This is a genomic window from Rhizobium sp. FKL33 (assembly GCF_005222915.1).
Classification (GTDB): Bacteria; Pseudomonadota; Alphaproteobacteria; order Rhizobiales; family Rhizobiaceae; genus Rhizobium_E.
On sequence record NZ_STFX01000019.1, the window covers coordinates 109685 to 166609 of the forward strand.

A 56925-nucleotide genomic window follows, 5' to 3' on the forward strand; every position below is an offset into this window, starting at 1 on the left:
TCCAGGGTTCCAGAGCGCCGCCGGTCGAGACATCTATGCGGCTGCGGGCCGGACGATTGGGGTAATAGTCGGGGTCGCGCTGCGGCTCGACATAATCCTCCTCCACCACATCCGGTTCGACATAGACTCGGCGCGGGGCCGGCTCCACATAGACAGGCTCGGGTTCCACATAGACCCGCCGCGGGCGATAGATCACTTCGGGTTCGGGATCGGAAGCAAGCGCGCCGCCGATGATCGCGCCAGCAGCCAGGCCGATCACCCCGGCTGCAACGGCGTCGCCGTGGTGGTGATGGCGCGGCCCGTAGCGCCAGTTGTAGTAGCGATCGCCTGCTGCAGCGAACTGGAACGAGCCGGCGGTCGCGGCAAGAGCCGCAATGCCGAGAATAGCGGTTTTGACAACACGGTTCATCGTCATCTTCCCTCATGGGCAATGGTCGAAATTCGATGACCCGACACTAGGATCGGGTCCATGAACCGTGGCTGAACGAATTGCGGAGAAAAAGTGGCGTCCGGAAAACCAACAAAAAAGCGCCGCCCGCCCGGTTGCCGGCGGCGACGCTGACGCGCGAATACGGTCGAGGTTCGGCGATCAGCCGGTGACCTGAAGGTTGACGGCCTTCGGGCCCTTGCCGCGACGATCGGGCTCGGTGTCGAAGGAAACCTTCTGGTTCTCTGTCAGGCCGGTGAGGCCAGACGCCTGGACTGCCGTGATGTGGACGAAAATGTCCGAGCCGCCCTTGTCCGGCTTGATGAACCCAAAACCCTTGTCGGTATTGAAGAATTTAACGGTGCCAGTTTCGGCCATGAAGCAGTTCCCTTTTCCTCTCTGTCCTTATTTGCGCGTTCGGACAGCATGTCATAAAACCCGTGAGGGCTGGCAGGCATATTTCGACTAGAGGAAAGGTCCTACTATCGTGAATGGGCATCGGCGACCCGTCTCCCATACACCCGGAGCTTATTGCGCCTCCGGCGCGTTATTCTCAAGGTCTTCCCATTGTTCGCAAATTGCCCGAACGGGGTGAGAGTGAGGGCAATCCCCAATTTTGGCAAGCAAAACTTTCACGTTTGATGCAAAATTGGCACGAAACGTGATATCCGAGGTCCCGCAACGGAACGCCATGCTCTTCGTGCAAGCAAAACTCTAAAGTTTATTTCACGCCGATACTACGCGCGTTGCTTTTTTGTAAATTCCGGTACGAGCTCCACCAGCAACATGGCGATGAAAATCAGCGCGCATCCGATGTATCCCACCCATCCCATGCGTTCCCCCAGCAGAATGGCCCCGAACAGAGCGCCGAACAGGGATTCACTCGACAGGAAGATCGCCGCCTGCGGGGCCGTCGTCCAGCGCTGGCCGATCACCTGCAGAATGAAGGCGACGCCGGAAGAGAAGAGGCCGGCATAGAGCAGCTCCGGCGCGGCGTCGACGATATCGGAAAAGGCGATCGGTTCGAGAAAGGCTGCGAGCGTCAGCCCGCCGAGGGCGCAGACGAGGAACTGGATGGCGGAGAGCGCCATGGGCCGCTCGCTGCCCGGCGCGAAGATGCCAACCAGCAGAACCTGGGTCGCCCAGAAAAGCGCGCAGACGATGGTGAGGAGATCGCCGATGGTAAGCTGAGCGAGGTCGCCGCCGCTGAGATAGTAGATGCCGGTCGTGGCCAGAAGCGCCGCGGGCCAGACGATCCAATGCGGCAGCTTGCGCAGCACGATGACGCTCATGATCGGAACGATGATGACGTAAAGCCCGGTTAGGAAGCTGGAATTGGTCACCGAGGTCGTCAGCAGACCCAGCTGCTGGGTGCTGGCGCCGCCGAACAAGGCCATGCCGATCAGCGCGAATGTGATGAGTTCCTTGCGGGCGAGGGGAGCCGCCACCTGTCGGTGTTCCCGGATCGCCAGCGGCAACGCCACGAAGAAGGCGAGCAGGAAGCGCAAGCCCACGAACCAGAGCGCGCCGAGATGGGCCATGGCGCTGTCCTGCGCGACGAAGCCCGCGCCCCAGATGGCGGCGGTCAGGACGAGGATCAGATTGGCTTGCAGACGGGACATGGCGCTCTCGACGGGATGAGTGTGTCCGCTGATACGCGTTCACGCCCTGAAGAGCAATTTTACATTTGTGCAATTTGAGGCGCGAAACCATCAGTTCCCGTGATGGAACGCCCGGGATGCTTCGTCAGCGCGTGCGCTTGCCGAAGGTCGTCGCACGGCGGAGACCGCCCAGTTGCGCCGGGGCCGAGTAGATCGACTTCGGCATATGCAGCGCGGGATCGTAGCGCTCCAGCTCCTGGGCAGGGCGCGTATCGAAGCGCGCGGCGTTCAGCGTCTCCGGGAATTCCTCGTTGAAGCTGGTCGGCGCGATTTCCGGGCGCGCCAGCGCGTAGCCCTGCAGAAGCGGGACTTCGAGATTCTGGCAGAGATCCGCCTGTCTCAGATCTTCGAGCCCTTCGAAGATCGGCACGGCTCCCTGTTCCTTGATCTGGCGAACCATGACGCCCAACAGCGCATAGCCGGCGGAGTTTTCGAGGAATTCCTTGACCCAGGAGGCTTCGAATTTCACGAAATCCGGCTTCAGCAGCTTCATGCGCGCCGCATCGCGCTCGTCGGCGCCGTATTCGTCTATGGCGATCTGGAAGCCGCGCGTGCGCAATTCCTCCACGAAGAGGGCGAGCATGTCGGCGCTGTCGTTTTCCTTCTGGGTGATTTCGCAGACGACGCGGGCAGGGGTGAGGCCGGCCTCATTGGCCGCCAGCCGCATCAGTTCCACTTCGCGACGGATGTCGGCGGCGGTCACGAAAAGACCCGGATGGAAATTCACGAACAGTTTGGCGCGTTGGCGTCCGAGGGCGCCGGTGTTGAAAATGTGCAGTGTGCGGCACAAGCTGTCGATCATGCCCTTGTCTTCGCGGGCGACGACCGGAAAGAATTCCGCCGGGCGGACGGGATCGCCGCCTTTATTGGGGCGGATCAGCCCTTCGAAGGCCTGCACCTCGAAATGTCCGTCCGCATCCTGGCTGAAAATCGGCTGCAAGGCCGATTGCAGAACGAAGGGGCCGTAAGCGGCAGTCCAGGACCCATCGCTCTGGCGGCTGAGTTTGGAGAAGATGCTGCTTGCTGTCATGGTGTCCCGGCAGAATTGATGACATTCCGGAAAGTCATAGCAGCCGACCGTTACTTTAGCCTTAAGTGGCGTCCTCGACCCCGGAATAACGCGGTTTCGACCCCTTTGCGCGGCTTGATCCCGGTGTGAGCCGGGCCTATAAGTCCCTGCCTTTTATTGCCCTCAGACAAGGATTTCGAGAATGGCCTTCCTCGCCGATGCACTCTCCCGCGTGAAGCCCTCCGCCACCATCGCCGTCGCGCAGAAAGCGCGCGAGCTGAAAGCGAAAGGCCGCGACGTCATCAGCCTCGGCGCAGGCGAGCCCGATTTCGATACGCCCGACAACATCAAGAAGGCGGCGATCGACGCGATCAATCGCGGCGAGACGAAGTATACGGCGGTGGCCGGCATCGTCGAGCTGCGTGAAGCCATCGCGAAGAAATACAAGCGTGAGAACAATCTCGATTACACCGCAGCCCAGGTGATCGTCGGCACAGGCGGCAAGCAGATCCTGTTCAACGCGCTGATGGCGACGCTGAACCCGGGCGACGAGGTGGTGATCCCGGCGCCTTACTGGGTGTCCTATCCGGAAATGGTGGCGCTGTGCGGCGGCACGCCGGTGTTCGTCAACACCACGATCGAAGCCAAGTTCAAGCTGCAGCCCGAGGATCTCGAAAAGGCGATCACGCCGAAGACCAAGTGGTTCATCTTCAACTCGCCGTCCAACCCGTCGGGCGCGGCCTATACGCATGCCGAACTCAAGGCGCTGACCGATGTGCTGATGCGCCATCCGCATGTCTGGGTGCTGACCGACGACATGTATGAACACCTGACCTTCGACGACTTCAAGTTCGCGACGCCTGCCGAAGTCGAACCCGGCCTTTACGAGCGCACGTTGACCATGAACGGCGTCTCCAAGGCTTACGCCATGACCGGGTGGCGCATCGGCTACGCCGCCGGCCCGCTGCAGCTGATCAAGGCGATGGACATGATCCAGGGCCAGCAGACCTCCGGCACCAATTCGATCGCCCAGTGGGCGGCGCTCGAGGCGCTGAATGGTCCGCAGGATTTCATCGAGAAGAACAAGAAGGTCTTCCAGGGCCGCCGAGATCTCGTCGTGTCCATGCTCAATCAGGCGCCTGGCTTGTCCTGCCCGTCGCCGGAAGGCGCCTTCTATGTCTATCCGTCCTGCGCCGGATTGATCGGCAAGACCGCTCCGACCGGCAAGGTGATCGCCACTGACGAGGATTTCGTGACCGAGCTTCTGGAATCCGAAGGCGTTGCCGTGGTCCATGGCTCGGCTTTCGGCCTCGGCCCGAATTTCCGCATTTCCTATGCGACGTCGGAAGCCCAGCTCGAAGAGGCCTGCCGCCGCATCCAGCGCTTCTGCGCCGCCTGCCGCTAAAGCCCGGCGACATTCAGGAGGGGCGCGTCGATGTCGGCGCGCCCTTTTTTATGCATTTGCAAAACCCGCGCATTGCGTGTGGCGGGTGGGATTTGCGATTTTCGGGCTTTGGCCCATTTTTCCCAAAGTCTCCATTTTTCAGGGCTTTGACTGCTTTCGGCAAATCACGTTAGCCCGTTTCTGTTCCTTTTGTAGTCAGTTCCGGAACATCGATCACGAGCGCGGGCGGCTGCTATGCGACCGGCGAGAGGAGTGGACCGACAGGCGGCAGGCGGCGGCCCGGTTTTCCTTCGCTCGCCGCGACGCGCCGCCGACGCCTCAGGCGCAACGGGCGACCCGAAGGAGGGTTTCATGACCAGCATTTCCTCTGCGAGCAGCAGCTATAGTTATTATCAGACCTCGATGAAATCGAATTTCAGCAAGCTGGACAGCGACGGCGACGGCAAGGTGTCGTCGGATGAATTCACGACGGGCAAGCCGTCCGACGTCACGTCGAAACAGTCGAGCCAGTTGTTTTCGTCGCTCGATTCAGACGGCGACGGCTCCGTGTCCGAGACGGAAATGACGAGCAGCGTGACCTCCTCCGATCCCTTCGCCCAGATGTCGGGCGACGCTGTCGCAGTGATGATGCAGATGCAGTCCGGTTCGTCCTTCGGCTTCTCCGCGTCCGACGCCTATTCGTCCATGGACGCCGATTCCGACGGCAGCGTCACCCAGGCTGAATTTGTCTCCGCCCGGCCGGATGGCGTAAGCGAAGAGGATGCGCTTTCGCTCTACAACTCGATCGACACGGAAGGAACCGGCTCGATCACCGAGGAGCAGTTCAGCGCGAGTATGGAGAATGCCGGCGCCGGTGCGCCGCCCGTCGGCGGAGCCTCCGGCGAGGACGACTCGAGCGCCGTCTTCGATTCCCTCGATACCGATCAGGACGGCGTCGTGAGCGCCGAGGAACTCGCGGCTGCGAAGCCGGACGACGTCAGCGCCGAGGATTCCGCATCGCTGTTCGACGCCCTGGACGAGGACTCGAGCGGCGGCGTGACGCTGGACGAATTCGAAAGCGCGCGACAGAGCTTCATCGCCAATACCCGCATCTCGATCGGCGGCGACGAGGACGAGGACGACACGTCGTCTTCTTCCACATCGACGGTGTCGGATGTTCAGTCGCTTCTCGATACGCTCAGCACCACGACTACCTCCGAAAGCGACAGCACGGGCGCTTGAGCGGTGCTCCGAGCGTCTTGAGCGGCGGCTCCCATCCCGGGGGCCGCTTTTTCTTGTCGGCTGAACGCTAGGCAAAAAAAGAGGGCCACGAGAAATCTCGGGCCCTTTATAGTTGTGAAGGTAAATTAAACCTCCAGAGGGGAACAGCTGATACGGCGGCACTGGGAGGAAAACCGCCATGTGCATCAGCTGTGTGCGATATGATGTTTTATTGTGCATTGCGCAAGGCGTCGCTGCGCATGACAGCCATGCAAAAGTTGCATGATGGTTAGTGATCCGTTTCTAATTGGTTGAAACCGCTATATTTTATCCAAATGCGCAAATCTGCGCCGCCAGCATGAGAACACTTTTCATGCTGATAATTTCGTTGGGGCGCCATTTTTTAAGTCCAGCGCCGGCCAGCTCTATCGATTTTCGGCAGATCAGAAATTCCAGTTGCGCGCCTTGGCGACGATGAAATCGCGGAAGACCTTGAGCTTGGCGGCGTTCTTCATTTCGCTGGGATAGCAGAAATAGGTGTCGAAGGAGGGGATGTCCGCATCCGTCACCAATTGCACGAGGCCGGGGTCGCGGCCGACGATATAATCCGGCAGCATGGCGATGCCGATGCCGAGCAGCGCGGCGCGCTTGATCGAGGTTAGGCTGTTGATCTGCAGCACCGGCGAGCGCGGGCTACCTTCAGGGCGACCGGCGATTTCGAGCCAGTTGACGTCGAGCAGGTAATTCGGCGCGGGCTCACCGAAGGTGATGATGCGGTGCTGGTCGAGCTCTTCCAGCGTCTGCGGCTGGCCATAGCGGCTGATATAGGACGGCGCCGCATAGACATGCATATGCACGGTGAATAGCTTGCGCTGAATCAGGTCCGACTGTTGCGGCTCGCGCAGGCGGATGGCGCAATCGGCGTGGCGCATGTTCACATCCAGCTCCTCGTTGTCGAGGATGAGCTGGACCTGCATGTCGGGATAGAGGCTCAGGAATTCCTGCACCTTGTCGGTCAGCCAGCCCTGGCCGAGACCCACGGTGGTGGTGATGCGCAGCCGGCCCGTCGGCTTTTCCGTGGTCTCGGTCAGCTGGATCTTGACCATTTCGAGCTTCATCAACACGTCATGGGCGGTGCGATAGAGCAACTCGCCCTGTTCGGTGAGGATCAGGCCGCGGGCGTGACGGTGGAAGAGTTTGGTGTTGACCTCCGCTTCCAGCGCGCTGACCTGGCGGCTGATGGCGGACTGGGACAAATGCAGCTTGTCGGCGGCATGGGTGAAAGACCCGGCTTCCGCGGCGGCATGGAAAATTCTCAGCTTGTCCCAGTCGAGCGACATTCATTCCCCCAGATCGGCCTTGCGGCCATGTCTATTATTCGGCTGCCTGCGCCACATGCAGATGACCGGCGAGATAGCGCTCGGCCTCCAGCGCCGCCATGCAGCCCATCCCGGCGGCGGTGATCGCCTGGCGGAACGTGTCGTCGGTCACGTCGCCGGCGGCGAAAACGCCCTCGACGCTGGTCGCCGTCGAATCCGCCGCCGTCCACAGGTAACCGTTCGGCTTCATACGCAGTTGGCCGGTAAAGAGTTCGGTGGCCGGCGCATGACCGATGGCGACGAACAGGCCGTCGATCGGCCGCTCGGTGATCTCGCCGGTCCTGGCGTTGCGAATCTTGACGCCGGTGACGGAGGCCGGCATCGGCGGATGCAGCTGTTCGCCGGTGATTTCGGCGATCTCGCTGTTCCACATCACCGAGACATTTTCGCGCTGGAACAGCCGCTCCTGCAGGATCTTTTCCGAACGGAAGCTGTCGCGGCGATGCACGACGGTGACCGACTTGGCGATATTGGAGAGATAGAGCGCTTCCTCGACGGCCGAATTGCCGCCGCCGACCACGATCACGTCCTTGTTGCGATAGAAGAAGCCGTCGCAGGTGGCGCAGGCGGACACGCCGAAGCCCTGATACTTCTTCTCGGAATCGATGCCGAGCCACTTGGCCTTGGCGCCGGTGCAGATGACGATCGTCTCGGCGATCCAGGCCTGGCCGGAATCGGTCGTGACATGGAAGGGGCGGCTGGAGAGATCGACCGAAGTGACGAGGTCGTTGATGATCTCTGCGCCGACATGCTTGGCCTGACCGAGCATCTGCTCCATCAGCCAGGGGCCCTGGATCGGGTCGGCGAAGCCGGGATAGTTTTCGACATCGGTGGTGATCATCAGCTGGCCGCCTTGCTCCATGCCGGCGATCAGCACCGGTTCGAGCATTGCGCGCGCTGCATATATGGCGGCGGTGTAGCCGGCCGGGCCGGAGCCGATGATCAAGACCTTGGTGTGGCGAGCGGACATTCCAACAATTCCTTGAAGAGAGACGGACCGCTGACGCGGTCTTTTGCGCCTATCTATGAATGGAACGCATGGATATTCAAGGGTGCGCCGCGATTTCCACCGTTTTGGCTGCGCTCATCAGGCGCTGGCGCGCGCCACTCCGCTGCATATTGGGGAAAATGTGCAAGATCCGTTGCATTAGCCTTTTGTCTTAATCCTTCCGTCTTTCCAGTCGCGCCGCCATCCGATATGCAAGTCTGTGGGGAAAAACAGCGTCCGGCGACGACCGGGCGACGTAAAAATCGGGAGGACGCATGCAAGCTCTGCTCTCTTTGAGCAACGGCATCGACGCCGTTTCCAAAAAATTCGGACAGATCGCCGATTATCTCGTGCTCATCTGCAGCCTGATCTGCGCCGGCAACGCCATTGTCCGTTATCTCTTCTCGATGAGTTCCAACGGCTGGCTGGAAATCCAGTGGTACATGTTCGGCGCGATGGTGCTGCTCGGCGCCTCCTATACGCTGAAGATGAACGAGCATGTGCGCGTCGATCTCGTCTATGGGTCGGTGAGCGCCAGGGCGCGGCTCTGGATCGACATCATCGGCATCACGCTGTTCCTGCTGCCGGTCTCCATTCTCTTCGCGGTTTTGTGTTGGCCGTTCTTTTTCTCGTCGATTGCAAGCTGCTTCACCGAACGCACCGGCGCGGGGGCCTTAGACGCCGTCGCAGCCCTGTGGTCGACGGCCTGCGAGCAGTCGAGCAATGCCGGCGGCCTGATCCGCTGGCCGGTCAAGATCCTGCTGGTGCTGGGCTTTTTGCTTTTGGCGCTGCAGGGCCTGTCCGAGCTGATCAAGCGCATCGCGGCGCTGAAGGGCGCGGTGGAGGTCGACACCACCTATGAAAAACCGCTGCAGTGATCGGGAGGGACCAAGGCCATGTTTGATTTCGGCATCATTCCGCCCGCCATGTTTCTCGGCATGGTTCTGTTCATGCTCTACGGTTTTCCGGTCGCGTTTTCGCTGGCGGCCGTGGGCCTGTTTTTCGGGGCCATCGGCATCCTGACCGGCCATTTCGAGCCGGTCTTCATGGAAAGCCTGCCGTTCCGTTTCTACGGCATCATCAGCAATGAACTTCTGCTCGCCATTCCGTTCTTCACCTTCATGGGCGCCATCCTCGAGCGATGCGGGCTGGCGGAGGATCTGCTCGAAGGCACCGGCAAACTGTTCGGCGGCGTGCCGGGCGGGTTGGCTTTCGCCGTCATCATCGTCGGCGCGATCCTCGGCGCCATCACCGGCACGGTGGCGGCCTCCGTCATCACCATGGGCATGATCTCGCTGCCGATCATGCAGCGCTACGGCTACAATATGAAGCTGGCGACCGGCGTCATCGCCGCCTCGGGCACCATCACCCAGCTCATTCCGCCGTCCTTGGTGCTCGTCGTGCTGGCCGACCAGCTCGGCCGTTCGGTGGGCGACATGTACAAGGGCGCAATCGGGCCCTCGATGCTGCAGGTCGGCATCTTCATCCTCTATATCGCGCTGATCGCCATCTTCCGTCCCAAGATGATGCCGCCGATCCCCAAGGAGGCGCGCGGCCCCCTCGACGGCAAGCTGATCGCGACGATCCTGCTCGGCATGATCCCGTCGATCGTGCTGATCTTCCTGGTGCTCGGCACCATCTTCATGGGGCTGGCGACGCCCACGGAAGCCGGCGCGCTCGGCGTGGTCGGCGCGATCGTGCTGGCCGCGATCAACCGGCGGCTCACCTGGCCGCTGATCCGGCAGGGGATGTCGACCACGATGCGGATCACCTCGATGGTGGTGTTCATCCTGATCGGCTCCACCGTGTTCAGCCTGGTCTTCCAGGGCATGGACGGATCGCGCTGGATCGAACACATGCTGTCGGGGCTGCCGGGCGGGGCGCTCGGATTCCTGATCTTCGTCAATATCTTCGTGTTCATCCTGGCCTTCTTCCTCGATTTCTTCGAGATCGCCTTCATCATCGTGCCGATGCTGGCGCCGGTGGCGGCCTCGCTCGGCATCGATCTCGTCTGGTTCGGGGTGCTGCTCTGCGTCAACATGCAGACGAGCTTCATGCATCCGCCCTTCGGCTTTGCGCTTTTCTACCTGCGCGGCATCGCCCCGCCGTCGGTCAAGACTTCCGATATCTATATCGGCGCGCTGCCATGGGTCGGCATGCAGTTGATCCTCGTGCTGGTGGTGATCTTCTGGCCGACCTCCGTCACCTATTGGCTCGACGACGGCCCCAAGATCGATCCGTCCAAGGTGGAGATCAAGATCGATCTGCCCACGCTCGGCGCCGATCCCAACGCCGCCCCCGGCGGCCTGCCGGGCCTGCCTGAGCCTGGCGGTTTGCCGGGATTGCCGGGAGGTCTCTCGCCGCTCGACGGGCCGCCGAAGGTGAATTGAGGCATTGAACGCGTACTTCGACCCCGCTCTGGCAAGGAGCGGGGTTTTTGCATGGCCGAGACGCGCGACAGGGGATTTCCCGGTCGTTCGCCTTGTGCTAGGGGCCGTGGCTGCGCCGGACAATCACCACAATCGGCGCGCATGAGACGGCCCGGTCCATGGTTTTTCCTCCGGGCGCAAGGAACGCGACATGAAGATCTGCATCGGAACCATCACGCGCAATCGCCCTGATATGCTCCGGGCGCTTTTGGCGTCCTATGGCCGGATGCGGATTCCCGATGGCGTCGAGATCTTTTACGCGATCGCGGAAAACAATCCGGAGGTGACCATCCACGCCGTGGTCGAGGAGATGCGGCCGGCGCTTGGCGGACATCGGCTGCTGGTCGAGGCGGAGCCGCGTCGCGGCATTCCTTTCGCGCGCAACCATGTGCTCGACATGGCGCTCGCGGAAGGCGCAGATTATTTGACTTTCGTTGACGACGACGAACAGGTGGATGCCGACTGGCTTGTCAACCTGCTCCGCATGGCCCGCGAGGGCGACTACGATCTCGTCGGCGCGCCCGTGCTGATCCGCGACATGCCGGCGGGCGCAAGCGGACTGGCGGCGATCCTCTGGCGGGGCATGGTTCGACGCAACGCGCATGTCGCGAAAAAGGCCCGGCGTCGATTTGCCAAAAAGGGGCCGAACTCCATCAATGTGTCGACGGCCAACTGGCTGGGCCGGCTTGAGTTCTTTCGCCGCACCGGCTTGCGCTTCGACGACGGCATCGGTCAGGGCAGCGGCAGCGACCGTCGCCTCTATAAGGATCTGGTGGCGAAGGGCGGCAAAGCTGGCTGGACGATCGACGCGCCGGTCTACGACACCGTGCCCTTGTCGCGCCTGACGCTCTCTTATCAGTTCAAGCGCGGCCGCGAACACACGGCCTATCTGTTCGCCGATTCCGATCGCACCGGATCGATGCCGCGGATCATGCTGCTCGCCAAGGCGCTGGGGAGAATTCCCCGCATACTGGCCTCTGTCGTCGCCATCCCGTTCACGAGCGGCGAAAGCCTGTTGATGGCGTCCCGGCTCGCCGGCGACATGGTCGGCTTCATCGATGCCTATCGCGGTGTTTTCGGCAGCCATTATGCCAATGTCACGGGGCAATGACGCGATGACGACGGGGCGAGGCAGCGACAGGCCTCTGCGGCGCAAACTCGTCAAACTCGCCTGCCAGGTCCTGCTCGGCCGCAAACGCGCGCATTACTTCTCATGGCTGCCCGGTCTTTCGATTGCCGGCCGTTCGGCGACATCGGCCGGAACGGCCGTGTTTAGCGATTTCAGGTTCGTCTTGACCAGGTCTGAGGTTCTCCGCCATGGCGCCGAAGGCGGGTTGACGATTGTCGGATCGGGGCCATCGGCGCTCAATGCGCCAATCGCATCCTTGCCGCCGCGGACCGCCGTGCTGTTGAACGGCGCTATCAGCCTGATCGGCGCCGGAATCGCCGAGCCCTTTGCTGTCGCAATTGAGGACGAACGCTTCGTCTGGCGTCACTTCGCGATGATGGTCGAGCGGATCGGCAAAGATACACCCTGCCTTTTCTCATGCGGCGTTCTTCGTTCGCTTTTCGAGATTGATCGGTATTGGCTGACGGGGCGAACCGTCATTCTGATCGATGATATCCGCAAACCTTATGGGGCGCCGCGCCGGTCCGACGAGATGCTGTCCAGCCTGCCATTCGTGCGGTTGAACGAGGATAGGGACGCAGGCTTCTCGCGCGATCCGGACCGGGGCGTCTTTCAGGGCGGATCTGTGGCGATCAGCGCGCTACAGTTCGCCCTGTCCACCGGCGCGCCGACGGTCGGCTTCGTCGGCGTCGATATTTCCAACGCCGCGGCGCCGCGTTTTTACGAACGGCCCGGCGAAACCGCATATTCTGGGGTAGCCGAAGCGGAGGAGCGGATCCTAGCGCATGTCGAGCTGGCCCGCCGTATCGCCGAGGAACGGGGCCAGAGATTGATCAACCACTCGCCGGTCTCGGCCTTGGCGCGGATCGGACTTGCCTATCAGCCCGTCACAGTTTCTCTCTGAGCATCAGGGCAGGCGCCGCCAATGGCGCGCTTTCTCTTTCAGCCGGTCCAGAACGACAATTTTCCGAGACTTCGATTTGATGGCCGTCTTCTGCCGAGGGAGCCGACTGTGGTCACCGGAAGTCCTTCCCTTTGGGAAACCCGCGGGTTTCTTGTGCGAAGGGGCGCGGTCTTCGCAGCCGTTTTTTGAGCGAGGATGCGGTGTCTATTCTTTGACGGGCGGAAAACCGTAGGCTTCAATCAGGTTGGCGATGGCGCGATCATTGCCGCCTGCCAGATTAGCCTCACGGAGGCTGGTCGCCTGGCTTTCGGGCCAGTCGAGAAAGCGCCGTTTGCCGCCGACCTTGCACGCCAGATAGCCTTTTCTGCGCCACATCCAGTAAAGCCAGACATCGTCGGCGGAAGGCGACAGAGACATGAACTGAGCATCGTTGACGACTTCTGGATCGAAGACGCCGGGCGGATAGAGAACGCCGAGCGCGCCCGTGGGGAAGGTGAGCGGGGAGGGCGCTTCCGATTGCGTATTCTTTGGCCATTCGCCATAAGCGAGCGGCTGTCCCGATTGATCCAGAGCGACCTTATGCGCGCGCAAGGCTAGGATATGGGGATGTTCCGGATCATATGCCGCCGTCAGCGCCGCGATTGTGTCTCGTTGATAGTACACATCATCGTCCGCCGTCAGAATGAACGCGTCGGGATAGGCCTGAAGCGCGGGAATGATCTTCTTGTAGGAGCGCCAATCCGGGCAGGTTTGTATTTCGACGCCGTCATTCTCAAGACGCCGTACGTCAGATGGTAATTGGGTTATGTCGTCGACATCCAGCCAGAGCAAAATGCGATCCGGGCGCTGGCTCTGGGCGAGCAGGCCTTTGAGGGTCAGGGCCAACGTCGAGTAACGCTTGGGGTAGCTCGTCAAGGACACAATGAGTTGACCGGGCAGGTCATGGAGGGGCGCTGAACGCCAGGCGCTGTCGTCGAAGCGTCGGTTGATGTCTTTTTCGGCTGCGGCAAGCCGGCGGCTCTTTTTGAAGGCGCTGATCCATTGGCCGAACATTGCGGACATCCTTTCCAATCACGAAATCAGGCGTGCGATCGACCGTTCTATCCGCTACTGGTGAAAAGATCCGCGTAAACCCTGTTCAAGCCTTCGACCTCGTTGGCGATGGCGAAATTGTCGCGGACATGCCGGGCGGCGTATTCGCCGTGGCGGCGGGCGCGGTCGGGGTCTGCGAGATAGGGTTCGATGGCGTGTTTCAGGGCGTCGCCGTCGCCAGCCGGGGCAACGAGGCCCGTTCGGCCCGGCACGATCATTTCAGCATAGGCGCCGGCGTCGGAGGTCACGGCGGGCGCGCCCGAGGCCATGGCTTCGAGCGGCGTTAGACCGAAGCCTTCGTTGCGGGACGGAGCCACGAAGAGCTGGAAACGTCGATACCACGGCTTGATGTCGTCGACCTCGCCGATGAAGCGGATGCGGTCGGTCAGCCCTGCTTTCTCGATTCTGGCGCGGAGGTCGGCGGCGAAGGCTTCGTGTTCGGCGGTCACCCGACCGGCGATCACCGCCGTCCAGGCCGGATAATGCGGCAGAAGCGCGATCATTGCGTCGACGAAGAGATCGGTGCCTTTCTGGGCGCGGATGCGGCCGGCGCAGCCGATGATCAGCCGGCCCTCGAGTTCCGGCGCGGGATCGGCGTCATCCGGCCGGGCGGGACGGAAGACCTCCGTGTCGACGCCGTGCATGATGACGGTGTGCGGTCGATCGAGATAGGAGCCCGAACGGGCAGAGGTGGCGACCACCGCGTCCATCTTCGAGACCAGCCATTTGGTGTAGCGGGAATGACGGCGTTGGGCCGCCGACGTGAACAATAACGTCATCGGCATGCGCAGCACGTCGCGCAGGAAAACGCCGGCCAGCATCTCGTTGTTGCGGCGGGCGTGCCATATGCGTTTTCTGCCGCTGACCGGTCGTTTCCAGCAGGCAAGAAGATCGAGAAAGCCGATGCGCGGCATCGTGTCCGGCAGACCCGGGCCGAGGGTCGCGAGCTTGACGCCCGCCTCTACCTGTCGCGGCGCGAGCTGCACCACGGTGCTGGTGACGCCGGACAGGCGCCGCTTGAAATGCGGCGCGATGACCTCGATCTCGGCGATGCGCATCGCGGGGCCTCAGCCCCAGGCGATGCCGATGATTTCGTAGCCCTTGGCGCCGCCCGGCGCGTTGACTTCGATCATGTCGCCGACTTCCTTGCCGATCAGCGCGCGGGCAATGGGCGAGGAGATGGAGATGCGGCCGGACTTCACGTCGGCTTCCTGGTCGCCGACGATCTGGTAGGTCTTTTCTTCCTCGGTGTCTTCGTCGATCAGCTTGACGGTGGCGCCGAACTTGATCTTGTCGCCGCTCATCTTGGTGAGGTCGATCACCTCGGCGCGGGCGATCAGATCTTCCAATTCGCCGACGCGGCCTTCATTGTGGCTCTGCGCCTCCTTGGCGGCGTGATATTCCGCGTTTTCCGACAGGTCGCCATGCGCGCGCGCTTCGGAAATCGCTTCGATGATCCGCGGGCGCTCTTCCTGCTGGCGCCAGCGCAGCTCCTCGGAGAGCTGTGCAAAACCGCGGGGCGTCATCGGTACCTTTTCTACCATCTCATCGTCCTCAGCATTACCCTGCGCCGGTCGGTCCGGCACAAAAAGAAAACGGTCCCGGAAGCGCAAACTTCAGAACCGTCCAGAAAATCAACTGCCGCCTCTATAGCAGAACTGTCATCGAAAATGCGAGAAAATTATTTTTGCCCGCAGGCGGGAACCTCAGAAGCCACGTTGCGCAAGCGGGTATGGGCGGTGTCGCCGCCGGCGTCAAACCTGACTGGCAGATGAACGGCCCATTCAAAGCCGGTTCAATCGGAACATCGTAAATGGGTTCCATCAGATTTTCCCGGCCGTTGGAGAGCCCCATGAAAAAACTAGTCGTCACCGCATCCGCCGCGCTCATCGCCATCTTGTCGGTGACGGGCGTCGCATCCGCGAGCGATCGCCGGGGCAGCGAGGAAGTTTGGCGTCACCGCGCCGAGCGCGGCGATGGTCATCGCGGTCGGGATCCCGGCTTCCATGACGGAGGTCGTCGCCACGCCGACCGCCACGAGTGGCGCGGCGATCGTCGTTACTGGCGGCATGACGGCTGGCGCTATGGCGGTTATCCCGGTTACTACTGGGGTGGTCCGCGCGTGGTCATCGGCGGTCCCGTATATGTGGCGCCGTATTGCTTCAAGAAGAAGGTTTACCGCACCGACGCCTGGGGCAATGTCTATGTGAAGCGCATCCGCGTCTGCCGGTAACGGCTTGGCCGAGACAGCGACAATGCGGAAGCTGCATCGCCTTGCGCAGATGTGCTTCCGCGATTTCTCGTTGTGGAGTTAGTCATGTCCCTGTCATGAGCAAGCATTAACGGGAAGCGGTTTCCGTTAATGCTTTCAAGGAGAGGGACACTATGCGCAAGCTTATTACAACGCTCGCAGCTGCGACATTTCTCGGTGGCGCCGCTCAGGCGGCCGAGATCTATCCGCTTGACCGCGCGACGATTCTCGTCAATTCGCCTTTCGATTTCAAGGTCGAGTTCGACGCTGTCGTGAAGCCCGAAGACGTCAAGGTGACGGTCAACGGCCAGGACTACAAGGCCGCGCTCGGCGCCGACGCCGCGTTCACCGCTGATGAAAAAGGCAAGGAAGACAAGAGCCTCGGCTCGGCGCTCATCCTCCGCAACGCCAAGATCGCTTCTGCCGGCGCCTATTCGGTCGAAGTGACCGCTGGCAACGACAAGAAGTCGGTGACCTGGGACGTCTACGCCACCGGCTCCGCGCCGAAGGCCAAGAACATCATCTTCATCCTCGGCGACGGCCTCTCCGTCGCGCACCGCACCGGCGCCCGCATCATGTCCAAGGGCATGACCGAGGGTAAGGCGAACGGTCGCCTGAACATGGACGACCTCGATCACATGGCGTTCATCGGCACCTCCGCCACCAATTCCGTCGCCACCGACTCGGCCAACACGATGTCGGCCTACATGACCGGCCACAAGACCGCGATCAACGCGCTCGGCGTCTATGCCGACCGCACGCCCGACACACTCGATGATCCGCGCGTCGAAAACATCGCCGAAGCCGTTCGCCGCATGACCAAGAAGTCGATCGGCGTCGTCTCCACGGCCGAAATCGAAGATGCGACCCCGGCCGCCGTCGTCGCTCATACCCGCAAGCGTGGCGACAAGGCTGATATCGCCGCCATGTTCGAGACGACCAAACCCGACGTCATTCTCGGCGGCGGCTCGGCCTATTTCCTGTCGAAGGAAATCCCAGGCTCCAAGCGCAAGGACGACAAGGACCTGATCAAGACGTTCCAGGCGGACGGCTACGCTTTGGTGACCGACAAGACCCAGCTCTCCGACGCCGCTTCCAAGGACGGAAAGCTGCTCGGCCTGTTCCACACCGGCAACATGGACGTGACGCTCGACCGCGAGTTCCTCAAGAAGGGCACCGTCGAGAAGTTCCCGAACCAGCCGGGTCTCGTCGACATGGCCAAGGTCGCGCTCGAAAAGCTGTCGAAGAATCCGGAAGGTTTCTTCCTGATGGTCGAAGGCGCCTCGGTCGACAAGATGTCGCATCCGATGGACTGGGACCGCGCGCTTTATGAAACCATCGAACTCGACCATGTCGTCGGTCTCGCCCGCGAATTCGCCAAGGCCCATCCGGACACGCTGATCGTCGTCACCGGCGACCATACCCACGGCGTCTCCATCATCGGCACCGTCGATGACGAAAAGCCGGGCGATGACATGCGCGAGAAAGTGGGCGTCTATGCCGACGCTGGCTTCCCGAACTATGAGGACAAGAATGGCGACGGCTATCCCGACAAAGTGGACGTGACCCGCCGTCTGGCCGTGTTCTCTTCGAACTTCCCCGACTATTACGAAACCTTCCGTCCGAAGATGGATGGTCCGTTCGAGCCGGCGATCGAGAACGAGAAGAAGGAATATGTGGCCAACCCGGCCTATAAGGACATTCCTGGCGCGGTCCTGCGCGTCGGCAACCTGCCGCGCAACGCTGAAACCGCCGTCCACGCCGTCGACGACGTCGTGCTCCAGGCCTCCGGTCCGGGCGCGGAAGAGTTCAAGGGCTATATGGAAGAAAGCGACGTCTACAAGGTGCTCGCCGACGCCTTTGCCCTCGGCGCCGCCAAGTAACATCGCTTGACGCGATTTGGGCTCGGGCGACAGGATCGCCCGAGCCGTTTCATTGATCCATTTTCAGGAGGACGCAGTGACGCCAGTTCGTTCGTCTCCAGCGCTCAGCCGCCGCGCCTTCGTCTGCGGCCTCACGCTTTTTCCCATGTTGACCCTCGCCAGACCCTCGCCAGCCGCGACCGCCGAACTGACCTTCGACGAACTCTATGGCAAGATCAGCGTTCTTGGGCTCGAATTCTCCAAAAAGGTCGAGGCGCTCGCCGGCCAGGACGTGCAGATGGGCGGTTTCATGGCGCCGCCGCTGAAGGCCGAGGCGCAATTCTTCGTCCTGACCGAGATCCCCATGTCGATCTGCCCCTTCTGCTCGACGGATTCGGATTGGCCGGACAATATCGTCGTCATCTATCTCGCTGAAAAGCAGACCTTTGTGCAGGGCGGCTCCAAGATCATGGTGTCCGGCCGTCTCGACGTCGGCACCTGGGTGGACCCCGACACGGGCTTCCTTAGCCGTCTGCGCATCCGCGACGCCAGCTACTGGACGGTCTGACGATGCTCGCCCTCAGGATCGAAGATCTGGCGATGACCTATGCCGGTCTCGCTGCCCCGGTGCTCGCGATCGACCGGTTGAGCGTCGCGTCCGGAGAACGCGTGGCGATCACCGGCCCGTCGGGCTCCGGCAAGAGCACGTTCGTCAACCTCGTCACCGGGCTGGAGCGCCTGCCGACGGGGCGGATTGTCTGGGGCGGTCTTGATATCGCCCGGTTGTCCGAAAGCGGCCGCGACCGCTGGCGCGGCGCCAATATCGGCCTGGTGATGCAGGATTTCCATCTGTTCGCCGGCCTTTCCGCCGTCGAGAACGTCTTGCTGCCGGCGCGGCTCGCCCGCGCTGTCGACGCCGGTCTCGCCGACCGCGCCCGCGACCTGATTGCGCGCGTGGGGTTGGGTAGGCCGGAGCAGCGCGTCGAGACCATGTCGCGCGGCGAGATGCAGCGGGTCGCAGTGGCGCGCGCTGCGCTGCGCAAGCCCGGCATCCTGGTCGCCGACGAGCCGACCGCCAGTCTCGATCCCGAGGCGGGGGCGCAGGTCGCCGAGCTCCTGCTCGATTTTGCCCGCGACGAAGGCGCGACGCTCATCGTCGTCTCGCATGATCCTCGATTGACCGAAAGGCTCGACCGCCGCCTGACCTTGCAGGCGGGCCGTGTCTCGTCCGACAGCGCGGAGGGCGGCGCATGATCAGGTTCATCTACGCCGATCTTCGCCGCCTCTGGCTCGGCGCGTTCGCAATCGCATTGATCGTAGCGCTGGCCGTTGCGCTGGGCGTGACGGTGACGCTGCAGGAGCGCGCGCTCCGGCTCGGCAGCGCGCGCGCCGCCGACAAGTTCGATCTGGTGATCGGCGCCGCCGGCAGCGATAACCAACTCGTTCTGTCCAGTGTCTTCCTGCAGGCTTCGGCCCTGCCGCTGATGGACGGCGCCGTTTTGCAAAAGCTTGCCAGGGATCCGCGCGTCGCCTGGGTCGCGCCGATCGGCTTCGGCGACAGCTATCAGCATTATCCGATCGTCGGATCGACCCGGATGCTTGTCGAGAATATCGCGGGCGGCCTCTCCGAAGGCGTCAGCTTCGTCCATGAGGGCGATGCGATCGTCGGCTCGGCCGTCGATCTGCCGCTGGGCGCGACCATCAAGCCGACGCATGGTCTGGCAGAAGAGGGTGGCCATACCCATAGCGAACTCGCCTATATCGTCACGGGCCGGCTGAAGCCGACCGGAACCGCCTGGGATCGAGCGATCCTGGTGCCGATCCAGGCGGTCTGGCATATTCACGGCATGGGCGGAGATCACGACCACGAACACGCCGGAGAAGAGGCCGGACATGACCACGCCGCCGATGACGGAGGCCACGAGCACGCTGCAGAGGACGCGGGCCATGTGGAGGCTGCTCATGTCGACGGCGACGATGACGACCATGACCATGGGCGCGCCGCCCATGCCGAGGCTCCCGTCGACGAAAGCTGGAGCGAGGAGCCGCCCGGCCTGCCGGCGCTGCTCGTCAAGCCCAAGACGATCGCCGACGCCTACAAGCTCAGGCAGGAATATCGCCAGGGCGCGACCCAGGCTGTGTTCCCCGCCGAAGTGCTGACACGTCTCTACGCCACGCTCGGCGACGCCAAGACGGTGCTGGCGGCGGTGGCGGTGGGGTCGCAGGCGCTTGTGGCGGCGGCGCTGCTTCTGGTCACGCTCATGCATGTAACGCAGCGGCGGAAACAGATCGGTGCGTTGCGCGCTTTCGGCGCGCCGCGTGGCGCGCTGTTCGGCATCGTCTGGATCGAGCTGTTCGGACTGATCGCGCTCGGCGTGGCTTCAGGCTTCGGGCTGGGATATCTCGCGGCGCGGGCGATCTCCGGAAGGCTCGAGCGGCAGAGCGGGGTCGCTATGCCGGTCGAATTCCTGCGTGACGATCTGTGGCTGGCGGCGGCGTTGCTCGTCACAGCGGCCGCGTTGGCAGCCATACCGGCCGTTCTCGCCTATCGTCAGTCGCCGGCTGCCGCGTTGCGCGGCTGAACCAGCCTGCCAGCAGACAAAGAAGCGGCGCCGGATCGCTCCGGCGCCGCTCGTCGTTTCAGATGTGGCGCTGTCGCGCGCAGCGATCAGGCGAAATAGGCCTGCAGCGGCTTGACCTCGAGATTGCCGGCCTTCAGCGCCCGAATGGCTTCGGCGGCGGCGAGCGCGCCGGCCATGGTGGTGTAGTAGGGCACCTTCTGCATCAGGGCGGCGCGGCGCAGCGACTTGGAGTCGGAGATCGCCTTGTTGCCGTCTGTGGTGTTGATCACCAGCTGAACCTGACGGTTGCGGATGGCGTCCTCGATATGTGGACGGCCTTCCAGCACCTTGTTGATCTTCACCGACTCGATGCCGTTGGCGGCGAGGAAGCTGCGGGTGCCGCCGGTCGCCAGCACCTTGAAGCCGATCTCGTTGAGGATGCGCATGGCGGGAAGCACCCGTTCCTTGTCGCTGTCGCGCACCGAGACGAAGACGGTGCCGGAGCGCGGCAGCTCGACGCTCGCGCCGAGCTGGCTCTTTGCGAAGGCCAGCGCGAAATCCTTGTCGAGGCCGATGACTTCGCCGGTCGAGCGCATTTCCGGACCCAGCAGCGTGTCGACGCCCGGGAAGCGGGCGAAGGGGAACACGGCTTCCTTGACGGCGATGTGCTTCAGATTGCGGCTGTCCGGCTTCTCCGGCGTATAGGCCGAGAAGGCGACGTCCAGCGCTTCGCCGGCCATGACGCGGGCGGCGATCTTGGCGATCGGCGCGCCGATGGTCTTGGCGACGAAAGGAACGGTGCGCGAGGCGCGCGGATTGACTTCGAGAATATAGATCACGCCGTCCTTGATGGCGTATTGCACATTCATGAAGCCGCCGACATTGAGCGCCTTGGCGAGCGCCTTGGTCTGCACTTCCAGCGCGTCGAGGATTTCCTTGGAGAGCGTGCGCGGCGGCAGCGAGCAGGCCGAGTCGCCGGAATGGATGCCAGCCTCTTCGATATGCTCCATGATGCCGCAGATATAGACGTCCTTGCCATCCGACAGGCAGTCGACATCCACTTCGATGGCGTTGGACAGATAGCTATCGAACAGCAGCGGGTTCTTGCCGAGCAGCGTGTTGATCTGGCCGGTCTTGTCGTTGGGGTAACGCGCCTTGATGTCTTCAGGCACGAGTTCCGGCACGGTGTCGAGCAGATAGGTCTGCAGCTGGCTTTCGGAATGCAGGATCTGCATAGCGCGGCCGCCGAGCACGTAGGACGGGCGCACGACCAGCGGGAAGCCGATTTCGGTGGCGACCAGGCGCGATTGTTCGACCGAATAGGCGATGCCATTCTTCGGCTGGGTCAGATCGAGCTTCATCAACAGCTTCTGGAAGCGGTCGCGGTCTTCGGCCAGATCGATCATGTCGGGCGCGGTGCCGAGGATCGGGATGCCGGCGCGCTCCAGCGCGTCCGCCAGCTTCAGCGGGGTCTGGCCGCCGAACTGCACGATCACGCCGAGAAGTTCGCCTTTCTCCTGCTCGATCTTGAGGATCTCGATGACGTCTTCGGCCGTCAGCGGCTCGAAATAGAGACGATCCGAGGTGTCGTAGTCGGTCGAGACGGTTTCCGGATTGCAGTTGACCATGATCGCTTCGAAGCCCGCATCCTTCAGCGCGAAGGCGGCGTGGCAGCAGCAATAGTCGAATTCGATGCCCTGGCCGATGCGGTTCGGGCCGCCGCCGAGGATCACCACCTTCTTGCGGTCGGAAATCCCGGCTTCCGAACGGGTCGCGCCGGCAAACGGCGTCTCATAGGTGGAGTACATATAGGCGGTGGGCGAGGCGAATTCAGCCGCGCAAGTGTCGATGCGTTTGTAGACGGGGCGGACATTGAGTGCGTTGCGGATTTCCGCGACTTCCTTCGGGCGCTTGCCGGTCAGAGTGGCGAGACGCGCATCGGAGAAGCCCATGGCTTTCAGCTTGCGGAGATTCTGGGCGTCGCCGGGCAGACCATGCTCGCGAATGCGGGCTTCGGTATCGACGATCGCCTTGATCTGGTCGAGGAACCACGGGTCGATCTTGCAGCCGGCATGCACTTCTTCCGGGCTCATGCCGAGGCGCAGCGCTTGCGCCACCATGCGCAGGCGGTCCGGCGTCGGCGTGCCGATGGCGGCGCGGATGGCGTTGTGGTCGTCGCCGTCGCCGAGGCCGGGGATCTCGATCTCGTCGAGGCCGGTCAGGCCGGTTTCGAGCCCGCGCAGCGCCTTCTGCAGGCTTTCCTGGAAGGTGCGGCCGATGGCCATGACCTCGCCGACCGACTTCATCGCCGTGGTCAGCGTCGGCTCGGCGCCCGGGAACTTCTCGAAGGCGAAACGGGGGATCTTGGTGACGACATAGTCGATCGACGGCTCGAAGGAGGCAGGCGTCGCGCCGCCGGTGATGTCGTTTTCCAGTTCGTCGAGCGTGTAGCCGACTGCCAGCTTGGCGGCGATCTTGGCGATCGGGAAGCCGGTGGCCTTGGACGCCAGGGCCGACGAGCGCGACACGCGCGGGTTCATTTCGATGACGATCAGGCGACCGGTTTCCGGATTGACGGCGAACTGCACGTTCGAGCCGCCGGTTTCGACGCCGATCTCGCGCAGCACCGCGATCGAGGCGTTGCGCATGATCTGGTATTCCTTGTCGGTCAGCGTCAGCGCCGGCGCGACGGTGATCGAATCGCCCGTATGGACGCCCATCGGATCGATATTTTCGATCGAGCAGATGATGATGCAGTTGTCCGCCTTGTCGCGGACCACTTCCATTTCATATTCCTTCCAGCCGAGCACGGATTCTTCGATCAGCACTTCGGTGGTGGGCGAGGCGTCGAGGCCGGAATGGACGATGTCGAAGAATTCCGAGCGGTTATAGGCGATGCCGCCGCCGGTGCCGCCCAGCGTGAAGGAGGGGCGAATGATCGCCGGCAGGCCGACATAGTCCAGGGCCTTGGCGCCGATCGCCTGGGCGTGACTCATATAGCGCTGCTTGCGGTCGCTCTCGCCGAGGTTCCACTGGTTTTCGAGTTCGTCGAGCGCGGCGTCGAGTTCATCGCCCGAAAGCTCGGCCTTGAGCTTGGCGCGCTCCGCCTCATGCGCCTTGCGGTCGGCGTCCTTGATCTCGGTGGCGTTGGCCAGCATCGACTTCGGCGTTTCCAGCCCGATCCGGGCCATGGCTTCGCGGAACAAGGCGCGGTCTTCTGCCATGTCGATCGCCGCCGGCTTTGCGCCGATCATCTCGACATTGTAGCGGTCGAGCACGCCCATGCGCTTGAGGGACAGGGCCGTGTTGAGCGCCGTCTGGCCGCCCATGGTCGGCAGAAGCGCGTCCGGGCGCTCCTTGGCGATGATCTTGGCGACGACCTCGGGGGTGATCGGCTCCACATAGGTGGCGTCGGCCAGGTTCGGGTCGGTCATGATGGTGGCCGGGTTCGAGTTGACCAGGATCACTCGATAGCCTTCTTCTTTCAGCGCTTTGCAGGCTTGCGTTCCCGAATAGTCGAATTCGCAGGCCTGTCCGATGACGATCGGACCGGCGCCGATGATGAGAATGGATTTGATATCCTGGCGCTTCGGCATAGAGCTTTCCATCATTTTAGCCTGCGGCAATCGCCGGCTGCGGTAAATTACCGGCCGGGGCGCAGGAGCTTGGGTCTTTAAAGGCTAGAAGCGGCTTATAGGGAATAGTTCCCGGAAACGGAACCCCATAAATCACCCCTCCGGCAGGAAAGTTGGGGACGTCGCCCAACCCGGCGGCGGGGTCTTCTCCATGTAAATCGGATGCGCGCAAAGCTGCCGCATCCTTTGTGGACAGGCCAGTTCGTTCCTTCTCGCTTCGGATCGTTGTTACGGCTTGCGGCGGGCCGCATCGCGGCTATGTAGTTATGCCAAAGACTGTTCGGACTTGCCTTGAAAACTGAAAGCCCAATGCCATGTTGACCGTTCATTATCTCGAAAAATCCCGCGCCCACCGCATCCTCTGGCTTCTGGAGGAGTTGGAGCTGGACTATCAGGTGGTCACCTACAAGCGCGGTCCCGACTATCGCGCGCCGGATACGCTGAAAAAGGTACATCCGCTCGGCAAGTCGCCGGTGCTTGAAGATGAGGGTCTGGTCGTCGCCGAAAGCGGCGCGATTCTGGAATATCTTCTCGAAACCTATGGGGCAGGGCGGCTCAAGCCGGCGGTCGGCACGGCGGAATGGGCGCGCTATCTCTATTGGCTGCATGCGGCGGAGGGTTCGGCGATGCCGCCTCTGGTCATGCGGCTGGTCTTCGCCTCGATCCCCAAGCGCGTGCCCTTCTTCATCCGGCCGGTGGCGGCGATGATATCGAAAGGCGCGATCAAGAGCTTCATCGATCCGCAATTGCGGACGCAGATCGATTACTGGAGCGATGAGCTCGCGCGCGGCGGCTGGTTTGCGGGCGGCGCGTTCACGGCTGCAGACATCGCCATGAGCTATCCGGTCGAGGCTGCTTTGTCGCGGCTGCCGGAGGCCAAAAGCAAGCCCCGACTTCTCGCCTATTCCGAGGCGATCAAGGCGCGACCCGCTTATCGCCGCGCCGAAGCCAAGGTGGGCGACGCAGCCGGCGTTCCGTCCTGAGACACGTCAACCGCGATCGCCGAAGCGGTCGCGGACTTCGGCCGAATAGGTCCGGCTGACCGGAATTTCGGAGCCGTCCGTCAGTTCCAGCACCAGCCGGTTCGATCCGCGCGACAGGCGGCGGACGACATCGTCGGCCACCCAGTGCGAGCGATGCACCTGCAATCCGGGCGTCGCGCCGGTCTCCTTGATGGCGTCGGAGAAGCGCAGCAGGATCAGGTCGCGGCCGCGGCTGGTCACCACTTCCGTATAATGATCCTGCACCGACAGCCTGAGCAGCCGCCCCCGCGTCTCCGGCTTGAGCCGCGCCATGATCGCCGGCGGTTCCAGGGGCTCGCAGGTTGCGACTTCGTTGGGCGGAGGGGCTGTTGGCGATGATTGTTCCGCTTGCTGAAGCGGAGCTGTCTCGGTCCAGCTCGCGGTCAGATAGATCAGCAGACAGAAGAGAATGCACAGGGGCAGCGACACCGCCGTTTGCCGGATGAATTCGTCCAGGGTGACGGGATCGCCCATCAATCCTGACTGCAGAACGACGATCCAGGCGCCGATCGGCGCAGCGGCGAGCGCTGAGCCGATCATCATCCGTGCGAGCTTGTTTTTCAGCAGGCCGGCCAGCGCCCGGTCGGCGACGGCGGAGGCGATGGTGGCGATCGTGAAGGCGGCGCCCTGCAGGAGAAGCCAGAAGGCCAGCCGCTTGACGGCGCCCATCGCCTCCAGCGTGCCGAACGGGCCGGTGATCCAGAAGACGAGCACAACGATGCCCACGGTCAGCCAGTAACGCGGCGACAACAGGGTGGCGTGCAGTTCACGAAGCGTGGATTGCGGCTCCCCGTCACTCACGAAGTTTTCTCCACCTTCACGCAGTTCAGCTTCTCGATTTTCCTCTTCTGCCGAAGAACGGAACGAAATTCAATCGAGGTCTTTCCCATGACGCCAGAACCGCTTCTCGCCGCTCCCCTTGCCGTTCAGATCCATGTCGCAACCGTGCTGCCGTCTGCCGTGATCGGCGCCTTTCTGCTTCTCTGGAGGCGCAAGGGATCGCCCGCGCATCGTTTCCTCGGCCGCCTCTGGGTTATGCTGATGATCGCCAGTTCCATCGCGAGCCTGTTCATCCACGAACTGAACATGTGGCGGGGATACAGCCCGATCCATCTCTTGTCGTTGCTGACCATCGTCGGCTGCATCTATGCGGTGAGGGCGGCGATGCGCGGCAATATCCGCGCCCACAGGCTGGCGATGACGCAGATCTATGTCGGCGGCATCCTGATCGCCGGCGGCTTCACGCTCGCGCCCTACCGCATCATGAACCGGGTATTGATCGAAGGCAGCACGCCCGGCCAGCTCGTCCTGCTGGCGGCGCTGGTGTTCGGGCCGTGGATCGCGTTTCATTTCGTTCAGAAATGGACGAGTGAGATCCATTCGTTGGCGACGATCAAGCCCGAAGGCGCGATGTCGGGTCGCCCACCGATCCGCTGAATAAACGGAAACTCGGCTGTAGGTTGCTTGGATGCGCCCCTGCCGCATGCTATGTCGGTCAAGATCGTTTGATGTCATACAAAGCAAGCGGCAGCGCTGCGGTCCCCGGGGGCCGATGTCGAGGAGTGACCGAAGATGGCGGATCCCTACAAAGTCGTCGCTTTATCCGGGAACGCCGTCATCGACGGACTGCTGAACGGCGCGGCGTGGAGCAAGACCAAGCTGACCTATAGTTTCGGAGCCAGCGACATCAATTCGAATGGCGTCCCCGATATGAACGAAGGCGACTGGAAAGCCTTCTATCGGCAGATTCTCGACAATGTCGAAAGCTTCACCAAACTGCGTTTCACCGAAGTCGCCTCGTCCGGCAACATCAATTTCCTGCTGTTTGAGGGCGGCGGCGGCGAGTCGGGCGTGCCCGGGCCGGGCGCGGTCTCGGTCACCTCGAGCGTAGGCATCGATAAAGATGTCGCCGGGTCGGCGGAGGCGGTGAGGCTCGGGACATTCTCCCTCACCTGGATCCACGAATTCGGCCATGCGCTCGGTTTCAAACATCCGCACGACACGGATACCGGCCCGGCCATGCCGGGCGTCGGCGATCCGGCGAGCCACGGAACGGGCCAGATCAACTCGCAGATCTACACCGTCATGGGCTATACCTCGCCCTATCTCGGCGAGGACAATCCCTTCACCGACGCGGTGGATGTCGGCGCGGAACTCAACGCGCAACCCGGCTCCTTCGGCGCGATCGACATCGCCGCTCTTCAATATATGTATGGGAAGACCGCGCATAACGCCGCCGACACCGTCTACCGCTTCAGCGACGACGTCGATTTCAACAAGGGCTATACGACGATCTGGGACACGGGCGGCGTCGACGAGATCCGTTATGTCGGATCGAGCCGCGTTAAAATCGATCTCCGGGCGGCGACGCTGAAGGCGGAAATCGGCGGCGGCGGCTGGACGTCCACCTCCGAAACGCTCACCGGCGGCTACACCATCGCCAATGGCGTCACCATCGAAAAGGCGAGGGGCGGCTCCAAGGCCGACATTCTCATCGGCAATGCGAGCGCCAATGTGTTGAGCGGTCTCGCCGGCGACGACAGTTTGACCGCCGGCGACGGCGCCGACCGGTTGATCGGCGGCGCCGGCAAGGACAGTCTTTCCGGCGGAGGCGGGGCGGATGTCTTCGTCTTCAAGTCCGCAGATTCGTCGGCCAAGATGTCTTCGGCCGATACGATCAGCGATTTCGGGTCGCGGGACAGGCTGGATTTCAGCGCGTTCGGCTCGGATGTCGACCAGGATCTGTCATTCATCGGCGCCAAGGCTTTCAGCGGCGACGCCGGCGAAATCCGGCTGCGGCATCAGGCGAGCGCGGTTGTCGTCGAGGCGGATCTCGATGGCGACAAGATCGTCGATTTCAGGGTTCGGCTGCTCAACGGACATGAACCCGTTGCGGCGAATTTCGATCTCTGATCGACCTCCTCGTCGCCAGGGAACCGATTGATCGGTCGGGCATTCCATGCGAGGTTCCGCCGGAAATCTACTTGGGGTGCAGCATGGAATGGAAAGGTCGTCGTCAGTCCGACAATGTCGAGGATCATCGCGGCGATAGCGGCGGTCGCATCGGCGGCGATCCCTTTGGCGGCCGGCGGGGGATCAATCTGCCGATCGGCCGCGGCGGCTCGGTCGGTTCGGTGGTGTTCTTCATCGTGGTGATCGTCATCCTGCATTTCATGGGCGTCGATGTCGGCCAATTGCTCGGCGGCGGGTCGACGCAGACGTCGAACTACACCGAGAGCCAGAACGCCCAGCCCGGCCCCAATGACGAGATGAAGGCCTTTGTCGGCACGGTGCTCGCCGAGACCGAAGACGCCTGGAACGGCATTTTCGCCGCTGCCGGCCGGCAATATTCCGAGCCGCGCCTGGTGCTTTTTTCGGGCTCGTTCCCGTCGGCATGCGGCACGGCGAGTTCCGCGACCGGGCCGTTCTATTGCCCGCCGGATCAGAAGGTCTATCTCGACACGGATTTCTTCCGGGAAATGTCGGATCAGTTCGGCGCTTCGGGCGATTTCGCCCAGGCCTATGTGATTGCGCATGAGGTCGGCCATCACGTGCAGAACCTGATCGGCGTGCTGCCGAAGTTCAACCGCGCACGGCAATCCATGAGCGAGACGGAAGCCAACGCCATGTCTGTCCGGGTCGAATTGCAGGCGGATTGCTTTGCGGGGATCTGGGCCAAGTTCACCGACCAGCGCGGGTTGCTCGAAGCCGGAGACATCGACGAGGCGCTTAACGCCGCCCATCAGATCGGCGACGATGCGCTGCAGAAGAAGTCGCAAGGCTATGTCGTGCCCGACAGCTTCACACATGGCTCCTCGGCGCAGCGCGCCAAGTGGTTCCGCCGGGGTTACGAGAGCGGCAAAATGAGCGCCTGCGACACTTTTTCGGGCCGGATCTGATCGGAAGAGGTAAGACGGCCGCCGCGAGACGCCTGGCAGGGGGCAGGAGGCGGCCGTCATGTCCGGATGGAGATAATCCGGACATTTCTGGGCTCAAAGCTCGAAATAGGAGGCCTTGAGCGTGAGGGAATCGTCGAAATGCAGGGCGAAATCGGCGGTCTTGTCGCCGTTGACGTCGGCATAGACATCCGTGCCCGTCGAGGATTTGACGGTGCGCAGTTCGCCGGCGTCGCCGGAGAATTCAGCCGCGCCGATGAAGTCGAACGCCTGGTTCTTCGATTTGGTCGTATCGGCGTCGAGGGCCGAGAGGTCGATGCTGTCGCCGCCCGTGGCAGAGAAGTCGGTGATCGTGTCGAACGAAGCCCCGCGCGAGTCGCTCAGCGCCTTGAACACGAAACTGTCGGCGCCGGCCCCGCCAGTCAGCGCGTCCGCCGCCCCGCCGCCATACAGGCTGTCCTTGCCGGCGTTGCCGGTCAGCGTATCGGCTCCCGCGCCGCCCGACAGCGTGTCGTTGCCGCCGCCGCCGATCAGCGTGTCCTTGCCGCCCAAGCCGGACAGCGTATCGGCCTTGCCGCCGCCCTGATAGCTGTCGGCGCCTGCGCCGCCGGTGAAGTTGACGGATTGGGTCTTGAGATATGCAAGGAAGTCGGAAGCGTCGCCGGTCATCAGGCCGTAGAGAATCTCATGCACGGCGTCGCCGTCAGCGGCGTCGAGGCCGAGATTCTTGAAGGTGAGATCGGTGGTCCCGAGGCTCATCTTGGTGGAAGTCGTGCCATAGCCGGCGGTCACGCCCTCGAGTTCGGAGCCGAAGGCGAGCGTGTCCAGCCGTCCGGTCACGTTATGCGTGGTGAGACTGTAGCTGAGATTGCCGGTGGCTTTCATCGCCGCGCCGCCGGTAAAGGCCGTGTCTTCCTTGGTTTCGGCCAGGCCATATTCCGAGGCGCTGTTCATATTGTTGTAGAAATAGCCGAAATTCATGTTCTGCAGATCGAACATCGCCGGCAGCGTGGAAAAATAGCCGCTCGATCCGACATTCACATTGACGCCGGCGGATGAGCCGACCGTGATGGCAATCGCCATGATCTCGTCTCCTGTTCAGGATTGCTGGACGGCGGGCGCGGCCCGCCGCCGTGTCGTGTTGGGATCAAAGGTCGAAATAGGCCGCCTTCATGGTCATGGCGTCGTCCAGATGCAGGATGAAGTCGGCCTTGCCGTCGCCGTTGCGGTCGGCTTCGATGATCGTGTCGCCCTTGACCTTTTCGAAGCGCAACTCGCCGGCTTGCTTCGAGAAATCGTCGCTGCCGATGAAGGAGAAGGCCTGGTTGCCGCTCTTCTTGCTGTTGGCGTCGATGGCCGAGAGGTCGATCGTGTCGGCGGCGGCGAAGTCGTAGATCGTGTCATAGGTCTTGCCGGCGGAGTCCGAGACGGCGGAGAAGATGAACATATCCGCGCCCTTGCCGCCGGTGAGCTTGTCGGCGCCCGCGCCGCCGGTCAGCTGGTCGACGCCGTCGCCGCCCTGCAGCGTGTCGACGCCTGCGCCGCCTGCGAGCGTGTCGTTGCCCGCCGCGCCCTGCAGGAGATCGGCGCCCGCGCCGCCGTTCAGTTTGTCGACGCCCGTCTGGCCGTAGAGCTTGTCGTCGCCGGCGCCGCCGGTCAGCGCGTCATTGCCGGCGCCGCCCTTGAACGTGTCATTGCCGCCATTGCCCTTCACCGTGTCGTCGAACATCGTGCCGGTATAGGTGTCGGCGCCCGAGGAGCCGAGGAAGGTCTGGGCGTAGGAGGCGAGCAGCGCCTTGACATAGGCGAATTCCGCAGGCGTCGCCTCGTCGGGGCCGTGCATGAAGGCGGAGGCGACCAGATTGACCTCGCCGGAGAGGCGATTGTCTGGCGTCGTGCCGCTTTCGAGGTCGAGGCCGCTGATCGACACTTCAGCGTCGGTCACGCCGTCGGTGGTCGAGCCCGAGCCGAAGACGAGGTCGGTGATGGAGCCGGCCACCACATGCACATCCTCGCCGGTTTCCGGGTCGTTCCAGACATAGGTGAGCGCGCCTCCCACGGAAAGAATGGTCTCTCCATTGCTGTAGAGGAACTCGGAGGATGGATTGCTGGTGTTGTAGCCGGTTCCAGAAGGGTAAAAGTTAGGCAGCCAGTAGCCAAGCTTCGCCCAGTAATCGTCGAGATAGGTGTCCCAGTTCAAGCCGCCATTTTCCCCGGCGGTGAGGGTGTTGGCGTCAATGGTGATGTTGCCGCGCGCCGTGTCGCCCGTCTCAGTGGCGTCGAGCACCTGCACTTCGAAGGTCTTTTCCTGGGTCTCGCCTTCGGAATTCTCGACTTCGATGGTGACGGAATAGCTGTCCTGCTTTTCGTAATCGAGCGCCTTGTTGGTGACGAGATAATAGCGGGTCTCGCCATCGACCACGCGGGTCTTGAGCGAGAAGGCGCCATCGGCGTCATCGGTGAGTTCGGCGCTGACCGGCACGAAGGAATCGTCGAACTTCATGACATAGCCGAGTTCCTGGCCCTTCTCCGCCGCTTCGGTGACCGAGAGATAGTTGTAGCCGGTCGGCGAGGAACTGAGCTTGAAATATTCCTCTTCGGCGGTGACGCTGATGGTCTCGGTGGTAGCAGCGCCATTGCTATCGGTGGCGGTCACGACGAGGTCATAGACGCCGCCGGAACTTTCGTGATCCAGCGTCCACTTGAGCACGACGTTGACCGTGCCGTCGTCATTTTCGACGAGGTCGAAATAAGTGTCATTGTCGCCCTTGCCGCTTTCCAGCGACCAGGTGATCGCATCGCCCTCGGCGTCGGTGGCCGAAAGCGTGCCGACCACGAAGCCGACGCGGGCGGATTCCTTCAGCGTGGCGTTGGAAATGGCGATGTCGGTGGGGGCGGTGTTCTCAAATACGTCGCCGACCGCCACGGTCAGGGTCTGGGTGGTGGTGTTGTAGCCGTCATATGCCTGAACCTCGATCTCGTAGGACGAAGCCTGTTCATAATCGAGCGCGCCATTGAGCACGAGCGAGGTGACGCCGTCGGTGGTGACGAGGGTAAATTGGCCGTCGGCGTCGTCTGTCAGCGTATAGGTGATGGCGTCGCCTTCGGCGTCGGTGGCGGCCAGCGCGCCGATCACGGTTCCAAGGGCGGCGTCCTCCGACACGGTCGACGTGGTCAGAGATATCGCCTCGGGGGCTTCGTTGATGGTGATGTCGATATCGACGGTTGCTTCTTCCGTCCATTCACCGCCGTAGAGATAGAAGTAGGTGTTCAGCAGATCGAGCGCGGTGGCGTCGATGTCTTTGGTTGCCACCAACTGTAATGTGACGCTGGTTTCCCCGGAAAAGTCCATTTCGCCACTGCCGGTCCGGCTTCCATAAACAATTGTCAGGCCCGCCACGGTCGCTATGGAATTCGTATCGTATCCATAAAGCGCAAGATAGTTGACGCCGCCGGAATTTTCGATCGTCACCGTTGCGACGGTCTCGCCCGCCGCAATGGTTTCCGCCCAGGTCGTCTGGTCGATGGTGATGGTGAAATTGCCGTTGGTGTAGGTGGTGGACATCGAGGACTCCCGGAATTGGCGGAAAGAGCTCTTCCGGTGACGCCCGTTCATCGGAAGAACTGTAATCTTTGGTTTTCACGTAAGCCCGGCAAAACCGTTTTGCGGCTCTGCCGGACTTGCAAGAGGCGAAGACGGAAAAAGGCGCGAGCCTGGGCCCGCGCCTTCGATGGTTATGCGAACAGGAAATCGCCGCTGTCGACTACGCCGGTCACCGAGGTGGCGGCGACGGCGAAATCGGCCGTGGCGTCGCCATCGGTGTCGGCATAGAATTTGCCGGCGGCGCTGTCGTACCACAGGCTGTCGGCGGCGGCGGTGGAGCCGCTATAGCCGCCGCTCAGGCCGAGGGCGCTGACATCGAGCTTGTCAACGCCTCCCGAAACGCCACCAGCAACGAACTGCGTGATCGTGTCGGAGGCGCTCACCGTACTGTCGGAGGCTGCGGCGAAGACAAACGTGTCATTGCCTGCCCCGCCGGTCAGCGCATCCGCGCCGCCGCCGCCGGCCAGGGTGTCATTGCCGTTGTTGCCGTTCAGCGTGTCGGCCTGGCTGCCGCCCTGATAGGCGTCGGCGACAGCGCCGCCATTGAAGGTGACGGCGTTGTTGGAGAGCCATGTCTCCAGCGCCTCTTCATTTCCGTTCATCAGGCCGTAGAGCACGGTGGTCGCATCCGCGCCGCTCATATTGAGGTCCGAGAGCGTCACATCGGTGGAGACGAGCGAGACGTCGGAGGACGAATAACCGGTGCCGGCGGCGGTGATGCCGCTGAGGCCGGTGCCGAAGGCCAGCGAATCGACGGTGCCGGTGAAGGTGCCGCGGCTGTAGTTGAAGTTGCCGTTGACGATCCAGGCGGAGCCGTCGTCATAAACGCCGTCGCCGTCATTGTCGGCGGTGGCGATCGAATATTCCGTCGCGCTGTTATAGGCGCCAGAGGCATTGGCGGCGACGTTGAAATAGCCGAACTGGCCGGTGGCCGAATTGAAGCCGTCGCCGACCGTGTCGAGATAGTTGCTAGCGCCGTAGTTGAAGTTCACACCCGATGTGCTGTTGACTGTCGCAGTCGCCATTGTCGTGTCTCCTTGGTGTTTTTAAAATTGTTCGGCTTGCGCTTTCATGCTCCGCCGACAGCGCGCGAGAGCAGGCGCGCAATGGTTATGATTGATTTCTGTTTTTCTAAAATATTGAATTATAAACATAAATACTTCTCCGTTCGCGCGGGAGATCCCTTTCGGGCGCCTGCGCGTCGACGCGCTTTCACGCGCGGCGAAGCCACGGCAAAAGCAGGAATTGCACTATGACGGATAGGCTTGCTGGCGTATGAACGGCGGTAACGCTTCCATCGAAGCGACGGCGTTCGCTGTGGCTGGCTCAACCTCTGCGCGTTAACTAAACTAACATGACTTTTGGAGTCAACTAAATAATCGCACAAAAATTGCGCTTATTGCCTGCTGCTCGCACAACGGATTGATGTCGCTGTCATAATAGCTTATTTGAAAATAAACATCGTTCTCATTATGTTCTTTAAGCCGCGAATCATCCCGCTCCGGAGGCCGCATGCTCGACGAAAAGAAGGCCCGGCTCGGGCTTTGGCTGGTGTTCTTCATCCTGCTGATGGATATGATGGGCATCGCGCTGATCATGCCTGTGATGCCAGCCTTCCTGAAGGAACTGACCGGCGCCGACGCCAGCCATGCCGTGCTCGAAGGCAGTTGGCTGTTCATCGCCTATTCCGGCATGCAATTCCTGTTCGGCGCCTTTATCGGCAATCTCAGCGACCGATTCGGCCGGCGCCCGGTGCTGCTCGCCTCGGTTTTCACTTTCGCCGTCGACAATCTCATCTGCGCGCTGGCCGGCAGCTATGGCATGCTGTTCGTGGGCCGCATTCTCGCCGGCATTTCCGGCGCCAGCTACGCCACGGCCTCGGCCTATATCGCCGACATTTCCAATGACGAAAACCGCTCGCGCAATTTCGGCCTTGTCGGCATTTCCTTCGGGGTCGGCTTCACGCTCGGTCCCGTCATCGGCGGCTTTCTCGGCGAATTCGGCCCGCGCGTGCCGTTCTACGCCGCAGCCGGCATCGCCTTTCTCAACTTTGCCATTGCGCTTTTCGCGCTGCCGGAAACCTTGCCGGCTTCCATGCGCCGGCCCTTCGATCTCAAGCGCGCCAATCCGCTCGGCGGGCTGATGCAATTGCGCCATTACAAGGGCATCGGCTGGATCGCCACGGTGATGGTGCTGTTCTGGCTCGCCCATGTCGTCTACCCGATCGCCTGGCCCTTCGTCGCCGATTACCGCTATGGCTGGAGCCAGGGCATGATCGGCCTGTCGCTCGGCGCCTTCGGGGTGATGAGCGCGCTGGTGATGGGGCTGGTGCTGCCGCGCATCGTCAAGCGTTATGGCGACTGGCGGGCCGGCGTCATCGGCCTGTTCTTCTGCATGGCCGGCTTTTTCGGCTACGCCTTCGCCTGGGAAGGCTGGATGGTGTTTGCGATCATCTTCCTCTGCTGCCTGGAAAGCATCACCGATCCGGTGCTCCGGTCGATTTCGGCGGCGGGCGTGCATCCGTCCATGCAGGGCGAGTTGCAGGGCACGCTGACCAGCCTGTCGAGCGTCACCTCGATCATCGGCCCCTATATCTTCTCCAGCCTGTTCAGCGCCTTCACCGGACCTTCGGCCCCGATCGAGTTTCCCGGCGCGCCCTATGCGGCGGCGGGGCTGATGTCTTTGGCGGGGCTGGTCATCTTCATGCTCTATGTGCGGCCGCCGCGGGGCGGCGCTGTTGCGCCCACGCTTCACGGCCATTGAGGGCACTCATTCATTCTCGTGACGCATCGGCGGCGCGACTGGCCTGCCGCGCGGTTTTCCGCTAGCAAGCGACGCGTCAAGGAGATGGATCATGGAACAGGCGATCACCCGCGCGCCGCAGACGGATTTCGGCAACAACAGCTGGCTCGGCCATGTCAGGGCGACCGTGATGCTCGGCGTGCCCCTGGTCGGCGCGCAGCTCGCCCAGCTCGGCATTCACCTGACCGACGTCTTCGTGATCGGCCGATTGGGCACAGATGAGCTCGCCTCGATCGTGCTGGCCGGGCAGTATTTCTTCACGCTGTTCATCTTCGGCACCGGTTTCGCCGCCGCCGTGGTGCCGCTCGCCGCCCAGGCTTTCGCGCGCGGCGATGGCGTGGCGCTGCGCCGCTCCGTCCGCATGGGGCTCTGGACCGCCATCGCCTATGGCGTGGTGGTGGCGCCGGCGATCCTGCATGCCGAAACGGCGTTGATCTGGGCGGGACAGAATCCGCATCTCGCCAAACTCGCCGGCGATTATCTCGCCGTCGCCGGCTGGGGCGTGCTGCCGGCGCTGTTCTTCATGGTGCTGCGCTCTTTCCTGAGCGCGGTCGGCCATGCCGGGATCATTCTCTATGTCACCATCGTCATCCTGATCTTCAACGGCTTCTTCGCCTATGGCCTGGTGCTCGGTCATTTCGGCATGCCGGCGCTCGGCATGTACGGCGCCTCGGTCGTGGCGCTGGCGGCCAATATTCTCGGCCTCGTGCTCACCATCGCCTATATTCAGTGGCGGCCGGATCTCAGCGCCTATGAACTGTTCGTGCGCTTCTGGCGGCCGGACTGGCGCATGCTCGGGGAAGTCGTACATCTGGGACTGCCGATCAGCTTCACCATTCTCGCCGAGGTCAGCCTGTTCACCGGCGCATCGCTGCTGATGGGCTGGATCGGCACGGTGGAGCTCGCCGCCCATGGCATCGCGCTGCAATGGGCCTCGGTCGCCTTCATGATTCCGCTCGGCCTGGCGCAGGCCGCCACCGTGCGCATCGGGCTTGCGGTAGGGGCGGGCGATCACCTGGCGCTGACCCGCGCCTCCTGGGTGGTGGTGGGCCTATCCGTGGTGTTCTCGGCCATCGGCGGTTTGTTGTTCTTCTTCTATCCGCGCGAACTGGCCGCGCTCTATCTCGACGCCAGCAAGCCGGAAGCGGAGGCTGTGCTGGCTTACGCCACCGGCCTCGTGGTCATCGCCGGCCTGTTCCAGATGGCCGACGGGTTGCAGGCGATCGCCGCCGGCCTGCTGCGCGGCGTCAAGGATACGCGCGCGCCGATGTGGCTGGCGCTGATCTCCTATTGGCCGATCGGCTTTCTTCTCGCCTATGTGCTGGCGTTCCCGGCCGGGATGGGCGGAACCGGCGTCTGGATCGGCTTCCTGGTCGGCCTCGTCGCCGCCTCGGTGCTGTTGCTCGGGCGCTATGCGATGATGGTCCGGCGTATGGCGCCGGCCGTCTGAGACAGGGTAGGGATCACACGAAAACGCCGCGCCGGGATTGTCCGACGCGGCATTTTTCATGGGATCGCGATGTCCGTCTCAGCGCTCGGCGAGAGCCGGCTCGCCCTTCTTCTCGTTGATGAGATTGACGAAGCGGCGGAAGAGATAATGGCTGTCCTGCGGGCCGGGCGAGGCTTCCGGGTGATGCTGCACCGAAAACACCGGCTTGCCCTTGATGCGCAGGCCGCAATTGGTGCCGTCGAACAGCGACACATGCGTTTCTTCCACATCCGCGGGCAACGACTTGGCGTCGACGGCGAAGCCGTGGTTCATCGAGACGATCTCGACCTTGCCGGTGGTGTGATCCTTGACCGGATGATTGGCGCCGTGATGGCCCTGATGCATCTTTTCGGTCTTGGCGCCGACGGCGAGGCCGAGCATCTGGTGTCCCAGGCAAATGCCGAACATGGGAATGCCGGTGTCGATGAGATTGCGGATCACCGGCACGGCGTATTCGCCGGTGGCGGCGGGATCGCCGGGGCCGTTGGACAGGAAGACGCCGTCCGGCTTCTGCGCCAGAACGTCTTCGGCCGTCGCCGTCGCCGGCAGCACCGTGACCTTGCAATCCAGGCCGGCGAAAAGGCGGAGAATGTTGCGCTTGACGCCGAAATCCAGGCAGACGACGTGATGCTTGGCGTCGGCGGCGTCGAGTTCGGAATAGCCTTCGTTCCAGACCCAGGGCTTTTCCGTCCATTGCGAGGACTGACCGGAGGTCGCTTCCTTGGCGAGGTCGAGGCCTTCGAGGCCGCTCCAGGCCTTTGCCTCGGCCTTCAACGCCTCAATGTCGAAGTCGCCGTTCGGATCATGGGCGATCACCGCATTCGGCGCGCCATGCTCGCGGATCCAGGCGGTGAGCGCGCGGGTGTCGATGCCGGCCATGCCGATGACGCCGCGCGCCTTCAGCCAGGCGTCGAGATGCTTGGCCGAGCGGTAGTTCGAGGGATCGGTGATGTCGGCCTTGAAGATGACGCCGACCGCGCCGCGGCGGGCCGCCGGCGTCAGGTCCTCGATGTCTTCGTCATTGGCGCCGATATTGCCGATGTGAGGGAAGGTGAAGGTGACGATCTGGCCCAGATAGGAGGGATCGGTGAGGATCTCCTGGTAACCGGTCAGCGCCGTGTTGAAGCAGACTTCCGCCTGGGTTCGGCCCGTCGCGCCGATGCCCTTGCCTTCGATGACGGTGCCATCGGCAAGAACGAGGAGGGCGGTGGGTTTTTCTGTGGTCCAGCCAGGCGTGCTCATGGTGCTCCGTTCCGGCAGGCGGGCCTGCCTCGTGCTCGCAGGGAAAGGCGCACGGTTCTGATCCCCGTGTTGCCGCGCTTTCCCCTTGTCATGGTGTTTGGCGGAAAATAGTGAGGCGACCCATTGCGGTCAATGCTTGAGCCGGTTTTCCCTCCAATTATTTCTCTCGAAAATTCAAGGGGATGGGTCTTTGCGTTGCATTTTTCGCCTTAAAGCCCCATAAGCGGCGCACTTTCCCAAGGAGAATCCGCATGCGCGAAAAACTGATGACCGCCCTCAAAGAGGCGATGAAGAGCAAGGAAACCACGCGCGTCAACACGATCCGCATGGTGCAATCGGCGATCAAGGATCTCGAAATCGCCAACCGCACCAAGGCGGATGCGACGGTGACCGACGGCGACATCGCCCAGCTTCTCTCCAAGCTCGTCAAGCAGCGCGAGGAATCCGCCAAGGTCTATGACGAAGGCGGCCGCCCGGAACTCGCCGCCAAGGAGCGCGAGGAAATCGCCATCATCACCGGCTTCATGCCCAAGCAGCTCTCCGACGACGAGGTGACCGAGGCCATCAAGGCGGCGATCGCGGAAACCGGCGCGGCCAGCATCAAGGACATGGGCAAGGTCATGGCGGTGCTTAAGGACCGCTTCCCCGGCCAGATGGACTTCGCCAAGGCGTCGGGGCAGATCAAGGCGCAGCTGGGGTGAGGTGCGTATGGACGAGGCGGGGTCAGCTCGCCTTGTCCTCGTCCTTCTTTAACTGTTCCTGCATGAAATGGCGGAGCACAGCGTTGATGCGGCCCTGATAGCCCTTGCCGCCTCTTTTGAAGAAGGCGATCACGTCATTGTCGAGCCGGATCGAAATCGCTTCCTTCTTGACAGGATAGACGATAGTCGCCTTCGACCAGTCGATATCCATGAAGTCGGCCCAGTCGGGATCAGTCCGCATGGCCTGGTTGATGTCTTCGTCGGTGAGCGCATCGACGCGCGCCCAGTCGGTGAGGGTCTTGCCGGCCTTTACATCCTTTAGGATGTCCTCAACCGAATAGATCTTCGAAAGCTCTTTGCTCATTCTTCCTCACGGCTCTCGCTGAAATTATACGCAGCACGTCACCCCTGAACGTGTAGACCACGGATATTAGCCTCTTTGTTTGGCGGCAAACCGCCAAGGTTCTGATCTCTCCATGACGGTTGGACGACATCTCGAGATGCGGTTCTGTCAATGCCGCGACGGCATCTTTAAAGTCGATGCCATGCTTGTCGATGTTGAGAAGGCGCTTTCTTTCGTCCCAAGTGGTTTGGGCGAAAATTCCTGGAGCGAAAACAAAGTTCTGTTTAGCGCCCTCCACCAAGGCGGAACCCCCGTTTCCATCGTGTATATACAAACGTAACTTTCGGGCGATCTTGTGTCAAATCACGTTCTTGTTGCGGGCAGAGTCTTTGCGTTGGCGGAGTCGCCCGAGCCTCGCTATATGAAAGGCAACAAAGGTCACAAGCATGCGATTTTCCAACTCCTTCCTCGATGAACTGCGCGACCGCGTTCCGATTTCGGACGTGATCGGTCGGCGCGTGACCTGGGACAGGAAGAAGACCAATACAGGCCGCGGCGACTACTGGGCCTGCTGCCCGTTTCATGGCGAGAAGTCGCCGAGCTTTCACTGCGAGGATCGCAAGGGGCGCTATCACTGTTTCGGTTGCGGCGTCTCAGGGGATCATTTCCGCTTCCTGATGGAGCTCGACGGCGTGAGCTTTCAGGATGCCGTGCAGTCGATCGCCGATATCGCCGGCGTCGCTATGCCTGCGCCCGATCCGGAAATGGCGCGGCGCGAGCGCGAGCGGCACAATCTGTTCGATGTGATGGAATTGGCCACGCAGTTCTTTCAGGATCAGCTGCAGACCTCGGCCGGCGCCAAGGCGCGCGCCTATCTTCGCGACCGCGGGCTGACGGGCCGGACGATCGAGACCTTCCGGCTGGGCTATTCGCTCGACAGCCGCAATGCGCTCAAGGAATTCCTCTCCGGCAAGGGCGTGGATCGCGAGCAGATCGAGGCGTGCGGCCTCGTCGTTCATGGCCCCGACATTCCCGTCTCCTATGACCGGTTCCGCGACCGCATCATGTTCCCGATCCTGTCGGTCCGGGAAAAGGTGATCGCCTTCGGCGGTCGCGCGCTGTCGCCGGATGCGCCGGCCAAATATCTGAATTCCAACGAGACCGAGCTGTTCTCCAAGGGCCAGGTGCTGTTCAATCACGCCCGCGCCCGCCGCGCCGTCCAGGGCGCCGATGGCGCCGGAACGGTGATCGCGGTCGAAGGCTATATGGATGTCATCGCGCTCGCCCAGGCGGGTGTCGACAATGCCGTGGCCCCGCTCGGCACAGCGCTGACCGAGAACCAGCTCGAGCTGTTATGGAAGATGACGTCGGTGCCGGTGCTGTGCTTCGATGGCGACGGGGCCGGCATGCGCGCCGCCTCGCGCGCCGTCGATCTCGCTCTGCCGCATCTGAAGCCCGGCCAATCCCTCAAGATCGCGCTCCTGCCCGACGGCAAGGACCCCGACGATCTGGTCAAGACCGAGGGCCGGGCGCCGTTTGACAAGGTGATTTCGGAATCCCGCCCGCTCGCCGAAATGGTCTGGCTGCGCGAGACCACCGGCGCGAGTTTCGACACGCCGGAGAAGCGCGCCGAACTGGAAGCGCGGTTGAAGACGGTGACGCAGGTGATCGCTGACGAAAGCGTGCGCCGGCATTACCAGCAGGACATGCGCGACCGGCTCTACGCCTTCTTCGCGGCGTCGTCGCCGCAGGGGCAGGCGCGCGCCAATTTCAAGCGCGGTCAGGGCGGCGGGCGAGGCGGCCCGCAGCAGCAGAACAACAGCCCGTCGCGGCAAGCGCCGGTGTCCGACCGGCTGGCCAAGTCCGGTCTCGTCTCGGGCTTCCGCGCTCTGCCGTCGCTCCGGGAAAGCGTGCTGGCGATGACCATCGTCAATCATCCCGGTCTGTTTTTCGAGGATTACGACGAGATCGCCCATCTCGAATTCGAGAACAGGGACATGCAGCGTTTCTGGCAGGCAGTGATGTCCGTGGCGGCCGCGAGCGGTCCGGGGCTCACCCGCGAAGACCTGATGACGGCGCTGGAAGTGCAGGGCTTCGAGAGCTTGCTCGCCTCGCTTGAACAACAGATCCGCTACGCCCGCGTCTGGATCGCCACGGAACAGGCGGCGATCGAGGATGCGCGCGAGGGCTATCGCCAGGCGCATGCGCTGCACACCCGCGCCCGCGCCCTTATTCGCTATCGGCATGAACTCGAGCGCGAAATCGGCGACGCCATCGAACGCGGCGCCGAGCAGGAAGTCGAGCAATTGCTCTCCGCGCTCAAGGAAAACCAGCTGGAATCCCTGAGATTGGAAAGCCAGGAAGCGCTGATCGACGGTTTCGGGGTGATGTCGGGTCGGGTCAAGGGGCCTGCGACGGGGCATTGAGAGCCTTCTGGGCAAGCGATCCGCCCGGGTGTCGCCACCATGCGTGAAATTTTGATGTCCTGAATCGTGTTCGAGGTCGCTGACGCATTGAGTTTCCAGCAATTGAACCGTGTTGTTCAATTGTGAGGCTCATTATGCTCAGGCTTTCTCTTTTAACCGGCGCCGTTTGGCTTTGCGCCGCAACTCTTGCGTACTGCGCTGATACGGTTGGCTTCAAAGATGTCGACCTTGGCGAAGGTGGCGACCGGGCTCTTCATGTCGCCGTCTGGTATCCAACTGGTTATAAAGTCAATCAGGCAATCGTCGGGGAAAATCGCGTCTTCTACGGCGTCTCCGCCATCAAGGACGCCGCGCCCGAACCTGAGGTGCATCCGCTTATTGTTCTCTCCCATGGCTATGGAGGGAGCTGGCGCAATTTAAGCTGGTTGGCGAGCGATCTCGCGGCTCTGGGCTACATCGTTGCCGCGCCTGATCATCCCGGCACGACGACGTTTGATGAGGACCCGCAGCAGGCAGCCAGGCATTGGGAGCGCCCCCATGATCTGAGCCGTGTGATTGACGGGCTGATTGCGGATGCCGAGATAGGCGGACAGGTGGACTCGACCAGGATTGGCGCCATCGGCCATTCGCTCGGCGGCTGGACCGTGGCGGCCCTTGCTGGTGGGCGTTTCGATACGCAACGCTTCAAAAGCGATTGCGAAAAGAACTCCAGCCCGCGCGCCTGCGCGTTGTCAAATGAGCTTGGGCTCGGAAATCAGACGCTTGAGAATTCGATGGCGGATCCACGCGTCGGCGCTTTCGTGTCTCTCGATCTCGGGGCCGCGCGCGGATTCTCGCCGGAGAGCCTGGCAGGCGTCAACAAGCCGTTTCTCATTGCTTCGGCGGGGGTGGACATCGGCGACATGCCGGCAATGCTCGAAAGCGGATATCTGGCGGAGAATCTGCCGAAGTCGACTTCGACTTACGTCCAGATTCCGGATGCGATGCATTTCACCTTCATGCAGCTCTGCAAGCCGGGCGCGGCGAAACTGATAGAAGCGGAAACGCCTGGCGACGGGATCGTCTGCAAGGATGGCGGAACGCGCGGTCGCGCCGAGATACACCGCGAGATTTCCTATCTGGTGAGCGGGTTTCTGGCCCAGGCGCTGCCGGTGAAGCGATAAACGAGCAGGCATTTGCGCAACCGGACCGGCGGCGCGGCGACAATCACGCTTCATGGCCTGAGCGCCTGCGCACCTTCAAACGCAAAACGCCGCGAAGCTCGCGGCGTAAGGAAGTCCAGTCGGGCAGGCGAGATTACTTCTGCCGCGCCTTGCGCGCCGCATAGCGGCGGTCGCGTTCGGCCTTGCGCGCAGCTTCGTCGCCGACGACGCGGGCGATGCGTTCTTTTTCAGCGGCTTCGCGGGCGTCGGTTTCGGCGCGCGCATGGGCGGCGATTTCGGCCAGGCGGGCTTCTTCGGCGAGACGTTCGCGGTCGCGCTCTTCGGCCTTGATGCGTTCGCGTTCGGCCCGGCGCTCGTCGCGAGCGGCGGCGATGGCCTCGCGTTCGGCGAGCTTTTCAGCCAGCGCGGCTGCGCCGGTTTCGCGAGCAGCGCGGTAATTGTCGAGCAGCGCCTTGCGGGCGGCTGCTGCGCCGTTGCGGCGGTCGTTCAGATCGTGGTTCTTGTCGTGTCTCAAACTTGGTTCCGTTTCGAATAGGTGTGGCGCCGCGGGTCTTCGCCGCGACGGAGGTTCAGAGATCGCCTTGCGACTGTGTAGCAGCGGCGAGGCCGGCGGCCTCCTTGGCCTTGCGCAATTCGCGCAGGCGATTGGTCTTCTCGTTGCGCGCCGCCTCGATCCCCTCGTTTTCGGTCAGAATGCGATTGCGAGCGAGAGATTGGGATTGCGTCTTCAGGAAAGCCTGTTCGGCCTTCTGTCGTGATTTGCTGAGATCGCTCAAGAGAATGTCCTGGCGGGAAAAATCCCGGTTGAGCCGGATCGTCCGGCTATTCGCGGCGCAGGCCGCAGAAAACAAAAAAGCCAGGCAAGGCCTGGCTTTCGAGGTCAGCGTAGCGATGCCAGTACATCCGTGGTCACCGCGTCGCCAAAATTCATCAGGCGGCGCGAAGCTGGCCTGCGGACATCTTGCCCGACTTGCGGTCGCGCTCGAGTTCGAACGAAAGCTTCTGGCCTTCGACGATGGAGCCGAGGCCGGCGCGCTCGACGGCGGAGATGTGGACGAAAACGTCCTGGCTGCCGTCGTCAGGCTGAATGAAGCCGAAGCCCTTGGTGGCGTTGAACCATTTAACTGTGCCAGTGGTCATGACGAACCCTTTCTTAGCAATTGCGTCGCCGTGGCGCGTGGATCGCGCAACGGTCTTGGTGGTCGATTTTTGAAGGGGAGTTCGTCGACGGCGCCGAAGCGCGAAAACAAAGTCTAGCAGCAAATATCGTGATCTCTATATAGGCCGCTATGCTCGCAGCGTCAACCGTTAGTTCGTGAAAAGGCGGATTGTCTCTACTTTTTGCTGTTTTTCGCGCCCGCGCGGGGCGGCGAATTCGTCTTTCCCAAGGGGGCGCGCCAAGAGCCCGCGCGTCGCGCGTCGCCGCCCCGGTGTCGCTTTCGGCCTATCGGATGTCGCCAGCGCCCTCTAGCCTCAGCCGATAGGCCTGACGAGGAGACAGCCATGACCGCCACACCCGCCTTCATCACCGAACCCGCCCGCCGGATCGAGGTGATCCACAGAACCGACGTGCTGGTGATCGGCTCCGGCCCTGGCGGCCTGGCGGCGGCATTGGCTGCGGCGCGGGCGGGCGTGGAGGTTGCGCTGGTTGAGCGCTTCGGCTGTTTCGGCGGCAATATCACCACGGTCGGCGTCGAGGGTTTCGCCTGGTATCGCCATGAGCAGACGGTGGAGGCCGGCGGCATCGGCTGGGAGTTCGAGGAGCGGGCGAAAGCCATGGGCGCGGCCTATCCCGAAAGCCAGTCGCTGTCTTATGAGCTGGATTCCGAAGGCTTCAAGCTGGTGGCCGATGCCCTGGTGGAAGAAGCGGGCGTGCGCGGCATGCTGCACCGGCAATTCGTGGCGCCGATCATGGACGGCGACCGCATCATCGGCGTGATCACCGAATCCAAGGCGGGTCGTGAGGCGATCCTGGGTAAAGTGGTGATCGACGCCACCGGCGACGCCGACATCGCCGAGCGGGCAGGGGCCGTGACCCGCAAGACGCCGGTCGAGGAGATGCAGGCGGCGTCGGTGATGTTTCATCTCGCCGGCGTCGACAAGCGCGCCTTCATGGCGGGCGTCAAGGCCGATCCGCAGACCTATGGCGACTGGTCGACCGGCGAATGGCAGATCGAGACCTCGGGCAAGGAAGACCAGATGTTCTCGCCCTTCCTCGCCAAGCCCTTCGCCCAGGCGATAAAGGACGGCGTCATTCCCCGGCATCTCAACACCATCGCCGGCACCTGGGGCGTGGCGCATGACACCGGCGAGCTCACTTATATGAATCTCGTCCATCTGGCCGGTTGCGACGGCACCGATCCGGATTCGATGACAAGGTTCGAGATCGAGGGCCGCAAGCAGGCGATGCTGGCGATCGAGGCGCTGAAGCGCTACACGCCGGGCTGCGCGGGCGCGCGGCTCAGAAATTTCGGCATGACGATCGGCATCCGCGACACGCGCAAGATCGACGCCGTCTACAACATGACCGAAAGCGACGTGCGCCACGAGGCGCGCTTCGACGATACGATCGGCATCTATCCCGAATTCATCGACGGCTATGGCGTGCTGATCCTGCCGACCACAGGCCGCTATATGCATATCCCCTATCGCGCCATGCTGCCCAAGGGGGTGAAGAACCTGCTCGTCGCCGGCCGCGCCATCGGCGGCGACCGTATCGCCCATGCAGCCACCCGCAATATGGCTTGCTGTGCGGTGGCGGGGCAGGGCGCGGGCGTCGCGGCGGCGCTGGCCGTCAAGAGCGCCCGGGATGTGGATGCGGTGGAGATCGCGGCGGTGCAGGCGGAACTCGCGCGGCAGGGCGTGCGGGTGCAGTGAGCCTGACGGGATGCTGAAGACGGCGCGGCGGGCGAGGCCGCGCCGGTGAGATGGGTTACCAGAGATCGGCGCCCGAAACTCCAAGTCCTTCGGTCAAGGAGAGCGGGCCGGTATAGGTGTGTTTTCCGTCGGAAAAGACCGTGATCGGCTGAGAACCCTTGTCGAAGAAGTCGGTCACCTCGACAGATACAATGCTTTCTCTGTGAGTTTCCCCGGTAGATTCATCATATACTTCTTCGTACAAGCGTATCAGCAGATTGCCGTCTGATTTGAAGAACATAAAGTCATCAATATCGCTGTTGAAGAGGAGCGTCGCTTCCGCCCCTTTTGTCAGTGATATTGTTACGTCGGAGTTGTCGGCGACCGTAATCAGATTGTCGCCGCCATTGTCGACGATGGTGTCGTTGCCGCTGGCGAGATAGGCGTCATCGCCCTTTCCCCCATTCAACAGGTTGCGGCCCTCGCCGCCAGCGAGCAGATCGTCGCCCGCTTGTCCATAGAGCTTGTCGCCGCCGCCACCCGAGAGGAGCGTGTCATCGCCCTTACCGGCCAGAACATAGGCATGCTCGCGGCCGCCATACAGCGTGTCGTTTCCTGCACCGAGATCGAGCGCGAAGATGCTGTCGGAATTGGCCTTGCCGATCGCCACGGTCACGACATCATTGCCGCCGGCAGCCGATAGCCGCCAGTCGAAGCGTCCCGACACGGTATAGCTTTGGGCAGAGTCGTCGTCCGTCGAGATCTTGTCGAACAGTTCGTCGGTGGCGGAAGTGAAATATTTGGAGATCTTGTTGGTCATGTCCCAATCTTTCTCGGCTTACCAGAGATCGGCGGCTTCGATGGATTTGTTGTTGGCGAGATCGAGGAGGTCTTCGTTCGACAGGGTTTCGCGTGTGCCGTCGATGGAAATGCTGGACTTTTCGATGTAGCCGCCGTCGAAGAAATCCACAACTTCTGTTGTGTTGTCTGTGTGTGCGTAACTGATGATCAAGTCTTGGTTTTTCCGAGTAAAATTGATCTCTGGGATTGTCAGGTCATAAAAACTGAAGGTATCCGTGCCCCGAAGATCGTTGATCGTCGTGTTGCTCGTATCGCCAAAGGCAAAGCGATCGTTGCCGCCTCCATAGTCGGCAAAGTAATTGTCGCCAAGATAATCAACATAGAAGTCATTGTTAGTTCCGCCGGAAGAAATGTCGTCTCCCGCGCCGCCAAGGAGCGTGTTCTTTCCTTGCCCCCCGCTCAGGACGTCGTCGCCGTCGCCGCCATCGAGATAGTCATTATCTCCGTCACCGTTAAGTTGGTCATTTCCAGCGTCGCCATAGAGGCTATCGTTGCCGTCTCCGCCCATGAGCTTATCCCCACCGAGGCCGCCCAGCGCCATATCTGCGCCTTCACCGCCTCGCAGTTCGTCACGGCCCTCGTCACCGGTTATCGTATCACTGCCGACGCCGCCCAACAGTCGGTCATCGCCTTTGCCCCCGTAGATCTTGTCGTCGTCGTCTTCGCCCCAGATCACGTCGTCGCCGATGCGGCCGAACAAGGTGTCACTGCCGATCCCGCCATAGACCCGGTCATTGCCGGCGCCAGCCGAAATCCAGTCGTCATGTGTTTGGGACAGCTTCAGCCGGAATGTCTCGCTCGAGCCTTCGCCATAAATGACATCGTTGCCAGCATCGCCGAGGATCGTGTCGGAGCCATTGCCGCCATAGAGAAAATCTCGCCCCGAACCGCCACTGAGAAGATCATCCCCATCTTTGGCGTCGAGCATATCTCGCCCGCTCAGGCCCGCCATCCGGTCATCGAGATTTGAACCGATGATGCTCTCGTCATCGCCCAAAGTCCCCACTCTTTGCGCCATCCTACGCTCCTTGCTTGCATGAATGCCCCGATCAGAGGCGTAAGGTGATTTGCTGCATCCTGCAAGCAAGGGTGATATTTATTAGGTTGTATTGATATAGGGTTGTGCCTGGTTGTGCCTGGTCGTTTCTCACCCTTTGTCTGCTCTCATTGACCTCCCGCTCCGAATGGCGTTTTTTGCGCCTCGTCATTCAGGGGTGATTCAGCATGAAAACGGCAATCGTACTTGGCGCGGGCATGGTGGGCGTGGCCACCGCGCTCGACCTTCAGGATCGCGGCTTCAAGGTTACGCTGGTTGATCGCCGGCCGCCGGGGCGCGAGACGAGTTTCGGCAATGCCGGCATCATCCAGTCTGAATCGGTCGAGCCCTACGCCATGCCGCGCGGCATCCGGGAATTGTTCGACATCGCCACTGGCCGCAGCAATGACGTGGTCTATGCGCTGCGCGAATTGCCCGGCCATCTCGGCCCGCTATTGCGCTATTGGTGGCATTCCGAAAAGGGCCGCCATCGCGCCATCTCGACATCCTACGCCAGCCTGATCGCCCAGGCCGCCGGCACGCATGATCAGTTGATCCGCCGGGCCGGCGCGGACAATCTCATCCAGCGCTCCGGCTATCGCACGCTCTATCGGTCGACCGCGAAGTTCGAGGAAGGCCTGCGCAAGGCCGAGGAGATCCGCGCCGCCTTCGGCACTAAATTCCGGGCGCTGACGGCCGACGAGACGCTCGCCGAGGAGCCGGGGCTGACGTCCGCCGGCGCCGGCGCCATCCATTGGGCGGAGCCCTGGACGGTGGCGAGCCCCGGCGATCTCGTCTCCGCCTATGCGGCGCTGTTCGAGCGCGAAGGCGGGACGTTTGTCGAGGCGTCTGTCGAGGAGTTGCGCCAGAGCGTGTCGGGCGAGGAATGGCTGGTGCGCACAAGCGCGGGTCTCCTGAATGCGCGGCATGTGGTGATCGCGCTCGGCGTCTGGGCCAGTGGCGCGCTGAAGCCTTTGGGCCTAAATTTTCCGATGGTGCTGAAGCGCGGCTATCACGCCCATTATGCCTCGCCGCGCCCGCTCGGCCACACCACGATGGACACCGAAAACGGCTATGTGCTCGCGCCAATGCGAGCCGGCACGCGCATCACCACCGGCGCGCATCTGACCCTTCCAGGCAAACCGCCTGTCTATCGCCAGCTGGAACGGGCGGAGCGGGCGGCGGGGGAATTGATGGCGCTCGGCGACCGCGTTGAGGACACGCCCTGGTCCGGCACGCGGCCCTGTATGCCGGACATGCTGCCGGTGATCGGGCCCGCGCCCCGGCATCGCAATCTCTGGCTCAACTTCGGCCATGGCCATCAGGGCTTTACGCTCGGCCCGGCCTCGGCGAAGCTTTTGGGCGCCTTGATCGAAGGCGTGAGGCCGGCGGTCGAGCCTTCCCCGTTCCGCGCCGATCGTTGAACGCGCTTGGCGCGGCGCTGGGGTCGCGTCGCGCAGGGGAAAGCCCCTGTTCCGTCTGCGGCGCGATTTCGCCGCGCCCTCCGCTGTGCTCCGCGATGAAGCATGCTATCACCGCTTCATCGGTTGCAGCGCGGAGATATTTGCATGACGACGGCCTTTCTCGACCATCTCAGAACCGAGCTTGATGGGCTGAAGACCTCCGGTCTCTACAAGGCCGAGCGGGTCATCACCTCCAAGCAATCGGGCGAAATCGAAGTCGCCTCCGGCGCGCATGTGCTCAACTTCTGCGCCAACAATTATCTCGGCCTCGCCGACAATGAGGAGATCACCGAATCCGCCAAACAGGCGCTCGACCGCTATGGCTATGGCATGGCCTCGGTGCGCTTCATCTGCGGCACGCAGGTGGAGCACAAGCAGCTGGAGGCGCGGATTTCCAGCTTTCTCGGCATGGAAGACACGATCCTCTATTCCTCCTGCTTCGACGCCAATGGCGGGTTGTTCGAAACGCTGCTCGGCGAAGAGGACGCGATCATTTCGGATGCGCTCAATCACGCCTCGATCATCGACGGCGTCCGGCTCTCCAAGGCCAAGCGCTTCCGCTACGCCAACAACGACATTGCGGCGCTGGAGGAGGAGCTGAAAAAAGCCGAGGGCAGCCGCTTCAAGCTGATCGCCACTGACGGCGTCTTCTCGATGGACGGCATCATCGCCAATCTCGGCGGCGTCTGCGATCTCGCCGAACAATACGGCGCGATGGTGATGGTGGACGACAGTCACGCCGTCGGCTTCGTCGGCAAACATGGGCGCGGCTCGGCCGAACATTGCGGCGTCGAGGGCCGGGTGGACATCATCACCGGCACGCTCGGCAAGGCGCTGGGCGGCGCATCGGGCGGCTATACGTCCGGCAAGGCGGAAGTGGTGGATTGGCTGCGCCAGCGCTCGCGGCCCTATCTGTTCTCCAACACGCTCGCGCCGGTGATTGCCGCAGCGTCGCTCAAAGTGTTCGACCTCATCGAGGGCGGCGACGCGTTGCGCGCGCGGCTTTACGACAATGCTGCGCTGTTCCGCTCCGAGATGACCAAGCTCGGCTTTACGCTCGCCGGCGAGGGGCATCCGATCATTCCGGTGATGCTCGGCGAGGCGACGCTGGCGCAGGAAATGGCGGCGCGCATGCTGGAGAAGGGCGTCTATGTCGTCGGCTTCGCCTTCCCGGTTGTGCCGCGCGGCCAGGCCCGCATCCGCACCCAGATGTCGGCGGCGCATAGCCGCGCCGATGTCGAGAGGGCGATTTCGGTGTTCGCCGAGGTGGGCAGGGAATTGGGCGTGATTTGAGGGTTGCTACTGGGGGTATCCCCTCCCGGCCTGCCGGCCACCCTCCCCGCAAGGGGGAGGGAAGCAGGTGGCGCCGTTCATTTCTGCGGCTCGCTGTTGGTGGAGTGGACAGGGAGCGGGCCGCAAGTCTCCCTCCCCCTTGTGGGGAGGGTGGCCGGCAGGCCGGGAGGGGCCTCTACATATGAGACCGTTGATATGAGGAAAAACCAATGTCCAACATGATGCGCGCGCTGGTGAAGGCCAAGCCCGAGATGGGGCTGTGGATGGAGCATGTGCCGGTGCCCGAGCCGGGCCCGAACGACGTGCTCATCCGGGTCAAGAAATCGGCGATCTGCGGCACCGACGTGCATATCTGGAACTGGGACCAATGGGCGCAGAAAACAATTCCCGTGCCGATGGTGGTGGGGCATGAATTCGTCGGCGAGATCGCCGAGATCGGCTCGTCGGTGACCAAATACAAGGTCGGCGAGCGCGTGTCGGGCGAAGGCCATATCGTCTGCGGAAAATGCCGCAATTGCCGCGCCGGCCGCGGCCATCTCTGCCGCAACACGCTGGGCGTCGGCGTCAACCGACCGGGCTCGTTCGGCGAATATGTCTGCATCCCCGAATACAATGTCGTGCCGATCCCGGACGACGTGCCCGATGAAGTGGCCGCCATCTTCGACCCGTTCGGCAATGCCGTGCACACCGCTTTGTCCTTCGATCTCGTCGGCGAGGATGTGCTGGTCACCGGCGCCGGTCCCATCGGCATCATGGGTGCCATGGTCGCCAAGCGTTCGGGCGCCCGCAAGGTCGTCATCACCGACATCAATCCCGTCCGGCTCGAACTCGCGCAGAAATGCGGCGTCGATTACGTCGTCGATGCGTCCAGCCAGGATTTGAAAGAAGTCATGCGCGAGATCGGCATGAAGGAAGGCTTTGACGTGGGGCTCGAAATGTCCGGCGCTCCGCCCGCCTTCCGCTCGATGATCGAGACGATGAACAATGGCGGCAAGATCGCCATCCTGGGCATTGCGCCCGAGGGCTTCGGCATCGACTGGAACAAGGTGATCTTCAAGATGCTGACGCTCAAGGGCATCTATGGCCGGGAAATGTTCGAAACCTGGTACAAGATGATCGCCTTTGTGCAGGGCGGCCTCGATCTCAGCCAGATCATCACTCACCGCATCAAGATCGATGAATTCCGCGAGGGCTTCGAGGCTATGCGTTCGGGAAATTCCGGCAAGGTGGTGATGGATTGGGCGTGAGCGCGGCGGCATTCGGCGCGCTCCTTGATATCCCGTGCAAGGCGATGATCAGGGGTGGAAACCGTTCCGTGCAGAGCCTTACGGATATCTGGTGCACCAAAAGGCTCGGGACGCCACCTCAAGGAAGGATTGGGTGATGTCGCGAGCGCTGTGCGCTTGTTGCGATGGCTCACAGCCAGCCAACGGGGCGCTGAGGATGAGATAAAAAGATGAAGGCCTTGTCAGTCGTTTACCCCAGCGGAACCAAAATCGCATCCGGTGAAAAAACTTTGGAAGTACGCCGCTGGAGGCCTGACCTGTCTCCGGCCGAAGATCTTCTGATTGTCGAAAACCACCGGTTTCTTCGCAATGATGGTGACCGAGACGACGATGGCCGGGCCGTCGCAATCGTGCGGGTGAAGGCGGTGCGGCCGTTTACGCCCGACGATATGAAGGTCGCGTGCGCCAGCTATTTCGAAGAGGGTTGGTTGGCCTGGGTGCTGGACGACATTCTTCCGGTGACCTCGGTCGTATCAGTGCCCGCCGAGCGCGGCTTGTACGAGGTCGATTTTCCGAGCGCCTGATCCATGCGTTTCTTTTCCTGTCACCCAGGTGACAGCGCGCCGCCCCGGATCGTGGCAAAACCCTACTGTCACGATCGATTAACGGGGTGTTAACCATGTTGAAGCTGTTCGCCTTTTTGCTGCTCGGGCTCGTCACATTTTCGACATGCGCGTCCGTCATCAGCGCCTCAGAACAAAGCGCGGCGCGCGTCGCCGCAATCCAAGCCGTCCGTTGAAAGCCGCCTGCCATGAAGATCATCTATTTCATCCTGTTCGCCCTCGTCGCCACCACTTTCGGCGCCTCCGCCCTGGAGTTGACCACCCGTGACGCCAGCGCCTGCACGCTGACGCTCTGCAACTGACGCCCGACGCCTGCCGGGCCTTTCAGGCCCGCCGTCATCGCGGGCCATGGACGCCTCGCGGAACCGAACTCTCCCGACATCGTTGTTGAAGCCGAAGGTCGCGCGACTGGCGCGGACCTGCGTTTGGCGATCAGGAGGTTTTGATGGCCGAGATTTTCTGGACGAAGCCGGTCAAGGTCGCCACGGGTCGCGGCTTTCGCGTTGTGGCCGGCCCATCGCAGGCGCTCGAATGTCTGGACAACTGGCAGGGCGGCAAAGGCCGGTTCTATCGCCACGCCCGAGACATCTGCCGTTCGGCGCTCGCCGCGCCTGAAGAAGCCGGCAAGGCGCGCGAAGCCTTCGTCGCCGCCCATCTCGACGCCGCCATTCCCTTCGCCTGATCTCACCCGGAGAAGTAGCCGCCCTGGCCGAGATAGGCCGATGCGGGCGCGCCGCCTTCGAGATAGAGCGGAAGCTTGTCGAAGCGGACTTTGTTGAACAGCGCGCCGGTGATCCTCGTCGCGATCGTCGGCGCGTTGCGCAGCGCCTCCGCAAGCGCCGCCTCCGTCACACCGCCCCATTCCACCACGAGCAGGATGCTGTCGACCCGCGTTGCCGCGTCTTCGACGACGTGACCCGCAGCCAGGGGCGGCAGGTCGATGACGATCAGGTCGAAGTCGCCTTTTGCCTTTTCTATGTCGGCGTCCATGTCCGCGCTGCGGTCGTAATCGCCGGGTCCGCTATCCCTCGACGGTTCGGGACGGGCCAGCAGCGAAAGCGGCGTCGAAGGATGGCGAAGCAGCGACGGAAAGAGAGACGGCCGCTCCGTGGCCTCCAGCACATGGCGCGCCAGCCGGCGGGAAGCCTCGGGATTGACGTGGTCGGCGTCGACCAGCAGCGTGCGCTGGCCCTTCAGGGCGCTGAGACTTGCGAGGTTCGCCGCAATCGTCGTCTTGCCCTCTCCGGCCTCACAGGACACGACGCCGACAACGCGGGCGCTGCGCCCTTTTTCCAAAGGCGTCTGATGGGCGAGCGTGCGCCGGATCACATCCGTCATGCGGGATCGGGGATTGTCGAAGGCATGGCGGTCGATAGCGTCCGCCATGCGGATCGAGTCCGGCCTGCTGATCGGAAAAGCGGTGAAATCGGGATGGAAGGCTGGGGCGCGCTCGATCAGAGGGATGAGCCCCAACACGGGCGCGCCGCTGACGCGGCGCAACTGATCGGGCCGGCGCAGCTTTCTGTCCGAGAAATCCCGCAGCGCAGCGACGGCGAGTCCTGATCCCAAACCTAAACAGAATGCGACGAACAGCGACAGCGCCTTGCGGGGCGAGGAGGGCGTGGCTGGAACTGTCGGCGGCGATATCAATTTGGCGGAGATTTCCGGCAGGTTTTCCTCCTGTCGGGCGGTGTCCAGTCGCGCCAAATGATCGAGGTAAAGGCGGCGGGCATTGTCGGCGCGATTTTCGAGATCGCGCAGCGTCACCTGCTCCGCGTCGAGATCCGATTTCTCCGCGCCGGCCTGACCGATATTGGCCTTAAGCGCCTCGACGCGGCCGCGCGCCATCTCCTCCTCGGCGCGATAGGCGGCGGCGATACGCGACAATTCCTCGAACATCTGGCGGCGATATTCTTCCGCTTCGCCTTTCAGGCGCCGGGCCTGTTGATGGCCGGCGCCATATTTCGCTTCGAGATCGGCCCCGCGCCTGGCGGCTTCGAGATAATCCTGCCGGAGTTCGGTGACCAGCGGGCTCGCCAGACTCTGGGCGACCGCAGCGTTCATGTCGCCGGCGGCGAGGATGGCTTCGAGTTTGCGGCTGCGCGCCTCCGCCTCACCGAGATCTCCCTGGGCGAGCACCAGTTGTTCGGTCATCCGGCTGAGGCGCTGGTCGCCGATCAATCGGCCCTCGCTCGCGAGCAGGCCATGTTTTCGCCGAAACGCTTCAATGGCGGCGGCTTGCTTGAGCGTCTGCGTGCGCAGCTCCTCGACCTTGGCCGACAACCATTCAACCGCCCGCCGCGCCGCTTCGGTCTGGATCCGCTGCCGGGCGTCGAAATAAGCCTGGACCACGCGTCCTGTCATGGCTGCCGCAGCTTGCGGGCTTCTTGCGGCATAGGTGATCGACAGGACGGACGAATCGCCCAGGCGCTTGACCGTAAGCCGCGTTTCGATCAGGGCGAGGGCCTCGGTTTTCGGGTCGGCGACGCCGCCTTTGCCAAACGTCGTCCGCAGCCATGCAAGGAAGGCTCCCGGACGCTCCTGCGCGATTTCCTCGATGAAGTGCTGTTGCTCCAGAAGATCGGAGTCCTCGATCATTCGCCGGAAGGTCTCGCCTGACCTTACCAGCTCCAACTGGCTCGCCAGTTTTTCATCGAGGCTGATGGCATGATCGGCGTCTGTCGCCTTTCGCCAATAGTCGGGGTCTTCGGCGAGAACGTGAATGCTGGCGCTGGACTGATAGAGCGGGGCGGCAAGGGTGAGATAGATCACCCACCCGCAAAGGCTTGCGCCGAGCACATATACGATGAGTTTACCCTGCCGGCGACAGGCGAGCCAGAGTCGCGTGAGCGGATCGACCTCGGTCTCGCGTTCCATGGCGGGTGGCGCCGGCGCCTGTTGCTCTGCCTGCTGCATGATCGGCCAACCTCGGTCGTCGCCTCGGCGCCGACGAGGCCGGCGGAAAAGGCATGCGTTATGAAAAGGAGCTGAGCATTATCGATGGATGCAACGTGAGGTCGAAGTTAACGCCGAATTTGACGTAACGGCAAGCGACAATCTCTTCCGACGCCACGCCAACGCCCTCCGGACGAGGCGCAAGCCTGTCACACAATACGCATAATCTATTCATGCGTGTTTTCTGGGTGGTTCCAGAGACTCTGCTTTGACTTCGTTGCGTCGTTCGCGCAGAGATGGCGCGACATTGCGGTAAGGACTTCCCATGCGTTATCTCATCACGGGGACGGCCGGCTTTATCGGCTTTCATCTCGCCAAGCGTCTGCTGGACGAGGGGCATTTTGTCGTCGGTTTCGACGGCATGACGCCCTATTACGATGTCTCCCTGAAAGAGGAGCGGCACGCGATCCTGTCCCGCTCCAACGGCTTCACGCCCGTGATCGGCATGCTGGAGGACAAAGCGGCGCTCGATCGCGCCGCCGAGCTCGCCGAGCCGGAGATCATCATCCATCTCGCCGCTCAGGCCGGGGTGCGCTACAGCCTCGAAAATCCGCGTTCCTATGTGGACAGCAACCTGACCGGCTCGTTCAACGTGCTGGAACTGGCGCGCGAGCTTTCGCCAAAGCATCTGATGCTGGCGTCGACCTCGTCGGTCTATGGCTCCAACGAGAAGATCCCGTTCGCCGAAGCCGACCGCGCCGACGAGCCGATGACAATCTACGCGGCGACCAAGAAGAGCATGGAACTGATGGCGCATTCCTACGCCCATCTGCACAAGATCCCCACCACCGCTTTCCGCTTTTTCACCGTCTACGGGCCATGGGGGCGCCCGGACATGGCGCTGTTCAAATTCGTCGACGCGATCCGCAAGGGACAGCCGATCGACATCTATGGCGAAGGCCGCATGAGCCGCGACTTCACCTATATCGACGACCTCATCGAAGGCATCGTCAGGCTGACGGGCGTCGCGCCCGCTGAAGACAATCGCGTGACGGCAGAGAGCGTCATCGACACGCTTTCGCCGCAGGCCCCGTTCCGCGTCGTCAATATCGGCGGCGGTCAGCCGGTCGAGTTGATGCGTTTCGTCGAAACGGTGGAGGCGGCGCTCGGAACGCCGGCGATCCGCAACATGCTGCCGATGCAGCAGGGCGATGTGCCGCGCACTTACGCCGCTCCCGATCTGCTCATGGCGCTGACCGGCTTCAAGCCGGAAATCGAACTGGAAGAGGGGGTCAGGCGGTTCGTGGAGTGGTTCACCGGGCATTATGCGCAGTGAGACGCCGCTGAATGCCGACATAGAAAAGCCGCCGGGGCGCCCCAGCGGCTTTTTTCTTGGTCTCGATACGCTCTTCAGCCCTTCTGGGCCTTTCCGATCGCCGTGTAGCGGAAGCCGTTTTTGGCGAGTTCGGCGGCGTTGTAGACGTTGCGCAGGTCCACCACCACGTCTCCGGCCATGGTCGCCTTGAGCTTGCGGAAATCCAGCGCACGGAAAGCGTCCCATTCGGTGACCAGCACCACGGCGTCGGCGCCGTCGGCGATCTCGTAGGGGTCCTTGCCATAGGTCACGTCGCCGAGCATCGGCTTTGCCGCGTCCATGCCTTCGGGATCGAACGCATGGACCGACGCGCCAGCGTCCTGCAGCGCCTGGATGATGGCGATCGACGGCGCGTCGCGCATGTCGTCGGTGTTGGGCTTGAAGGTCAGGCCGAGAATGGCGATCTTCTTGCCGCGCACAGAGCCGTCGCAGGCGGCGATGACCTTGCGGCCCATGGCGCGCTTGCGGTTGTCGTTGATGGCGACGGTGGTCTCGATCAGCCTCACCGGGCTGTCGTAATCCTGGGCGGTCTTGACCAGCGCCAGCGTGTCCTTGGGGAAGCACGAGCCGCCGTAACCGGGGCCGGCATGCAGGAACTTGTCGCCGATGCGCTTGTCCATGCCGATGCCCTTGGCGACCTTCTGCACGTCGGCGCCGATGGTCTCGCAGAGATCGGC

At 62.5% G+C, this 56925-nt stretch carries 51 protein-coding genes (2 of these 51 only partly in view); 27 read left to right on the forward strand and 24 right to left on the reverse strand.

Features of this window, described 5'->3' with window-relative positions:
- The 4 genes from E8Q41_RS12100 to E8Q41_RS12115 form a co-directional block, all read right to left on the reverse strand.
- A protein-coding gene (locus E8Q41_RS12100; protein ID WP_137155802.1) for a BA14K family protein crosses the window boundary here: on the reverse strand, positions 1 to 409 show its 5' portion. It extends 107 nt beyond the left edge of the window; 409 of the gene's 516 nt are visible here — the first part of the coding sequence; it begins with the start codon at positions 407 to 409; the stop codon falls past the left edge of the window.
- Positions 410 to 589: 180 nt separating this feature from the next.
- Positions 590 to 805, reverse strand: a complete 216-nt coding sequence (locus E8Q41_RS12105; RefSeq protein ID WP_137155803.1) for a cold-shock protein — start codon at positions 803 to 805, stop codon at positions 590 to 592.
- Between the two features lie 359 nt (positions 806 to 1164).
- Complete coding sequence (locus E8Q41_RS12110; protein WP_137155804.1) at positions 1165 to 2049, reverse strand: DMT family transporter; 885 nt, start codon at positions 2047 to 2049, stop codon at positions 1165 to 1167.
- 124 nt (positions 2050 to 2173) lie between these two features.
- A complete protein-coding gene (locus E8Q41_RS12115; RefSeq protein WP_137155805.1) occupies positions 2174 to 3118 on the reverse strand; it encodes an EAL domain-containing protein in 945 nt (314 codons plus the stop codon).
- Between the two features lie 181 nt (positions 3119 to 3299).
- Here E8Q41_RS12115 and E8Q41_RS12120 point away from each other — a divergent pair, with 181 nt between their 5' ends.
- Entirely contained in the window at positions 3300 to 4502 is a 1203-nt protein-coding gene (locus E8Q41_RS12120) for a pyridoxal phosphate-dependent aminotransferase (RefSeq protein WP_137155806.1), read from the forward strand.
- A 351-nt stretch (positions 4503 to 4853) separates the two neighbouring features.
- Positions 4854 to 5723, forward strand: a complete 870-nt coding sequence (locus E8Q41_RS12125) for an EF-hand domain-containing protein (RefSeq protein ID WP_170976462.1) — start codon at positions 4854 to 4856, stop codon at positions 5721 to 5723.
- Between the two features lie 422 nt (positions 5724 to 6145).
- Here E8Q41_RS12125 and E8Q41_RS12130 read toward each other — a convergent pair whose 3' ends face one another.
- Entirely contained in the window at positions 6146 to 7042 is an 897-nt protein-coding gene (locus E8Q41_RS12130; protein ID WP_137155808.1) for a LysR family transcriptional regulator VtlR, read from the reverse strand.
- Between the two features lie 34 nt (positions 7043 to 7076).
- Positions 7077 to 8051 (reverse strand): thioredoxin-disulfide reductase, encoded by a 975-nt coding sequence (gene trxB / locus E8Q41_RS12135; protein ID WP_137155809.1) that lies wholly within the window; start codon positions 8049 to 8051, stop codon positions 7077 to 7079.
- Between the two features lie 293 nt (positions 8052 to 8344).
- Here trxB and E8Q41_RS12140 point away from each other — a divergent pair, with 293 nt between their 5' ends.
- The 4 genes from E8Q41_RS12140 to E8Q41_RS12155 all read left to right on the forward strand — a co-directional run bounded on the left by E8Q41_RS12140 (position 8345) and on the right by E8Q41_RS12155 (position 12531).
- Positions 8345 to 8947: a TRAP transporter small permease subunit gene (locus E8Q41_RS12140; protein WP_137155810.1), complete on the forward strand. Its 603-nt coding sequence runs from the start codon at positions 8345 to 8347 to the stop codon at positions 8945 to 8947.
- An 18-nt stretch (positions 8948 to 8965) separates the two neighbouring features.
- Positions 8966 to 10459 carry a TRAP transporter large permease subunit gene (locus E8Q41_RS12145; RefSeq protein WP_137155811.1) on the forward strand — a complete coding sequence of 498 codons (1494 nt, stop codon included), beginning with the start codon at positions 8966 to 8968 and terminating at the stop codon, positions 10457 to 10459.
- Positions 10460 to 10649: 190 nt separating this feature from the next.
- Positions 10650 to 11609, forward strand: coding sequence for a glycosyltransferase (locus E8Q41_RS12150; protein ID WP_137155812.1), 960 nt, complete (start codon positions 10650 to 10652; stop codon positions 11607 to 11609).
- A 4-nt stretch (positions 11610 to 11613) separates the two neighbouring features.
- Positions 11614 to 12531, forward strand: coding sequence for a glycosyl transferase (locus tag E8Q41_RS12155; protein ID WP_137155813.1), 918 nt, complete (start codon positions 11614 to 11616; stop codon positions 12529 to 12531).
- 204 nt (positions 12532 to 12735) lie between these two features.
- Here the strand turns inward: E8Q41_RS12155 and E8Q41_RS12160 are convergent, their stop codons facing one another.
- From E8Q41_RS12160 to greA, 3 genes are read right to left on the reverse strand one after another with little or no spacing between them, the layout of a single operon-like run.
- Positions 12736 to 13584: a glycosyltransferase family 2 protein gene (locus tag E8Q41_RS12160; protein ID WP_137155814.1), complete on the reverse strand. Its 849-nt coding sequence runs from the start codon at positions 13582 to 13584 to the stop codon at positions 12736 to 12738.
- Positions 13585 to 13631: 47 nt separating this feature from the next.
- Positions 13632 to 14681, reverse strand: a complete 1050-nt coding sequence (locus E8Q41_RS12165; protein WP_137155815.1) for a glycosyltransferase family 4 protein — start codon at positions 14679 to 14681, stop codon at positions 13632 to 13634.
- 9 nt (positions 14682 to 14690) lie between these two features.
- Complete coding sequence (greA, locus tag E8Q41_RS12170; protein ID WP_137155816.1) at positions 14691 to 15167, reverse strand: transcription elongation factor GreA; 477 nt, start codon at positions 15165 to 15167, stop codon at positions 14691 to 14693.
- A 308-nt stretch (positions 15168 to 15475) separates the two neighbouring features.
- On the opposite strand from greA, the gene E8Q41_RS12175 reads away from it, so the two are divergent.
- From E8Q41_RS12175 to E8Q41_RS12195, 5 genes are all read left to right on the forward strand, one after another.
- Positions 15476 to 15856 carry a hypothetical protein gene (locus E8Q41_RS12175; RefSeq protein ID WP_137155817.1) on the forward strand — a complete coding sequence of 127 codons (381 nt, stop codon included), beginning with the start codon at positions 15476 to 15478 and terminating at the stop codon, positions 15854 to 15856.
- Between the two features lie 152 nt (positions 15857 to 16008).
- The gene (locus E8Q41_RS12180) at positions 16009 to 17757 is read left to right on the forward strand and encodes an alkaline phosphatase (RefSeq protein WP_137155818.1); all 1749 of its coding nucleotides are present in this window, start codon (positions 16009 to 16011) and stop codon (positions 17755 to 17757) included.
- Between the two features lie 145 nt (positions 17758 to 17902).
- Positions 17903 to 18304 (forward strand): hypothetical protein, encoded by a 402-nt coding sequence (locus tag E8Q41_RS12185; protein ID WP_137155875.1) that lies wholly within the window; start codon positions 17903 to 17905, stop codon positions 18302 to 18304.
- Between the two features lie 2 nt (positions 18305 to 18306).
- A complete protein-coding gene (locus E8Q41_RS12190; protein WP_137155819.1) occupies positions 18307 to 18990 on the forward strand; it encodes an ATP-binding cassette domain-containing protein in 684 nt (227 codons plus the stop codon).
- A complete protein-coding gene (locus tag E8Q41_RS12195) occupies positions 18987 to 20318 on the forward strand; it encodes an ABC transporter permease (protein WP_137155820.1) in 1332 nt (443 codons plus the stop codon). The genes E8Q41_RS12190 and E8Q41_RS12195 overlap by 4 nt, the downstream gene beginning before the upstream one ends.
- Positions 20319 to 20404: 86 nt before the next feature.
- Here the strand turns inward: E8Q41_RS12195 and carB are convergent, their stop codons facing one another.
- Positions 20405 to 23893 (reverse strand): carbamoyl-phosphate synthase large subunit, encoded by a 3489-nt coding sequence (carB, locus tag E8Q41_RS12200; protein WP_137155821.1) that lies wholly within the window; start codon positions 23891 to 23893, stop codon positions 20405 to 20407.
- Positions 23894 to 24246: 353 nt separating this feature from the next.
- Here carB and E8Q41_RS12205 point away from each other — a divergent pair, with 353 nt between their 5' ends.
- A complete protein-coding gene (locus tag E8Q41_RS12205; RefSeq protein ID WP_137155822.1) occupies positions 24247 to 24915 on the forward strand; it encodes a glutathione S-transferase in 669 nt (222 codons plus the stop codon).
- A gap of 6 nt (positions 24916 to 24921) precedes the next feature.
- On the opposite strand, the gene E8Q41_RS12210 is transcribed toward E8Q41_RS12205, so the two are convergent.
- Positions 24922 to 25755, reverse strand: a complete 834-nt coding sequence (locus tag E8Q41_RS12210) for a LytTR family DNA-binding domain-containing protein (RefSeq protein WP_137155823.1) — start codon at positions 25753 to 25755, stop codon at positions 24922 to 24924.
- Between the two features lie 87 nt (positions 25756 to 25842).
- On the opposite strand from E8Q41_RS12210, the gene E8Q41_RS12215 reads away from it, so the two are divergent.
- The 3 genes from E8Q41_RS12215 (at position 25843) to E8Q41_RS12225 (ending at position 28853) form a co-directional block, all read left to right on the forward strand.
- Positions 25843 to 26391 (forward strand): DUF2306 domain-containing protein, encoded by a 549-nt coding sequence (locus tag E8Q41_RS12215; protein WP_137155824.1) that lies wholly within the window; start codon positions 25843 to 25845, stop codon positions 26389 to 26391.
- Positions 26392 to 26526: 135 nt separating this feature from the next.
- Positions 26527 to 27867, forward strand: coding sequence for a M10 family metallopeptidase C-terminal domain-containing protein (locus tag E8Q41_RS26120; RefSeq protein WP_137155825.1), 1341 nt, complete (start codon positions 26527 to 26529; stop codon positions 27865 to 27867).
- Between the two features lie 83 nt (positions 27868 to 27950).
- Entirely contained in the window at positions 27951 to 28853 is a 903-nt protein-coding gene (locus tag E8Q41_RS12225) for a neutral zinc metallopeptidase (protein ID WP_137155826.1), read from the forward strand.
- A gap of 93 nt (positions 28854 to 28946) precedes the next feature.
- On the opposite strand, the gene E8Q41_RS12230 is transcribed toward E8Q41_RS12225, so the two are convergent.
- From E8Q41_RS12230 to E8Q41_RS26125, 3 genes are all read right to left on the reverse strand, one after another.
- Complete coding sequence (locus E8Q41_RS12230; RefSeq protein WP_137155827.1) at positions 28947 to 29933, reverse strand: heme acquisition protein HasA; 987 nt, start codon at positions 29931 to 29933, stop codon at positions 28947 to 28949.
- 64 nt (positions 29934 to 29997) lie between these two features.
- Positions 29998 to 32415: a cadherin domain-containing protein gene (locus E8Q41_RS12235; protein WP_170976464.1), complete on the reverse strand. Its 2418-nt coding sequence runs from the start codon at positions 32413 to 32415 to the stop codon at positions 29998 to 30000.
- A 170-nt stretch (positions 32416 to 32585) separates the two neighbouring features.
- Positions 32586 to 33479 carry a calcium-binding protein gene (locus E8Q41_RS26125; protein ID WP_137155829.1) on the reverse strand — a complete coding sequence of 298 codons (894 nt, stop codon included), beginning with the start codon at positions 33477 to 33479 and terminating at the stop codon, positions 32586 to 32588.
- A 487-nt stretch (positions 33480 to 33966) separates the two neighbouring features.
- Here E8Q41_RS26125 and E8Q41_RS12245 point away from each other — a divergent pair, with 487 nt between their 5' ends.
- The gene (locus E8Q41_RS12245; RefSeq protein ID WP_137155830.1) at positions 33967 to 35217 is read left to right on the forward strand and encodes a TCR/Tet family MFS transporter; all 1251 of its coding nucleotides are present in this window, start codon (positions 33967 to 33969) and stop codon (positions 35215 to 35217) included.
- A 91-nt stretch (positions 35218 to 35308) separates the two neighbouring features.
- On the forward strand, positions 35309 to 36706 hold the full coding sequence (locus E8Q41_RS12250; RefSeq protein ID WP_137155831.1) for an MATE family efflux transporter: 1398 nt from the start codon (positions 35309 to 35311) through the stop codon (positions 36704 to 36706).
- Between the two features lie 78 nt (positions 36707 to 36784).
- Here the strand turns inward: E8Q41_RS12250 and carA are convergent, their stop codons facing one another.
- Positions 36785 to 37987: a glutamine-hydrolyzing carbamoyl-phosphate synthase small subunit gene (carA, locus tag E8Q41_RS12255; RefSeq protein ID WP_137155832.1), complete on the reverse strand. Its 1203-nt coding sequence runs from the start codon at positions 37985 to 37987 to the stop codon at positions 36785 to 36787.
- Positions 37988 to 38238: 251 nt separating this feature from the next.
- On the opposite strand from carA, the gene E8Q41_RS12260 reads away from it, so the two are divergent.
- A complete protein-coding gene (locus tag E8Q41_RS12260) occupies positions 38239 to 38688 on the forward strand; it encodes a GatB/YqeY domain-containing protein (protein ID WP_137155833.1) in 450 nt (149 codons plus the stop codon).
- 22 nt (positions 38689 to 38710) lie between these two features.
- Here E8Q41_RS12260 and E8Q41_RS12265 read toward each other — a convergent pair whose 3' ends face one another.
- Positions 38711 to 39052, reverse strand: a complete 342-nt coding sequence (locus E8Q41_RS12265) for a BrnA antitoxin family protein (protein ID WP_137155834.1) — start codon at positions 39050 to 39052, stop codon at positions 38711 to 38713.
- A complete protein-coding gene (locus tag E8Q41_RS12270; protein ID WP_246660174.1) occupies positions 39018 to 39329 on the reverse strand; it encodes a BrnT family toxin in 312 nt (103 codons plus the stop codon). Before E8Q41_RS12270 ends, E8Q41_RS12265 begins: the two co-directional genes overlap by 35 nt.
- Before the next feature lie 148 nt (positions 39330 to 39477).
- Between E8Q41_RS12270 and dnaG the strand changes: the two genes are divergently transcribed.
- Entirely contained in the window at positions 39478 to 41457 is a 1980-nt protein-coding gene (gene dnaG / locus E8Q41_RS12275; protein WP_137155835.1) for a DNA primase, read from the forward strand.
- A gap of 134 nt (positions 41458 to 41591) precedes the next feature.
- The gene (locus tag E8Q41_RS12280; RefSeq protein ID WP_137155836.1) at positions 41592 to 42620 is read left to right on the forward strand and encodes an alpha/beta fold hydrolase; all 1029 of its coding nucleotides are present in this window, start codon (positions 41592 to 41594) and stop codon (positions 42618 to 42620) included.
- A gap of 133 nt (positions 42621 to 42753) precedes the next feature.
- On the opposite strand, the gene E8Q41_RS12285 is transcribed toward E8Q41_RS12280, so the two are convergent.
- From E8Q41_RS12285 to E8Q41_RS12295, 3 genes are all read right to left on the reverse strand, one after another.
- Entirely contained in the window at positions 42754 to 43134 is a 381-nt protein-coding gene (locus E8Q41_RS12285) for a DUF6481 family protein (protein ID WP_137155837.1), read from the reverse strand.
- 55 nt (positions 43135 to 43189) lie between these two features.
- Positions 43190 to 43396, reverse strand: coding sequence for a hypothetical protein (locus E8Q41_RS12290; protein ID WP_137155838.1), 207 nt, complete (start codon positions 43394 to 43396; stop codon positions 43190 to 43192).
- A gap of 154 nt (positions 43397 to 43550) precedes the next feature.
- A complete protein-coding gene (locus E8Q41_RS12295) occupies positions 43551 to 43760 on the reverse strand; it encodes a cold-shock protein (protein WP_137155839.1) in 210 nt (69 codons plus the stop codon).
- 363 nt (positions 43761 to 44123) lie between these two features.
- Here E8Q41_RS12295 and E8Q41_RS12300 point away from each other — a divergent pair, with 363 nt between their 5' ends.
- Positions 44124 to 45497 (forward strand): FAD-dependent oxidoreductase, encoded by a 1374-nt coding sequence (locus tag E8Q41_RS12300; protein ID WP_137155840.1) that lies wholly within the window; start codon positions 44124 to 44126, stop codon positions 45495 to 45497.
- Between the two features lie 55 nt (positions 45498 to 45552).
- Here E8Q41_RS12300 and E8Q41_RS12305 read toward each other — a convergent pair whose 3' ends face one another.
- Positions 45553 to 46296 (reverse strand): hypothetical protein, encoded by a 744-nt coding sequence (locus E8Q41_RS12305; protein WP_137155841.1) that lies wholly within the window; start codon positions 46294 to 46296, stop codon positions 45553 to 45555.
- Between the two features lie 18 nt (positions 46297 to 46314).
- Positions 46315 to 47355, reverse strand: coding sequence for a calcium-binding protein (locus E8Q41_RS12310; protein WP_137155842.1), 1041 nt, complete (start codon positions 47353 to 47355; stop codon positions 46315 to 46317).
- Positions 47356 to 47561: 206 nt separating this feature from the next.
- On the opposite strand from E8Q41_RS12310, the gene E8Q41_RS12315 reads away from it, so the two are divergent.
- From E8Q41_RS12315 to E8Q41_RS12335, 5 genes are all read left to right on the forward strand, one after another.
- On the forward strand, positions 47562 to 48797 hold the full coding sequence (locus tag E8Q41_RS12315; protein ID WP_137155843.1) for an FAD-dependent oxidoreductase: 1236 nt from the start codon (positions 47562 to 47564) through the stop codon (positions 48795 to 48797).
- Between the two features lie 144 nt (positions 48798 to 48941).
- A complete protein-coding gene (locus tag E8Q41_RS12320) occupies positions 48942 to 50129 on the forward strand; it encodes a glycine C-acetyltransferase (protein ID WP_137155844.1) in 1188 nt (395 codons plus the stop codon).
- A 209-nt stretch (positions 50130 to 50338) separates the two neighbouring features.
- Positions 50339 to 51376: an L-threonine 3-dehydrogenase gene (gene tdh, locus E8Q41_RS12325; RefSeq protein WP_137155845.1), complete on the forward strand. Its 1038-nt coding sequence runs from the start codon at positions 50339 to 50341 to the stop codon at positions 51374 to 51376.
- Positions 51377 to 51585: 209 nt separating this feature from the next.
- Positions 51586 to 51939 carry an ASCH domain-containing protein gene (locus tag E8Q41_RS12330; protein ID WP_137155846.1) on the forward strand — a complete coding sequence of 118 codons (354 nt, stop codon included), beginning with the start codon at positions 51586 to 51588 and terminating at the stop codon, positions 51937 to 51939.
- A 484-nt stretch (positions 51940 to 52423) separates the two neighbouring features.
- Positions 52424 to 52660 carry a DUF982 domain-containing protein gene (locus tag E8Q41_RS12335; protein ID WP_137155847.1) on the forward strand — a complete coding sequence of 79 codons (237 nt, stop codon included), beginning with the start codon at positions 52424 to 52426 and terminating at the stop codon, positions 52658 to 52660.
- A 2-nt stretch (positions 52661 to 52662) separates the two neighbouring features.
- Here the strand turns inward: E8Q41_RS12335 and E8Q41_RS12340 are convergent, their stop codons facing one another.
- The gene (locus E8Q41_RS12340; protein ID WP_170976465.1) at positions 52663 to 54855 is read right to left on the reverse strand and encodes a hypothetical protein; all 2193 of its coding nucleotides are present in this window, start codon (positions 54853 to 54855) and stop codon (positions 52663 to 52665) included.
- Between the two features lie 343 nt (positions 54856 to 55198).
- On the opposite strand from E8Q41_RS12340, the gene E8Q41_RS12345 reads away from it, so the two are divergent.
- Entirely contained in the window at positions 55199 to 56209 is a 1011-nt protein-coding gene (locus tag E8Q41_RS12345) for an NAD-dependent epimerase (RefSeq protein ID WP_137155849.1), read from the forward strand.
- 74 nt (positions 56210 to 56283) lie between these two features.
- Here the strand turns inward: E8Q41_RS12345 and E8Q41_RS12350 are convergent, their stop codons facing one another.
- Positions 56284 to 56925, reverse strand: partial view of a UDP-glucose/GDP-mannose dehydrogenase family protein gene (locus E8Q41_RS12350; RefSeq protein ID WP_137155850.1) — the end only. The gene runs 672 nt beyond the window's last position; the window shows 642 of its 1314 coding nt (coding positions 673-1314); its start codon lies off the right edge, out of view — the gene reads right to left on this strand; it ends in the stop codon at positions 56284 to 56286.

Coding starts and splice junctions, on each gene's coding strand:
- E8Q41_RS12105 (WP_137155803.1), bottom strand. CDS start 805: ATGGCCGAAACTGGCACCGTTAAATTCTTCAATACCGACAAGGGTTTT.
- E8Q41_RS12110 (WP_137155804.1), bottom strand. CDS start 2,049: ATGTCCCGTCTGCAAGCCAATCTGATCCTCGTCCTGACCGCCGCCATC.
- E8Q41_RS12115 (WP_137155805.1), bottom strand. CDS start 3,118: ATGACAGCAAGCAGCATCTTCTCCAAACTCAGCCGCCAGAGCGATGGG.
- E8Q41_RS12120 (WP_137155806.1), top strand. CDS start 3,300: ATGGCCTTCCTCGCCGATGCACTCTCCCGCGTGAAGCCCTCCGCCACC.
- E8Q41_RS12125 (WP_170976462.1), top strand. CDS start 4,854: ATGACCAGCATTTCCTCTGCGAGCAGCAGCTATAGTTATTATCAGACC.
- E8Q41_RS12130 (WP_137155808.1), bottom strand. CDS start 7,042: ATGTCGCTCGACTGGGACAAGCTGAGAATTTTCCATGCCGCCGCGGAA.
- trxB (WP_137155809.1), bottom strand. CDS start 8,051: ATGTCCGCTCGCCACACCAAGGTCTTGATCATCGGCTCCGGCCCGGCC.
- E8Q41_RS12140 (WP_137155810.1), top strand. CDS start 8,345: ATGCAAGCTCTGCTCTCTTTGAGCAACGGCATCGACGCCGTTTCCAAA.
- E8Q41_RS12145 (WP_137155811.1), top strand. CDS start 8,966: ATGTTTGATTTCGGCATCATTCCGCCCGCCATGTTTCTCGGCATGGTT.
- E8Q41_RS12150 (WP_137155812.1), top strand. CDS start 10,650: ATGAAGATCTGCATCGGAACCATCACGCGCAATCGCCCTGATATGCTC.
- E8Q41_RS12155 (WP_137155813.1), top strand. CDS start 11,614: ATGACGACGGGGCGAGGCAGCGACAGGCCTCTGCGGCGCAAACTCGTC.
- E8Q41_RS12160 (WP_137155814.1), bottom strand. CDS start 13,584: ATGTTCGGCCAATGGATCAGCGCCTTCAAAAAGAGCCGCCGGCTTGCC.
- E8Q41_RS12165 (WP_137155815.1), bottom strand. CDS start 14,681: ATGCGCATCGCCGAGATCGAGGTCATCGCGCCGCATTTCAAGCGGCGC.
- greA (WP_137155816.1), bottom strand. CDS start 15,167: ATGGTAGAAAAGGTACCGATGACGCCCCGCGGTTTTGCACAGCTCTCC.
- E8Q41_RS12175 (WP_137155817.1), top strand. CDS start 15,476: ATGAAAAAACTAGTCGTCACCGCATCCGCCGCGCTCATCGCCATCTTG.
- E8Q41_RS12180 (WP_137155818.1), top strand. CDS start 16,009: ATGCGCAAGCTTATTACAACGCTCGCAGCTGCGACATTTCTCGGTGGC.
- E8Q41_RS12185 (WP_137155875.1), top strand. CDS start 17,903: ATGTTGACCCTCGCCAGACCCTCGCCAGCCGCGACCGCCGAACTGACC.
- E8Q41_RS12190 (WP_137155819.1), top strand. CDS start 18,307: ATGCTCGCCCTCAGGATCGAAGATCTGGCGATGACCTATGCCGGTCTC.
- E8Q41_RS12195 (WP_137155820.1), top strand. CDS start 18,987: ATGATCAGGTTCATCTACGCCGATCTTCGCCGCCTCTGGCTCGGCGCG.
- carB (WP_137155821.1), bottom strand. CDS start 23,893: ATGCCGAAGCGCCAGGATATCAAATCCATTCTCATCATCGGCGCCGGT.
- E8Q41_RS12205 (WP_137155822.1), top strand. CDS start 24,247: ATGTTGACCGTTCATTATCTCGAAAAATCCCGCGCCCACCGCATCCTC.
- E8Q41_RS12215 (WP_137155824.1), top strand. CDS start 25,843: ATGACGCCAGAACCGCTTCTCGCCGCTCCCCTTGCCGTTCAGATCCAT.
- E8Q41_RS26120 (WP_137155825.1), top strand. CDS start 26,527: ATGGCGGATCCCTACAAAGTCGTCGCTTTATCCGGGAACGCCGTCATC.
- E8Q41_RS12225 (WP_137155826.1), top strand. CDS start 27,951: ATGGAATGGAAAGGTCGTCGTCAGTCCGACAATGTCGAGGATCATCGC.
- E8Q41_RS12230 (WP_137155827.1), bottom strand. CDS start 29,933: ATGGCGATTGCCATCACGGTCGGCTCATCCGCCGGCGTCAATGTGAAT.
- E8Q41_RS12235 (WP_170976464.1), bottom strand. CDS start 32,415: ATGTCCACCACCTACACCAACGGCAATTTCACCATCACCATCGACCAG.
- E8Q41_RS26125 (WP_137155829.1), bottom strand. CDS start 33,479: ATGGCGACTGCGACAGTCAACAGCACATCGGGTGTGAACTTCAACTAC.
- E8Q41_RS12245 (WP_137155830.1), top strand. CDS start 33,967: ATGCTCGACGAAAAGAAGGCCCGGCTCGGGCTTTGGCTGGTGTTCTTC.
- E8Q41_RS12250 (WP_137155831.1), top strand. CDS start 35,309: ATGGAACAGGCGATCACCCGCGCGCCGCAGACGGATTTCGGCAACAAC.
- carA (WP_137155832.1), bottom strand. CDS start 37,987: ATGAGCACGCCTGGCTGGACCACAGAAAAACCCACCGCCCTCCTCGTT.
- E8Q41_RS12260 (WP_137155833.1), top strand. CDS start 38,239: ATGCGCGAAAAACTGATGACCGCCCTCAAAGAGGCGATGAAGAGCAAG.
- E8Q41_RS12265 (WP_137155834.1), bottom strand. CDS start 39,052: ATGAGCAAAGAGCTTTCGAAGATCTATTCGGTTGAGGACATCCTAAAG.
- dnaG (WP_137155835.1), top strand. CDS start 39,478: ATGCGATTTTCCAACTCCTTCCTCGATGAACTGCGCGACCGCGTTCCG.
- E8Q41_RS12280 (WP_137155836.1), top strand. CDS start 41,592: ATGCTCAGGCTTTCTCTTTTAACCGGCGCCGTTTGGCTTTGCGCCGCA.
- E8Q41_RS12295 (WP_137155839.1), bottom strand. CDS start 43,760: ATGACCACTGGCACAGTTAAATGGTTCAACGCCACCAAGGGCTTCGGC.
- E8Q41_RS12300 (WP_137155840.1), top strand. CDS start 44,124: ATGACCGCCACACCCGCCTTCATCACCGAACCCGCCCGCCGGATCGAG.
- E8Q41_RS12305 (WP_137155841.1), bottom strand. CDS start 46,296: ATGACCAACAAGATCTCCAAATATTTCACTTCCGCCACCGACGAACTG.
- E8Q41_RS12310 (WP_137155842.1), bottom strand. CDS start 47,355: ATGGCGCAAAGAGTGGGGACTTTGGGCGATGACGAGAGCATCATCGGT.
- E8Q41_RS12315 (WP_137155843.1), top strand. CDS start 47,562: ATGAAAACGGCAATCGTACTTGGCGCGGGCATGGTGGGCGTGGCCACC.
- E8Q41_RS12320 (WP_137155844.1), top strand. CDS start 48,942: ATGACGACGGCCTTTCTCGACCATCTCAGAACCGAGCTTGATGGGCTG.
- tdh (WP_137155845.1), top strand. CDS start 50,339: ATGTCCAACATGATGCGCGCGCTGGTGAAGGCCAAGCCCGAGATGGGG.
- E8Q41_RS12330 (WP_137155846.1), top strand. CDS start 51,586: ATGAAGGCCTTGTCAGTCGTTTACCCCAGCGGAACCAAAATCGCATCC.
- E8Q41_RS12335 (WP_137155847.1), top strand. CDS start 52,424: ATGGCCGAGATTTTCTGGACGAAGCCGGTCAAGGTCGCCACGGGTCGC.
- E8Q41_RS12340 (WP_170976465.1), bottom strand. CDS start 54,855: ATGGAACGCGAGACCGAGGTCGATCCGCTCACGCGACTCTGGCTCGCC.
- E8Q41_RS12345 (WP_137155849.1), top strand. CDS start 55,199: ATGCGTTATCTCATCACGGGGACGGCCGGCTTTATCGGCTTTCATCTC.